General features: G+C 61.7%; 50 protein-coding genes (1 of these 50 cut by a window edge). 23 read left to right on the forward strand and 27 right to left on the reverse strand.

Features of this window, described 5'->3' with window-relative positions; all coding sequences use genetic code 11:
* A protein-coding gene (locus AC1DXO_RS05680) for a homocysteine S-methyltransferase family protein (RefSeq protein ID WP_476977126.1) crosses the window boundary here: on the forward strand, positions 1–167 show its final stretch. The gene continues 730 nt to the left of window position 1, outside the view; the window shows 167 of its 897 coding nt (coding positions 731–897); the start codon falls outside the window, past its left edge; it ends in the stop codon at positions 165–167.
* 56 nt (positions 168–223) lie between these two features.
* Here AC1DXO_RS05680 and AC1DXO_RS05685 read toward each other — a convergent pair whose 3' ends face one another.
* From AC1DXO_RS05685 to AC1DXO_RS05735, 11 genes are all read right to left on the reverse strand, one after another.
* Entirely contained in the window at positions 224–2,314 is a 2,091-nt protein-coding gene (locus tag AC1DXO_RS05685) for a TonB-dependent receptor (protein WP_476977127.1), read from the reverse strand.
* Between the two features lie 220 nt (positions 2,315–2,534).
* Positions 2,535–4,376, reverse strand: a complete 1,842-nt coding sequence (locus AC1DXO_RS05690) for a hypothetical protein (protein WP_476977128.1) — start codon at positions 4,374–4,376, stop codon at positions 2,535–2,537.
* 93 nt (positions 4,377–4,469) lie between these two features.
* Entirely contained in the window at positions 4,470–5,093 is a 624-nt protein-coding gene (locus AC1DXO_RS05695) for a glutathione S-transferase family protein (protein ID WP_476977129.1), read from the reverse strand.
* Positions 5,093–5,527 (reverse strand): SRPBCC family protein, encoded by a 435-nt coding sequence (locus AC1DXO_RS05700; protein ID WP_476977130.1) that lies wholly within the window; start codon positions 5,525–5,527, stop codon positions 5,093–5,095. The genes AC1DXO_RS05695 and AC1DXO_RS05700 overlap by 1 nt, the downstream gene beginning before the upstream one ends.
* Positions 5,524–5,862 carry an ArsR/SmtB family transcription factor gene (locus AC1DXO_RS05705; RefSeq protein ID WP_476977131.1) on the reverse strand — a complete coding sequence of 113 codons (339 nt, stop codon included), beginning with the start codon at positions 5,860–5,862 and terminating at the stop codon, positions 5,524–5,526. The genes AC1DXO_RS05700 and AC1DXO_RS05705 overlap by 4 nt, the downstream gene beginning before the upstream one ends.
* 15 nt (positions 5,863–5,877) lie before the next feature.
* Positions 5,878–6,408, reverse strand: coding sequence for a DUF805 domain-containing protein (locus AC1DXO_RS05710; protein WP_476977132.1), 531 nt, complete (start codon positions 6,406–6,408; stop codon positions 5,878–5,880).
* 169 nt (positions 6,409–6,577) lie between these two features.
* Positions 6,578–6,994 carry a DUF3597 domain-containing protein gene (locus tag AC1DXO_RS05715; RefSeq protein WP_476977133.1) on the reverse strand — a complete coding sequence of 139 codons (417 nt, stop codon included), beginning with the start codon at positions 6,992–6,994 and terminating at the stop codon, positions 6,578–6,580.
* Positions 6,995–7,075: 81 nt separating this feature from the next.
* Positions 7,076–7,933, reverse strand: coding sequence for an SMP-30/gluconolactonase/LRE family protein (locus tag AC1DXO_RS05720; RefSeq protein ID WP_476977134.1), 858 nt, complete (start codon positions 7,931–7,933; stop codon positions 7,076–7,078).
* Complete coding sequence (gene gnd / locus AC1DXO_RS05725) at positions 7,933–8,961, reverse strand: phosphogluconate dehydrogenase (NAD(+)-dependent, decarboxylating) (RefSeq protein WP_476977135.1); 1,029 nt, start codon at positions 8,959–8,961, stop codon at positions 7,933–7,935. The genes AC1DXO_RS05720 and gnd overlap by 1 nt, the downstream gene beginning before the upstream one ends.
* Before the next feature lie 123 nt (positions 8,962–9,084).
* Positions 9,085–9,900, reverse strand: a complete 816-nt coding sequence (locus AC1DXO_RS05730) for a class I SAM-dependent methyltransferase (protein ID WP_476977136.1) — start codon at positions 9,898–9,900, stop codon at positions 9,085–9,087.
* Between the two features lie 51 nt (positions 9,901–9,951).
* Complete coding sequence (locus tag AC1DXO_RS05735; protein ID WP_476977137.1) at positions 9,952–10,779, reverse strand: GyrI-like domain-containing protein; 828 nt, start codon at positions 10,777–10,779, stop codon at positions 9,952–9,954.
* 255 nt (positions 10,780–11,034) lie between these two features.
* Here AC1DXO_RS05735 and cutA point away from each other — a divergent pair, with 255 nt between their 5' ends.
* From cutA to AC1DXO_RS05750, 3 genes are all read left to right on the forward strand, one after another.
* Positions 11,035–11,355, forward strand: coding sequence for a divalent-cation tolerance protein CutA (gene cutA, locus AC1DXO_RS05740; RefSeq protein WP_476977138.1), 321 nt, complete (start codon positions 11,035–11,037; stop codon positions 11,353–11,355).
* A gap of 24 nt (positions 11,356–11,379) precedes the next feature.
* Complete coding sequence (locus tag AC1DXO_RS05745; RefSeq protein WP_476977139.1) at positions 11,380–13,344, forward strand: ferritin-like domain-containing protein; 1,965 nt, start codon at positions 11,380–11,382, stop codon at positions 13,342–13,344.
* 172 nt (positions 13,345–13,516) lie between these two features.
* A complete protein-coding gene (locus AC1DXO_RS05750; protein WP_476977140.1) occupies positions 13,517–14,644 on the forward strand; it encodes a serine hydrolase domain-containing protein in 1,128 nt (375 codons plus the stop codon).
* Positions 14,645–14,940: 296 nt separating this feature from the next.
* Here the strand turns inward: AC1DXO_RS05750 and rarD are convergent, their stop codons facing one another.
* Positions 14,941–15,873, reverse strand: coding sequence for an EamA family transporter RarD (gene rarD / locus AC1DXO_RS05755; protein WP_476977141.1), 933 nt, complete (start codon positions 15,871–15,873; stop codon positions 14,941–14,943).
* A 77-nt stretch (positions 15,874–15,950) separates the two neighbouring features.
* A complete protein-coding gene (locus AC1DXO_RS05760; protein WP_476977142.1) occupies positions 15,951–16,979 on the reverse strand; it encodes an aspartate-semialdehyde dehydrogenase in 1,029 nt (342 codons plus the stop codon).
* Between the two features lie 527 nt (positions 16,980–17,506).
* Here AC1DXO_RS05760 and AC1DXO_RS05765 point away from each other — a divergent pair.
* The 8 genes from AC1DXO_RS05765 to AC1DXO_RS05800 all read left to right on the forward strand — a co-directional run bounded on the left by AC1DXO_RS05765 (position 17,507) and on the right by AC1DXO_RS05800 (position 30,356).
* On the forward strand, positions 17,507–19,315 hold the full coding sequence (locus tag AC1DXO_RS05765) for a hypothetical protein (protein ID WP_476977143.1): 1,809 nt from the start codon (positions 17,507–17,509) through the stop codon (positions 19,313–19,315).
* A 247-nt stretch (positions 19,316–19,562) separates the two neighbouring features.
* Positions 19,563–21,446, forward strand: coding sequence for a MocR-like pyridoxine biosynthesis transcription factor PdxR (gene pdxR, locus AC1DXO_RS05770; RefSeq protein ID WP_476977144.1), 1,884 nt, complete (start codon positions 19,563–19,565; stop codon positions 21,444–21,446).
* 107 nt (positions 21,447–21,553) lie between these two features.
* Positions 21,554–22,465 (forward strand): carbon-nitrogen hydrolase family protein, encoded by a 912-nt coding sequence (locus AC1DXO_RS05775; protein WP_476977145.1) that lies wholly within the window; start codon positions 21,554–21,556, stop codon positions 22,463–22,465.
* A 30-nt stretch (positions 22,466–22,495) separates the two neighbouring features.
* Positions 22,496–24,856, forward strand: coding sequence for a TonB-dependent receptor (locus AC1DXO_RS05780; RefSeq protein ID WP_476977146.1), 2,361 nt, complete (start codon positions 22,496–22,498; stop codon positions 24,854–24,856).
* A gap of 27 nt (positions 24,857–24,883) precedes the next feature.
* Positions 24,884–26,302 (forward strand): sulfotransferase family protein, encoded by a 1,419-nt coding sequence (locus AC1DXO_RS05785; protein ID WP_476977147.1) that lies wholly within the window; start codon positions 24,884–24,886, stop codon positions 26,300–26,302.
* Positions 26,299–27,516: a hypothetical protein gene (locus AC1DXO_RS05790; protein ID WP_476977148.1), complete on the forward strand. Its 1,218-nt coding sequence runs from the start codon at positions 26,299–26,301 to the stop codon at positions 27,514–27,516. Before AC1DXO_RS05785 ends, AC1DXO_RS05790 begins: the two co-directional genes overlap by 4 nt.
* 93 nt (positions 27,517–27,609) lie before the next feature.
* Complete coding sequence (gene gabT, locus AC1DXO_RS05795; RefSeq protein WP_476977149.1) at positions 27,610–28,905, forward strand: 4-aminobutyrate--2-oxoglutarate transaminase; 1,296 nt, start codon at positions 27,610–27,612, stop codon at positions 28,903–28,905.
* The gene (locus tag AC1DXO_RS05800) at positions 28,902–30,356 is read left to right on the forward strand and encodes an NAD-dependent succinate-semialdehyde dehydrogenase (protein WP_476977150.1); all 1,455 of its coding nucleotides are present in this window, start codon (positions 28,902–28,904) and stop codon (positions 30,354–30,356) included. The genes gabT and AC1DXO_RS05800 overlap by 4 nt, the downstream gene beginning before the upstream one ends.
* Before the next feature lie 287 nt (positions 30,357–30,643).
* Here AC1DXO_RS05800 and AC1DXO_RS05805 read toward each other — a convergent pair whose 3' ends face one another.
* Positions 30,644–31,057 carry a response regulator gene (locus AC1DXO_RS05805; RefSeq protein ID WP_476977151.1) on the reverse strand — a complete coding sequence of 138 codons (414 nt, stop codon included), beginning with the start codon at positions 31,055–31,057 and terminating at the stop codon, positions 30,644–30,646.
* A 253-nt stretch (positions 31,058–31,310) separates the two neighbouring features.
* On the opposite strand from AC1DXO_RS05805, the gene AC1DXO_RS05810 reads away from it, so the two are divergent.
* On the forward strand, positions 31,311–32,162 hold the full coding sequence (locus tag AC1DXO_RS05810; RefSeq protein ID WP_476977152.1) for an NAD(P)/FAD-dependent oxidoreductase: 852 nt from the start codon (positions 31,311–31,313) through the stop codon (positions 32,160–32,162).
* Between the two features lie 3 nt (positions 32,163–32,165).
* On the opposite strand, the gene AC1DXO_RS05815 is transcribed toward AC1DXO_RS05810, so the two are convergent.
* Together AC1DXO_RS05815 and AC1DXO_RS05820 are read right to left on the reverse strand one after the other, a co-directional pair.
* Positions 32,166–34,334: a putative bifunctional diguanylate cyclase/phosphodiesterase gene (locus AC1DXO_RS05815; RefSeq protein WP_476977153.1), complete on the reverse strand. Its 2,169-nt coding sequence runs from the start codon at positions 34,332–34,334 to the stop codon at positions 32,166–32,168.
* A complete protein-coding gene (locus AC1DXO_RS05820; protein ID WP_476977154.1) occupies positions 34,331–36,187 on the reverse strand; it encodes a sensor histidine kinase in 1,857 nt (618 codons plus the stop codon). Before AC1DXO_RS05820 ends, AC1DXO_RS05815 begins: the two co-directional genes overlap by 4 nt.
* 326 nt (positions 36,188–36,513) lie before the next feature.
* Here AC1DXO_RS05820 and zapE point away from each other — a divergent pair, with 326 nt between their 5' ends.
* Positions 36,514–37,623, forward strand: coding sequence for a cell division protein ZapE (gene zapE / locus AC1DXO_RS05825; protein WP_476977155.1), 1,110 nt, complete (start codon positions 36,514–36,516; stop codon positions 37,621–37,623).
* A 77-nt stretch (positions 37,624–37,700) separates the two neighbouring features.
* On the opposite strand, the gene AC1DXO_RS05830 is transcribed toward zapE, so the two are convergent.
* The 3 genes from AC1DXO_RS05830 to AC1DXO_RS05840 form a co-directional block, all read right to left on the reverse strand.
* A complete protein-coding gene (locus AC1DXO_RS05830) occupies positions 37,701–39,593 on the reverse strand; it encodes a pentapeptide repeat-containing protein (RefSeq protein ID WP_476977156.1) in 1,893 nt (630 codons plus the stop codon).
* 85 nt (positions 39,594–39,678) lie between these two features.
* A complete protein-coding gene (locus tag AC1DXO_RS05835; protein WP_476977157.1) occupies positions 39,679–40,152 on the reverse strand; it encodes a nuclear transport factor 2 family protein in 474 nt (157 codons plus the stop codon).
* A 144-nt stretch (positions 40,153–40,296) separates the two neighbouring features.
* Entirely contained in the window at positions 40,297–41,199 is a 903-nt protein-coding gene (locus tag AC1DXO_RS05840) for a tetratricopeptide repeat protein (protein ID WP_476977158.1), read from the reverse strand.
* Positions 41,200–41,404: 205 nt separating this feature from the next.
* On the opposite strand from AC1DXO_RS05840, the gene AC1DXO_RS05845 reads away from it, so the two are divergent.
* Together AC1DXO_RS05845 and AC1DXO_RS05850 are read left to right on the forward strand one after the other, a co-directional pair.
* Positions 41,405–42,832 carry a leucyl aminopeptidase family protein gene (locus tag AC1DXO_RS05845; protein WP_476977159.1) on the forward strand — a complete coding sequence of 476 codons (1,428 nt, stop codon included), beginning with the start codon at positions 41,405–41,407 and terminating at the stop codon, positions 42,830–42,832.
* Between the two features lie 239 nt (positions 42,833–43,071).
* Positions 43,072–43,935 carry a C40 family peptidase gene (locus AC1DXO_RS05850; protein WP_476977160.1) on the forward strand — a complete coding sequence of 288 codons (864 nt, stop codon included), beginning with the start codon at positions 43,072–43,074 and terminating at the stop codon, positions 43,933–43,935.
* A gap of 70 nt (positions 43,936–44,005) precedes the next feature.
* On the opposite strand, the gene AC1DXO_RS05855 is transcribed toward AC1DXO_RS05850, so the two are convergent.
* The gene (locus AC1DXO_RS05855; protein WP_476977161.1) at positions 44,006–44,680 is read right to left on the reverse strand and encodes a c-type cytochrome; all 675 of its coding nucleotides are present in this window, start codon (positions 44,678–44,680) and stop codon (positions 44,006–44,008) included.
* Positions 44,681–44,856: 176 nt separating this feature from the next.
* On the opposite strand from AC1DXO_RS05855, the gene AC1DXO_RS05860 reads away from it, so the two are divergent.
* The 4 genes from AC1DXO_RS05860 to AC1DXO_RS05875 all read left to right on the forward strand — a co-directional run bounded on the left by AC1DXO_RS05860 (position 44,857) and on the right by AC1DXO_RS05875 (position 47,931).
* Entirely contained in the window at positions 44,857–45,720 is an 864-nt protein-coding gene (locus AC1DXO_RS05860) for a prephenate dehydratase (protein WP_476977162.1), read from the forward strand.
* Positions 45,721–45,723: 3 nt separating this feature from the next.
* The gene (locus tag AC1DXO_RS05865; protein WP_476977163.1) at positions 45,724–46,161 is read left to right on the forward strand and encodes a DUF4304 domain-containing protein; all 438 of its coding nucleotides are present in this window, start codon (positions 45,724–45,726) and stop codon (positions 46,159–46,161) included.
* A complete protein-coding gene (locus tag AC1DXO_RS05870; RefSeq protein ID WP_476977164.1) occupies positions 46,158–46,970 on the forward strand; it encodes a polysaccharide lyase in 813 nt (270 codons plus the stop codon). The genes AC1DXO_RS05865 and AC1DXO_RS05870 overlap by 4 nt, the downstream gene beginning before the upstream one ends.
* Before the next feature lie 73 nt (positions 46,971–47,043).
* A complete protein-coding gene (locus AC1DXO_RS05875; protein WP_476977165.1) occupies positions 47,044–47,931 on the forward strand; it encodes a tetratricopeptide repeat protein in 888 nt (295 codons plus the stop codon).
* 101 nt (positions 47,932–48,032) lie between these two features.
* Here the strand turns inward: AC1DXO_RS05875 and AC1DXO_RS05880 are convergent, their stop codons facing one another.
* The 4 genes from AC1DXO_RS05880 to AC1DXO_RS05895 form a co-directional block, all read right to left on the reverse strand.
* Entirely contained in the window at positions 48,033–48,557 is a 525-nt protein-coding gene (locus AC1DXO_RS05880; RefSeq protein WP_476977166.1) for a DsbE family thiol:disulfide interchange protein, read from the reverse strand.
* Entirely contained in the window at positions 48,554–48,718 is a 165-nt protein-coding gene (gene ccmD / locus AC1DXO_RS05885; RefSeq protein ID WP_476977167.1) for a heme exporter protein CcmD, read from the reverse strand. The genes AC1DXO_RS05880 and ccmD overlap by 4 nt, the downstream gene beginning before the upstream one ends.
* Positions 48,718–49,437: a heme ABC transporter permease gene (locus AC1DXO_RS05890; RefSeq protein ID WP_476977168.1), complete on the reverse strand. Its 720-nt coding sequence runs from the start codon at positions 49,435–49,437 to the stop codon at positions 48,718–48,720. The genes ccmD and AC1DXO_RS05890 overlap by 1 nt, the downstream gene beginning before the upstream one ends.
* Before the next feature lie 271 nt (positions 49,438–49,708).
* Positions 49,709–50,476, reverse strand: coding sequence for a hypothetical protein (locus AC1DXO_RS05895; RefSeq protein WP_476977169.1), 768 nt, complete (start codon positions 50,474–50,476; stop codon positions 49,709–49,711).
* A 119-nt stretch (positions 50,477–50,595) separates the two neighbouring features.
* Here AC1DXO_RS05895 and AC1DXO_RS05900 point away from each other — a divergent pair, with 119 nt between their 5' ends.
* Entirely contained in the window at positions 50,596–51,156 is a 561-nt protein-coding gene (locus tag AC1DXO_RS05900; protein ID WP_476977170.1) for a hypothetical protein, read from the forward strand.
* Between the two features lie 8 nt (positions 51,157–51,164).
* Here AC1DXO_RS05900 and AC1DXO_RS05905 read toward each other — a convergent pair whose 3' ends face one another.
* On the reverse strand, positions 51,165–51,494 hold the full coding sequence (locus tag AC1DXO_RS05905; RefSeq protein ID WP_476977171.1) for a heme exporter protein CcmB: 330 nt from the start codon (positions 51,492–51,494) through the stop codon (positions 51,165–51,167).
* Between the two features lie 38 nt (positions 51,495–51,532).
* On the opposite strand from AC1DXO_RS05905, the gene AC1DXO_RS05910 reads away from it, so the two are divergent.
* The gene (locus AC1DXO_RS05910) at positions 51,533–53,080 is read left to right on the forward strand and encodes a tetratricopeptide repeat protein (protein ID WP_476977172.1); all 1,548 of its coding nucleotides are present in this window, start codon (positions 51,533–51,535) and stop codon (positions 53,078–53,080) included.
* Position 53,081: 1 nt separating this feature from the next.
* Here AC1DXO_RS05910 and ccmB read toward each other — a convergent pair whose 3' ends face one another.
* A complete protein-coding gene (gene ccmB / locus AC1DXO_RS05915) occupies positions 53,082–53,837 on the reverse strand; it encodes a heme exporter protein CcmB (RefSeq protein ID WP_476977173.1) in 756 nt (251 codons plus the stop codon).
* 6 nt (positions 53,838–53,843) lie between these two features.
* The gene (gene ccmA / locus AC1DXO_RS05920) at positions 53,844–54,509 is read right to left on the reverse strand and encodes a heme ABC exporter ATP-binding protein CcmA (RefSeq protein WP_476977174.1); all 666 of its coding nucleotides are present in this window, start codon (positions 54,507–54,509) and stop codon (positions 53,844–53,846) included.
* 196 nt (positions 54,510–54,705) lie between these two features.
* On the opposite strand from ccmA, the gene acnA reads away from it, so the two are divergent.
* Positions 54,706–57,411, forward strand: a complete 2,706-nt coding sequence (gene acnA, locus AC1DXO_RS05925; protein WP_476977175.1) for an aconitate hydratase AcnA — start codon at positions 54,706–54,708, stop codon at positions 57,409–57,411.
* The last annotated feature ends 260 nt before the right edge of the window (positions 57,412–57,671 follow it).

A 57,671-nucleotide genomic window follows, 5' to 3' on the forward strand; every position in this document is an offset into this window, starting at 1 on the left:
AAGCCAATTCGGGACTCGACGACATCCGTGCCGACCTGACGCCGGCCGGCTATGCCCGTTTCGCCCAGGTTTGGCGCGACGAAGGTGCGAGCATAATCGGCGGATGCTGCGGCATCGGACCCGAACACATTGCACGTCTACGTAAAGCCCTGGAGACACTTGCTTGACCGCCAAGGTAAAAAGGGGTCGCTGTTCTCACCGAAATCTTTGACAGAAATGTTTGTTATTTGCCCAGGCGCCAGACAAGGCCGATGAAGACGCGGCGGGTGCGGAAGTCGTCGACGCCCGTTTGGTGCACGGTGATCGTATCGCGCGTAAAGGTCTCGCGCGTGCCAGCCAGGATGTCCTGAGCGCGGATCACGAGGTTGATTTTTTTCGTCAGTTTGTGCGTCCAGGTAGCATTGATCTGTTCGGTACCGGAGCGCTGGCCCTGGCCGGTCAGGATGGCGCCATGGGCCTGAGCGTCGAGCGAAAAGGTTTCGCCGTCGTTCGGCTGGTACTCCAGATCGATCTGGCCGGTCCATGACGGACCGGATTGACGAGAGCCGGCATCGGCCTGGAGTTCGGCGTAGAACAGGTTGAGGTCGGCAGTATAGTCGAGCTTGCCCCATTTTCCCTTGGTCGAGATATCGACGCCGCCGGAGCGTCCGGCACCACTGTTACGTTTGGTCGTCAGCAGGACGTTGCCCGAGGTGAAATAGCTATAGTCGGTGACGGTGCGGGCGCTGGTGCGGTAGTAAAGCGTCGCCTCGTAGTCGTGGCCGCCGTCCGGCGAGGTGTAGGCATAGCCCGCTTCGAGCGAGGTGACGCGCTGCGGCTTCAGGCTGGGGTTGCCGGCGGTGACATTCTGGGCGTCGACATAGGTGATGAACGGGTCGAGGTCGCGCGGATCAGGGCGTTGCAGGCTGGTGGTGAAGCTGGCCTTGATACGGCGCTTCGTGTCGATATCGTAGCTGAGGTGGAGGCTCGGATTGAGGTTGGCGTACGTATGTGCGCTGTCCGCCATATCGGTATGCACGGTTTCCAGCCGCAGGCCGCCAAGCGCAGTCCACTTTCCTGCCGCCGCCTGGAAGGTGACATAGGCAGCTGTAACGTTCTGGTCGACGACAAATCGGTTGGAGGCGTCGGCGCGCGGTGTTTCGGTTCCGGTGGCAGGATCAATGGCGGCACTGTAGTTGACAAAACGGTCGGTCTGGTGCTGAGCGTCGAAGCCCGCCGAGATTTGTGTCGTTTCGCCCAACGGCCGGACATAGTCGCCGTTGACGCCCACGATCTTACGGCCTGAGCGGCTGAGGATGCGGTCCATCGTGTCGGGCTGGACTGGCCAGGTGAAGAGGTTGGCGTAGGATTTGTCGCGCGTGGCATCGCTTTCGCTGAAGCGCGCCCCGAACTTGAGTTCGCCGCCGTCCTTCTGCCGCCGGTCGAAATTGGCGTTGAGGGCGCTGTCGATTTGGCCGCCCGGACCTTGTGACCGACGGTCGTAGGCGTCGGTAAGCGTGCCGGAGGCGGCGTAGTCGCGGTGGAATTCGTCGAGATTGTTGGCCGAATGGCGTGAGGCGTAGCTGCCTGACAGGCTGATCGTGTCGCGGTCATCGGCGTCGTAGTCGATGCCGAACGACGCACTGCGGCTGGCGCGGCGTGGGAAACCCGACGACGTTTGCGTGCTGCGGCCGGTGGCGGCACCGAATGCGTCGAGCCAGGTTACGTCCGAGGCTGTGGCGCGCGGTCCGCCGTCGTGGCGCACGCCGACGGTGGCGTTGAGCGACAGCCGGCCGCGCGAATAGCTGCCCGACAGACCCGAATTATAGATGGCGTCGCGACTGACATTGGCCTTAAAGGCAGCGTGGCTGCCGGGCTTGCGGTCTTTCTTCAGCACGATGTTGATGATGCCGCCACCGTTGGCGTTATAGGCGGCCGACGGGTTGGTGATGACCTCGACGCTGGCGATATCGGCGCCGTTCATAGATTGCAGGGTCACGGCGCGGCTGTCGCCCTGCATCATGGCCGACGGTTTGCCGTTGACATAGACCTCGACATTGGAACTGCCGCGGAGGGAGACGTTGCCGTCGGGCGTGACCGAGACCGACGGCACGGTTTTCAGCACGTCGGCGGCAGAGCCCGAGGTGGCGGCCGGGTTCCCCTCCTGGTTATAGACGGTGCGGTCGATCTTTTTGACGATTTTGGGGGCCTTGCCCTGGACGATGACGACTGTGGAGTCTTGTGTGGAGTCTGGGGCGGTCTGGGGTTGCGTTTGGGCCTGGGCGGGAGAGGCGATGGCGAAGATGACGAGAAAGGCGGCCGTGGGTCGTTTCATGATGGTCGCCCCAAGAGGATATGCGGCATGTGTCGTGTATGTGTGACGCATGTCGCATGTGGAGGCCATCCGTGTCAACAGTTATGAGGGTTGCGAGTGCGGGGCTAAGGCTTTCCTGCAATGGTTTCTCTTTCCCATACTGGCCAATATCCAACTACAATGGACTTTGTTATTTGGGTGGCTGAGGGAAAATCGAGAAATCCGGCATCGGCGGGTACAGTCATCCCTGGCAGTTCAGTCCCCCCGATTCTATCAGCGTCATATAGGGCTTGCCGGGACGCAACTGCGCCACAAGCGCATCGACCTGGTGGAAATGATCCAGCATCGCCCAGGCGATTTCGGCGCTTCCGGCATTGGCGCCGTCGTTTTCCGGCTCGGACGTGCTCTTAAGAAAGCCAATCACATCAGGAAGCAAGGACGCAGCGCTATCACCCATCCGGCAAGCTGCTCTGAGGGCCGAAAGGCGCAGGTAATCCTGACGCGAATGGTCCGGCGTCTCGACGGTTTCTGGTGTAATCAGGCCTCTCAGGGTTGGCAAGACCTCGTCCGGGGGCAGCAAATTCATGTGCTCAACAAGGCTGGGATAGAAGCGCCTGCGATAGGGGTTGTCTGCCAGCTGGCGGTACAGGGGAAGATGCGTCCGGAGGCTGTCATCGTCGAGCGCGGCCAATCCAGCTGCGAGGTCGCCAAGCCGGTCAGATCCGGCATTGAGCAGATCGTCATGGTCCCCGCCTTGCCGAGCGAGTAATTGACGCTCTTCGTCGTTTCCTAAACGCTGGATGCTGCCGTTCGGCAACACCTTATAAGGAAAGGCGTTCAGCTCGGTAAGAAGGGGACCCGCCAGGATGGGGCCTGCCTGGGGATTGGCTCTGACAATGTCTTCCAGGTCGCGCAGTTGAACGGTGACCCGCCGGTCGGCGATCAGCCGGGCCATCAGCCGCGCATCCTGAGGCTCAAGCGTATTGCGCCCTTTGGCCTTGAGCGCCGCCAGGTAGTCGCGGACGATATTCCAGTTCGGACTGATGAAATCCAGATCGGAATTATCCAGCGCATTTGTCACCGCTTCGCGATAGTCGACCTGGGCGACGGGCACCTCCGCCAGTTTCAGGGCAAGGTCGCTGCGGACGTGATCGAGCAGACGGGTCGGTTCACTTGATTTTTCAATGTCGAAACTGGCGGAGTCGAAACTCGCCCCTGGCGCCAGTACAGGCAGGTAGGCGTAGTGCGATATCGTGTGGCGGTAAATGACCTTTCGTCCCGTCGTCGCGGTGCCATAGACCGTCAGCTGACTCGCGTTGAAGCGTGTGTCGCGCATTGGTGATTTTTTGTCGTAGATGTCCTCATCCTCATAACTGAACACGAAGATGGCGCTGGCCGTGTCGAGATTGACCGGTGTTTCGATCAGGCATTGACCGGCCGCGATATTTTGATCCGCGGCCGTGTCGGCGCTGGCGCCCTTCCGGTCACCGGCGGTATTGGGATAGGCCTGCAGCGTATCGGTGTGCAATGTGCCCGGACAGGTTTTTCGCTTTTCAACATGGTAGGCGCGTGCCCAGACGACATAGGGTCGGCCGGCATTGCCCTCACCGCGCCAGAGTCGTGGCGGGTCTGTATCCGTCACCCCGGACATAAATTTGTCCAGGCGGTCGCAGGATTGGACCTGGTCCCATTCACTGTGCGTGAAGTCGAGCCTTTTGATCTTGCCGTCATGATAGTCCTGGCGTGCTTGCCGTAAAGCGGCGCAATCCGACTGCGGAGCCCGTATGGCAAAGCCTGAAATGACCGTTTTGGCTTCGCCTGAGTAAAGCAGACGCAGGCAATAGCCGCCGCAGGCTGGCTGGCGCACGCGTTGTCCGTCCTGCCCCTGATAATCAACTTCGAGGAATGCCGGAAGGGTCAAGTCGGGTTTGAGCTGCAATGACATGTCGGTGGCAGCGGCCTGACGAGCGCGGTCTTCCAGTGCGGTCCTGCGCGGATTATCGAGCGGGCTGGAACAGGCGGCGACACTCATGACGACGCACGCCATCGCGAGCAGTTGGAAGAAGCGGTAAAATCTGGCCATAAGCTCTACTAGCAGGATAGATTTTATTTTTGGTTGCGTATTCCAACTCTCCGCCTTGAGGGGTCACTACAAGCGACTGCCCCGCCGCCGCGCTCAATCCGCCGCGGCGAAGTGGGCCATCTGGTCGGCATGGGCCTTCTTGAACGCAGGGCGCGCCGTGACCCGCGTCACATAGGCTTCCGTCGCCGGTCGATCGCCGAAAGCACGCACCTTGGCCACGCGCAGAACATCGGCCATCAGCAGGTCGGCAACGGTGAAGCGGTCGGCGGCCAGCCATGCCTGCTTCTTGAAGATGGTTTCCATGTGGCCGAGGCGGCTTTCGAGCCAGCCGGTCAGATGGTTGTCCGCAGCGCCGGTCACTTCCAGGAACCACCAGGGCACGGAAACCATCTCGATCGAGTTGAGCGCGGAGACCGTCCATTGCAGGGTTTGGGCTTCTCCGACGGGATCGCGCGGCATCAGGTTTTCGCTTTTCCGGGCGAGATGCAGCAGGATCGCGCCGCTTTCGAAGATCGAGATATCGCCGTCACGCAGCCACGGCACCTGGCCGAAGGGCTGGTGGGCAAGATGATCGGCGCCGCGCGGTTCGAACGGCACGCTTTCGACGCGGTAGGGCAGGCCGGCCTCCTCACACGCCCAGCGTACCCTGAGGTCGCGCACAAAGCCGCGCGGCATATCGGGCACCCAGTCATAGGTCGTCAGGATCAAAGGGCTCATCAGGCAGCTCCAAGGAAAACAGGCAATTTATCGAGAAAGCCAAGCCAGCCCTGCTCATGGCTTTCGCGCGCGTCTTCGGGCAGTTGAGCGTGGATCAGCGTCAGTTCGGTGCCGCCGTCCAACGGCTCCAGCAAAAACGTCACCAGGGACTCGCGTTCCGGCATGCCATGCCATTCCCAGGTAAAGACCAGCTTCCGGTCGGGAACGACTTCCCGGTAAACTCCGGTCGGATTGTGCTCATCGCCGTTCAGCAGGCGGAAGACGATGCTGAAACGGCCGCCGGGCCGCACGTCGGCTTCGGCGCGAAGCGTCGGTCCGGCGTCGGGGCCCCACCATTGGACCATCTGTGCCGGATCCGTCAGCGCCGCGAAAACCCGGGCCGGCGAGGCCTTGATCCGGCGCACGAGGGTCACGCTGGCAAGGGTTGTGGTCATTGTTCGTCATCCTCTTCCACAAGTGTCACAAGGCGATCGAGGCTTACCGTCCACAGGCTTTCGTACCGTTCCAGCCACGCCATGGCCTCGCGCATCGGCGCGACCGACAAATGAACCGCCACGGTGCGGCCGGTCTTGCTCCGCGTGATCAATCCGGCATCCGCCAGTACATCCAGATGCTTGGTCAGGCCCGGCAGCTTGAGCGAAAACGGACGCGCCAGTTCGCTCACCGACAGGCCAGGCTGTTCCTTCAGCCGCAGCAGAACGCCACGCCGGGTGGGATCGGCCAGCGCAAAGAAGGTGCGGTCCATATCCGATGCCGAAAGCTTCGCCATGTAGCGAAGTATTGCCTATGTGATGGACGAAGTCAACCGCTCAGGCTTGGGCTTCAGCAGGCCCACAATCAGGGCGACAACCAGTTGGATCGGACCGGGCAGACCCGTCAGCGCGCCGCTGCCGGCAATAACCGCGGACACAAGATCGACCTCCCAGATCGCACGCATATTGCCCGCGCCTTCGGGGTTGATGAGCGCGTTGGCCCGCAGATATTCATGATAATAATGCAGGGCATGAAGGCTTTCGCGGACGAAGACCAGCAGGCCGGCGGCATAGAGCGGCATTAGGAGGAGCAGCCACTTTCCCGAACGGCCGGCGTCATGCAGGCGGCGGACATACAATGAAATTTGCGGCATCAACAGGATGGCGCGGATCGGCACCACGAACAGCAGGGGCAGAAAGTTGGGCCAGATGCGGGTCAGGCCGAGCCCTATCGCCAGCAAGGCGATCGATAAGGCGAAGTGCAGTAAAAACCCTCGCCAGAACGCCGCGCGGCCGATACATCCCGTCATTGGCGCGCGCAAAAAGTCGCCGATAGCCCCCATGATTCCCCTCACAAACATTGCGCCCCGACCTATGAATACAACGGATTGTGGCAAAATTCCAGTGGTTGAAAGTATCAATTCATAACTGATTAGCTATGAATTTTGACACGCCAACGCCACCTCCCGGCCATTTTTCATGACAGGGAGGTGGAGTCGGTTTGAAGTTTGATCAGGTCTTGAGTTCGGGCGGGACCTGGCCGCCGCTTTCGGCCAGCTTTTGCATGACCGCCTTGTGCAGCCACACATTCATTGTCGCCGAGTCGTTGGTGTCACCCGTGTAGCCCAGTTCGCGGGCCAGTTCCTTGCGGTGTTCCAGGCTGGAATCCATGCCGCACAGTTTCATCAGGTCGACGATCGATTGACGCCAGTTCAGGGTCTGGCTGTTGTGTGCCGCCTGGCTGTCGAGAATGGCCGCGACATTGACCTGGGCCTGGCTCGGGGGCTTGTCCATGACGATGCTGGCCGTTGCTGGGGCGGCAGCGGGCGCGACGGGTGCCGTGGCGTGCGGTTGTGGCGCCGGCGCGGCATTGTGCGCGGCGTCGTGCTTGCCGAAAATAAAGTCTTTGATGCTGCTGAAGATACCCATGGAAGCCTCCATCTGCCGGAAATGGCGGGGCTGGATTACGCCCGGCGGTGTAAGGAAGCGATGGGAAAAAAGTCTTTCAGCTCAAGCGCCCAACGAAAATCGGCGGGCCGGCAGGCCGCGCACGGAAAACTCCGTATGGTAGATGTGGCCCGCCGCCTGCGATGAGTCATCGTTCTTCAGGCTGGTCAGGAACAGGGTCGACAGGTCCGCGCCGCCGAAACACGGCATGCTGGGTAGTTTGAACGGCAAGGCCAGCGAGTAGAGCAACCGACCGGACGGGGAAACGCGGTTCAGCCTGCCCGCGTCGAGGCCGGCGAACCAGTAACAGCCCTCGGCGTCCACGGTCGCGCCGTCGGGCCGGCCGGAATGGGCCGTACAGGTAAAGAAACGTCGCCGATCGGACAGGGCACCCGTCCTGGTGTTAAACCTCCAGCGATCGATCCAGCCGCCGCGGCTGTCGGACAGGTACATACGCTTGCCGTCCGGGCTCCAGTCGAGGCCGTTGCCTGTGCGCAGGCCCGTGACATGGGTGGTCGTACCCGACGACGTGACGCGCATCAGGTAGCCCGTCGGCGCGCGTTCGGGATTTTCGTCCATGACTGTCATCCAGAAGGCGCCGTCGGGACCGGGCTTGCCGTCATTGGGGCGGTGGTGGTCGGGCAGCCGAAAGTCAACAATGCGGACCGGGGGCGTGTGAATATTGCCCAGTCGCCACAGCCCCGTCTTGTCGGCGACGATCAGGTCGCCCGCCGTATCGAGGCCGCAGCAGGCGGGCACCTCCGCCCAGGGCCAATGGCGGCGCAGGTTGACGCGGACGTCCCACGAATGGACCTGGCGCGCCCTGTGGTCGACCCAGTAGAAGACCTGCTGACGATCGTCCCAGACCGGGCTTTCGCCACCTTCGAAGACCTCCAGGTCGAGGGCCCAGAATTGTGACATCAGCCCTTCTTGGGTGTGTGTTCCGCGTGGCCGCCGAAGCCGAAGCGCATGGCCGACAGGATCTTTTCGCCGAAGGTCGATTCGACCCGCGAGCGGTAGCGGGCGAATAGCGAGGCCGTCAGCACGTGGGCCGAGACCTTTTCTTCCATGGCGGCCTCGATGGTCCACTGGCCTTCGCCGCTATCCGAGACCTGGCTGCTGAAACCGTCGAGCTGGTCATCTTTGGCCAGGGCCGAGGCCGTCAGGTCGAGCAGCCACGAACTGACCACGCTGCCGCGGCGCCACACCTCGGCGATATCGACCAGGTTGAGGTCGAAGCGCTGGTCTTCGGGCAGGACGGCCGAGTTCTTGGCCTTCAGGATGTCGAAGCCTTCGGCATAGGCCTGCATCAGGCCGTATTCGATGCCGTTGTGGACCATCTTGACGAAGTGGCCTGCACCAGCCGGGCCAGCGTGGATATAGCCGTTTTCGGCACGCATATCGCGGTTGACGCGTTCTTTCGTGCGCGGAATGGCGCCCATGCCCGGTGCTAGGGCCGAGAAGATGGGGTCGAGGTGGCGGACAACGGCTTCGTCGCCGCCGATCATCATGCAGTAGCCGCGTTCCAGCCCCCAGACGCCGCCGGAGGTGCCGACATCGATATAGTGGACCGGCTTGCTGGCGAGAACGCGGGCGCGGCGGATGTCGTCCTTATAGTAGGTGTTGCCACCGTCGATAATGACGTCGCCGGGATTGGCCAGGTCACCCAGGGCGCGAATTGTGTCTTCGGTCGGTTTGCCGGCCGGCAGCATGATCCACATGACAGCCTGGATCGGTGGCTTGTGGGTAAAGCTGAGCAGGGCGCGCTTGGGTTCGGCGCACTTGGCGTGAAAATCCTCGAGATTGTTGGCGGCAATGGCGCCGTCGCGCGCCAGATCCTTGATTGCTGCCGTATTTGCGTCGAAAACGACGACCTCGTGGCCAGCGCGCATCAAACGCCGCGCGATGTTGCCGCCCATGCGGCCAAGCCCAACCATACCCAGTTTCATAAATGTCCCGCCGTTGCCTGCCGCCTATGTACCACGGCGAGCCTTTCAGGCAAAGATTTAGCGGTTGCGAGATGTGAGTCCAGCCAGCACATCAGACTCACGAAGTTTTTGGGGTCGGGCCGTTTATGCGGGCTTGGTGAACCTGAGCGTCATGCGATCGCTTTCACCGATGGCGTCGTATCGGGCGCGATCGAAGTCAGCAGCCGGCGCCTGACCATTGGCCGAGCTGCGACGGACGGGCGGCAGGGTCCAGACACCGAAGGGATGGTCGCGTGTGTCTTTCGGGTTGGCATTGATCTCCGAACGGCCGCCAAACACAAGTCCGGCCTTGTCCGCCGCGGCGATGACATAGGATTCCGGCACATAGCCTGTGCCCGCCTTCGGATCGGATCCTTCCGGGGCGCGATGCTGCTCGACCGCCAGCACGCCGCCGGGCTTCAGGACACGAGCAAAGGCCTTCAGATAGATATCGGTGGTGTCGCCCTGGCGCGCCCAGTTGTGAAAGGCGCGGGCCACCAGCACGAAATCCGCCGAGGCATCGGGCAGGTCGAGCCCCGACTCGGGCGTCAGGGCGGCGGTGCGGACATCGCCATAGACGGCCTTGTCGGCGACCTCGGCCCAGAAGCCAGCGTCACCGGGATTGCGTATGGCGGCGATGTAGGTCCCGCCGGTCGCCCTGGCATAGGGGGCCAGGATCTCGACCCACCAGCCCTTGGCGCCGGGGTCGATCTCGACGATGGTCATGCCGGGTTTGAGGCCCCAGAACGGCAGGGCCTGGGCGGGATGGCGGTACATATCGCGCGCCCGGTTGTCCGGCGACCGCCATGCGCCGGCTATGGCGGCGTCAAGCGCGGCATCGCCGGACTCGGCGGCCATCAGGGGTGTAGCCATGCCGAATCCGAGAAGGGCGGCGAGGGTGTGGCGGCGCGTCAGGGACATGGCGAAGGCTCCGGTTGAGAGGCGGAGAACCTAGCACAATGCCGCCGGACCTCAACCCACCGGAATCCATACCTCGACCACGCCTGTGCCGGTGCGATAGTTGAAGCGGTCGTCCATGCGCTCGAAATTGGGCGCGTTGATCGGGCGCAGGCCGGCTTCGGGCAGCCAAGATTCATAGATATGGCGCCAGAAGTTGCTGATACCGCTGACGTGGCCGTCATGGGTAAAGACGGCGTAGTCGTGGGCGGCCGTCTTCAAGCGCGTAAAGCCTTCGGGCAGGTCGTTGTCACCATCCACTTCGGCGGCGGCCATGTAGTCGAATTCGCCCATGCCGGCGAAATTCCAGGAAATGCCGTAATAGATTTCGCCCTTCTGGCCTTCGATCTGGCCGAGATGTTCGCGAAATTTCTGCCATTGGCCGGCAATGCCGCCGGTGGAGTCGGTCGTGTAGTGGCCGGTCAAACCGGCAAAAACAATGGCTGGCGCCTTCAGGCGTTTCGGGGTCTGGGCGGGCAGGGGGTGGGCTTGGGTCACGTCAATTGGCTCCATCAGGGTGAGGTGGGCGAGGCTGCCCGTTTGACGCAAGGCTTTCGGAGATAGGCCGAACTGAGCGCGAAAAGCGCGGGAGAAGGCTTCGTGTGAACCATAGCCGGCGCCGATGGCGACGGACAGGATATCGTTTGAGGTGATCACGTGCCTGGCAGCTTCGCTTAAGCGCCGTGCCCGGACATAGGTCATCAGCGGCAAGCCGGTGACCAGACCGAACAGGCGGGTAATGTGAAAGCGGCCGACACCTACGGCACGCGCGATATCCGACAGTTGGATATCACGGTCGAGATGGGATTCGACGTACCACAAGGTCTTATCGATCAGGCTCAAGGGGCCTCCGGAAAGTTTGCGTTGTCATAGACTAGGCCGGTCGGAAAAGCGATATTGGACAGATGTTGCGGTGGGGATGAGAAATTTGTCCTTTGGGGAATTGAGCCCCCTCCGTCTCGACACGTTCATACGCCCAAGGCGGTGGCCTGGGGCGTATGAACGGCTCGCCACCTCCCCCGTACGCTTCGTTGCACTTCGCTACAGGGGAGGACTGCAGTAAAGGCAGTAAAGAAGGTACGCGTTTGTAGGGATGTCATGACCGATCTGATTACTGTTTCCATCGCCTGCGCCAATGCTGCGGAGGCCGCCACGATCGCGCGGTTGCTGGTCGAGCAGAGGCTGGCGGCGTGCGTGCAGAGCCACGCCATCACCAGCACCTATCTGTGGCAAGGCGCTATCGAGACTTCAAACGAGGTGATGCTGACCGCCAAGACCCTGGCCGGGCGGTTCGACGCTCTGGTGATAGCAGTGCGTGCCGTTCACAGCTATGACGTGCCGGAAATTATCGCCCAGCCGGTCATTCATGTATCTGCTTCTTATGAACAGTGGTTGCGCGAGGTATTGGCAGGGGCGTAGGTTGGCGGTCAGAAGGAGCTTTACATGGCCGATTCCGAACCGGACATCATCTTCCACAATCGCGAACAGCTTCTCGATTCCTTAAGCGAGGCGGCGGAGATCGAGCACAATCTGATGTGCTGCTATCTCTATGCCGCCTGGTCGTTGAAGACCGAGCCCGACGATGGTCTGGATGCCGCCACGACGGCCGAGTTGAAATCTTGGCAGAGGGCGGTCATCGACGTTGCGATCGACGAGATGACGCACCTGACCCTGGTGGCCAATCTGATGAACGCCCTGGGTGGCGTGGCGCATGTTCATCGCCCCAATTTCCCGGTCGCCAACGGGTATCATCCAGCCGGTTTGCAGGTTCGCCTGGCACCCTTCAACTGGGAGACCTTGCAGCACTTTATCTATCTGGAACGGCCGGAAGGTAGCGACGAACCGGACGGCAAGGGCTTTGCCGACCATGCCGTCTATGAACGGTCGCTGCGTGGTCTGCGTTTGATGCCGTCAGCCCAGGACTATCTGACGGTCGGGCATCTGTATCGCTCGGTCGAGGACGGTTTGAGGCATTTGGCGGCGCAGATCGGCGAAGAGGCGCTGTTCTGCGGCGATCCGGCCTTGCAGGTCGGGACCGATAGCGTGGCCCTGAACGGGTTGAGACGGATTACCGATCTGGCCTCGGCGTGTCAGGCGCTGGAGACGATTGTCGAGCAGGGAGAGGGGGCGAAGGCGCACAGCGAGCGCAGCCATTACAGCCGCTTCGTCAAGGTGCGCGACGCCTATCATGCGCGGTTGGCGGCCGATCCCGGTTTCGAGCCGGCCTGGCCGGCGGCGCACAATCCGGTCATGCGCAAGCCGATCGAGAATCCGCAGGACCGTGTATGGATCGAGTGCGCGCAGCCGCGGCAGGTGCTGGACCTGGCCAATGCCGTCTATAACCACATGCTGCGCTATCTGGCCCAGGGGTTTGTGGCGACCGATGCGGGTGAGAAGCGGCGGATGATCGAGACAGCCATTTCGCTGATGTCGGCCCTGGATCCGTTGGCGCGCGAATTGGCGCGATTGAAGGCCAATGATCATGATGACTGCAATGCCGGGATCAGTTTTGCCACCTTGCGGACCTTGCAGGCGCCGCAGCCGCATCCGCATGTGCTGAGGGCGTTGCAGGAACGGGTGGGCGAACTGCGCGACGGGGCGGCAGGGTTGCCGGCGACGCCGCGGGTCGGGCGGGCGGCCCAGGCCTTGAGCGCGATCTATGACAGGCTGGAACGTGACGCGAAACCGGTGGAGGAGGTTGTGATGCCCGTGGAGACTGTGCCCCCAAATTCTGTAGTGAAAATGGATGTTCAGCCGCAGAGCAACAGCGGACCGGAGATTGTCGCCGGCGAGGACCTGACCCTGGTGGTGGATATGAAGCGGTGTATCCATTCGCGGTTCTGTGTGACGGGGGCGCCGAAGACCTTCATCGCCAATGTCGAGGGCGAGTGGCTGCATCCGGATGAGACGCCGTGCGACTTGCTGGTCGAGATTGCCCATGCCTGCCCGTCGGGGGCGATCGGCTATCGGCGCAATGACGGGCGGCCGGACGAGGGGGCGCCAAACGTCAATATGATGCGGGTGCGGGAGAACGGACCCAATGCGATCCATGCGCCCTTGACCGTGGCGGGGAAGGCGGACGGGTTTCGGGCGACCTTCTGCCGGTGTGGCGCGTCGAAGAACAAACCGTGGTGTGATGGGTCGCACCATGACATCGGGTTTGTGGCGTCGGGCGAGCCGGAGACGATCAGCCTGGACCCGTTGGCGGTACGGGATGGGCCACTGCAGGTCGATCCGTTGCGCAATGGACCTTTGCGGGTGACGGGGAATCTGGAGATCTGCGCCGGGACGGGCCGGGTGGTGAAGCGGGTGGAGAGCGCCAATCTGTGCCGGTGTGGGCAGTCGAAGACCAAGCCGTTTTGTGATGGTTCGCATCGGCTGGTGAGCTTCGAAGCGGATGGTGTCTAGCGCTGTCGAGTCATGGGGTCGAGGGGTCGTGACCCCTCGCCTTGAACTTAACCAAGCCCGCTCGCTCCCCCTTTGGGGGGCGGCCGGCTTGGTTATCTCGAAGAGAAGGGGCCTCGGGCCCCTTCACCCCATAACTTTACAGTGCTAAGCACAATCGTCTACGGAGCTCCCCATGGTCGATATCGCCGGCACCTGTCCTGAAAAATTCTCGCGCGTGAAGGCTCTCTTCGCCGCCAACTTCGCCGACGGCAAGGAACGCGGTGCGCGCTTCACCGCCGTCATCGCCGGCGAAACCGTCCTCGATATCTGGGCCGGCAGCGCCGATCGCGAAGGTACGCAACCCTTCGCCGCCGATACCCTGACCCCCGTCTTTTCCACCGGCAAGGCCATCATGGCCCTGATGATCGCCCGCCTGGTCGACAAGGGCAAGCTCGACTACGAGACCGCCGTCGCCCACTACTGGCCCGAATTCGGCCAGAACGGCAAGTCGCGCATAACCCTGGGCCAACTAATGTCGCACCAGCACGGCCTGGTGGGCTTTAACCCGCCCCAGGCCGATCCCGCCGTCTGGTTCGATGTCCCCGCCACCCTCGATATCCTGTGCAAACAGGCGCCGATGTGGACGCCCGGCCAGGGCTCCGGCTACACCCCAATCGCCGGCGGTTACCTGATCGGCGAAGTCTTCCGCCGCATCGACGGCCGCACGCTGGGCACCGCCCTGCGCGAAGACCTGGCACAACGCTTTGGCCTCGACGTCATGATCGGCACGCCCGATGACTTCGTTCCGCGCATCGCCCAACTGCAAAAACCCCCCGCCGCCCCCGACCTGGGCACGATCGACAAGATCAAGCAGGCCGCCTTCCTCGATCGCGGTTCCGCCCCCGCCGGACGCGGCTCGGACGCCTGGCGCCGCATGGAAATCCCCTCGGCTAATATGCACGCCACGGCGCTAGGCCTGGCGCGGCTGATGCAGGTCATGGCACACGGCGGCAAGATCGACGGCAAACCCGCCCTGTCGACCAACGCCCTAGCCCAGGCGACGCGCGAACGCAGCTACGGCCAGGACCGCGTCCTGCCGTTCAAACTGTCGTGGGGCGCCGGATTCCTGCGCAACAAGGGCCTGAACATCTACGGCCCCAACGAACGCGCCGTCGGTCACAGCGGGTGGGGCGGGTCGTGCGTCATGGCCGATGCCGACAAGATGCTGAGTGCCGCCTATGTCATGACCAAACAGTCTATCCACCTGCTGGGCGATCCCCGCCCGGTCGGGCTGATCGACGCGCTGTATGGGTGCCTGTAAGCTATAGATATGAGCAATATCCGTATGAAAAACATCCGCGTCTACGCCCTGGCCGCGCTGCCTTTCATAGCCTTTTTTGCGTATCAGCTTGATAGCCTGTTGGGGCATCGTCCCGAGGCGCCAGATATGGCGCGTGGGTACACAATCCCATTAGACATAGGGGATAGTGGCGCTGCTACTTATATTTCGGTCCTGGACTGCGTCCTGACATTCACTCCGTTCCTTTGCGCCGCGGCGATAATAATATTCGGGATGTGGCGCAGCGGCGCTTTTACGCGCAAGACATAGACCATTACCTACCCCGTCACCGTCTTCAACGCCTGCACCCTGCGCCAGGCGCCGAACGCGAACACCGCCGCGCCGCCCCAGATAAAGGCAAAGGACAGGGCGCGGGCCGGTGTGAACAGCTCGCCCTGGAACAGGCCAATAAAGAAGGCGATGGTCGGCGAGATAAACTGGATAAAGCCCATGGTCGACAAGGGCAGGCGCCGCGCCACGAAGCTGAACAGGGCCAGCGGCAGAACGGTGATCGGGCCGGTGAACAGGAACCAGAAGGCATTCCACGGTGTGCGGAAAAAGTGCCCCTGGCCCGAATGCTCGAACCAGATCAGATAGACCAGGGCGATCGGAAACAGGTACAGGCATTCGATAAACAGGCCAGGCAGGGCATTGACCGGGATCTGCTTGCGGATCATGCCATAGGCGGCAAAGCTGATGGCCAGGGTCAGGGCGACATAAGGTATGTGGCCGATGGCGACCGCCTGGATCAGCACCCCGGCCACTGCGCAACCGATCGCCGTCTTGCCATAGCCGTCCAGGCGTTCGCGGAAGAACATCGCGCCGGCCGCCATGTTAATCAGCGGATTGAGATAGTAGCCCAGCGACGATTCGATGGTGTGGCCGTTGGTCACCGCCCAGACGAAGACGCCCCAATTGGTCGCCACCATCAGACACGACACGAACAGAAGCGCCATCAGGCGCGGCTGGCGCAGCACCGTCCACACTTCCGGAAACTGGCGTGTGAAAAAGACCAGGCCGGCCGCCCAAACCAGGGCCCAGACCGAACGGTGGCCGATGATTTCCAGCGACGCGCCACCGAAGGCATGGATCGGCAGATAGGCCAGCGGCACAAAGCCCCATACGGTGTAGCACAGCAGGGCCAGAACGACCGGCGAGGTCGAGGCAAAGCTTGATGGCGTCGTTTCGGAAGGCGATAAGTCGGAAGACATGGCAAGACCCGGAATAGAGAAAGCCGGCGGAATTTTCATTCCGCCGGCTTTCTGAAGTTTCACGAAAGTGAAGTTTCTTAAGCGCTAACGGGGGTGAGGACACCGCGTTCGTCGAGAAGCTGCGCAATCTGTACGGCGTTAAGCGCCGCGCCCTTGCGCAGGTTGTCCGATACGCACCACAGATTAATGCCGTGGGGAACCGTCGGGTCGTTGCGAATACGCGAGACGAAGGTGGCAAACTCGCCGACGCATTCGACCGGCGTAATATAGCCGCCGGGCTCGCGCTTATCGATGACCGAAATGCCCGGCGCTTCGCGCAGGATCTCGCGGGCATAGGATTCGTCCATCGGCTCTTCGAACTCGATATTGACCGATTCCGAATGGCCGACAAAGACCGGCACGCGGACACAAGTCGCCACCAGGTCGATGGTCGGGTCGATGATCTTGTGCGTTTCCGCCGTCATCTTCCACTCTTCCTTGGTGGAGCCGTCCTCCATGAAGACGTCGATGTGCGGAATGACGTTGAAGGCGATCTGCTTGCTGAACTTCTTGGGCGTCTTGTCACCCATGCCGTACAGAGCCTTGGTCTGATCCCACAGCTCATCCATGCCTTCCTTGCCGGCGCCAGAGGTCGACTGGTAGGTCGAGACGACGACGCGCTTGATGCGGGCGATGTCGTGCAGCGGCTTCAGCACCAGGACCAACTGGGCGGTCGAGCAGTTGGGGTTGGCGATGATGTTCTTCTTGCGGCAATCCCAGATGGCGTCCGGATTCACTTCCGGCACGATCAGGGGCACGTCGGGGTCCATGCGCCAGGTCGACGAATTGTCGATGACGATGGGGCCCAGCGCGCCGATCTTCGGCGACCATTCCTTGGAGACCGCGCCGCCGGCGCTCATCAGGACGATGTCGACCTTGGTAAAGTCGAAGGATTCCAGGTTCTGGCATTTCAGGGTTCTGTTGGCGAACGCGACGTCGAGCCCCATGGATTTACGCGACGCGACCGCGTGGATTTCGGAAATGGGGAAATTGACCTCTTCAAGGATCGCAAGCATCTCGCGACCCACGGCGCCGGTGGCGCCGACAACGGCGACCCGATAACCCATACTGCAACTCCTGATCTTGTGGATAAGTGCGCCAAAGACGCACGCGGCACATGGCGCTTTTTGTCCGTTTTTACAAGCATAAAGTCTGAACAAAGCGGGTTTTTATATGTAGATGTGTAGGTAGGAGGCGTCCGGTACGTTTATAGTATTCACACTTGAGCTAAGCCAAATAAGCCAGTCCTCCACCGCGTGCGGGGGAGGTGCCGCCGAAGGCGGCGGAGGGGGGCATTTAAAAGGATTCAAGCATCGTGAATTGTTCGGCAGCGTTCGGCACAACAGATTCGCGTGGAATTGCCCCCTCCGTCTCGACACGCGCTGGCCCTCGGTCTGCGACCTCAGGCGATGCGCGGCTCGCCACGCCTCGGGGCGCCCCGCTCCCCCGTACGCTTTGCTACGGTGGAGGACTGCAAGAGCAAAAGCTGATCGTCAGCTACGTTTCAACTGGACTCACGGAACGTACAGATCTGGCCCTATTCGGTTTCATCTATCGGTGGCAGTCTTTCCTCCGGACTTCATAGGAGGCGAGGATGCGCGTACTGAGCTTTGTGATCGCGGGATGCCTGGCCATGGCGTCGCTGGGTTTCGCGCCGTTGGCTGACGCGCGCACCGTCCTGACCCAGGCCAATCTGACCTCTCCTACCTACAGCTATAGCCGCGTCGATCTTGGCGCCTACCTGCCTGACAGTGGGGCGACCACGCCCACCAATACCTTCCAGGGCACATTGGCGTTTTCTGTCGGGTCCGGCGCTTTCTCGTATGAGCGCTACAATGCCGCTGGTGCGGTTTCCAACAGCTACTGCAACACCACCTATCTGAGCGTGGCGCAGTGCAACAGCGCTGTCAGCTTCCCGAGCGACTTCAGTTTCAAGTTCGTGCAGACCGGCGTGCTGGCCGACGGCAACACCTATCTGGTGCCGGAAAAGCGCGGCGCCAATACCAGCAGCCACGCCTTCTGGGAAGTCGTGCTGGAACCTGGCCGGGTGTGGAACGAAGCCGGTGATGGCGCCTACAGCCGTGCTGCCATCCCCTTTGCCCTGGTGCAGAAGAATGCCAACTGCACCTTCAACGGCGTGGCGACCTTCCTGTTCAAGAACGATGGCACCACGTCCAATGTCGCCGTGCAGCTATCCAGCGAAACGTGCTTTTACCTGAAACAGAGCATGTGGGGTCTGATGAAGACCCACGCCTACACACCGGCGACCGTAGCGGGTGCAGCCACCCTGATCAGCAACTTCACCACCGAACGGGCCAGTCGCCTGCCGGTCTATCCGCTGAGCCAACTGGCGGTCGACTATACGCGCAGCGACGGTTCAGCGGTGGTGCCGGGCAATTTCGCCATCGGCGGGGCCAGCCATCGCACGGTCTACGGCTTTGTCATCGACGGCAAGAACTACCGTTCGGACTGCGCCACGCGCAACGGCAACTATCCCTATTGCGACGTCTTGACCCTGCCCAGCTATTCGACGGCCAAGACGGTTGTGGGCGCGGCGGGACTGATGCGCCTGGAACAGCTGTATCCCAATGCGCGTCTAGCCGTGGTCAAGACCTATGCCACCCAGTGCACGACGGGCTGGACGACCGAAAACTTCGAAAACGCGCTGGACATGACGGTCAACAACTACAATTCCGCCACCTATGACTGGCTGGCCGGCAGCGACGAAGGCTCGACCAAGATGGGCACCTTCTTCACCGCCACCACCCATGCCGCCAAGATGAGCAGCGCCTGTACCTGGACCGACCATGGCTCGCCTGGCGCCACCTGGGTCTATCATTCGTCGGATTCCTATATATTGGGCGCCGCTATGAATGCCTATCTGAAGGCCCAACCCGGCCGGGCATCGGACGATATCTACACCAATCTGTTGAACAACGACCTGTGGACGCCGCTGCATCTTAGCGGCAACATGGCCTATACCCGCCGGACCTATGACACGACGGCCCAGCCCTTTACGGCGTTCGGTCTGTATTATCACAGCGACGATATCGCCCGTGTCGCGGCCTTTCTGAACGACAGCAATGGCGTGCTGGGCGGCACCCAGATGCTGAACCAGGCCATGCTGGACGCCGGCCTGCAGCGTAATCCGTCCGATATCGGCAAGCAGTTGACCGGGGCCTACAGCTATATCCGCTACAATAACGGCTTCTGGGCCAGCAATGTCGGGAGTGCGGCTGGCTGTCCGGCGGACAAGTGGCTGCCCTACATGTCTGGGTTTGGCGGGATATCGGTTTTGCTCATCCCCAACCACACGGTCTATTACAGCTTCGCCGACGACGGCACGACCGACTGGACCACGGCGGCCGTCGAGGCTAACCGGATAAGAGGGTATTGTAGTTAGGGGTTGAACCGCAGATTTCGCAGATTAACGCAGATTATTCAGAGTGTTTTCCGACTGAGAAAGCGGCGGCTTAACGAGCGATCGCGAAGCGATCATTTGAGCCAAAACGGGCTTCGACCCAGCAGAACAAGCCATGAAAAATCTGCGTCAATCTGCGAAATCTGCGGTTTATCTTTTTCTTTCAAGCCGTTGCCAGTCACCGCATTTTGGCTCTTGACCTTTCGTTCCGGAGACATGTGACTGGGCTATGGTCAAGACCGCGCGAAGTCCCCTGCTATATATCGATAGCGCCAGCGACGTGTCGCTGCAGGACCAGTTGCGCAAACAGCTCGCCGAGGCCGCCGTCAATGGCGCCTTCACCCCCGACAAGCGCCTGCCGTCGTCGCGCGTCCTGGCGACGCAGCTCGGCGTATCGCGCAATACGGTCATCATCGCCTACCAGAAACTGATCGATGATGGGCTGTTCATTAGCCGTGAACGCAGCGGGCTGTATGTCAATCCGGCGCTGCTGAAGGGCCGGGTGCGCGCCGGCCAGGTGACAGACCAGGTGGCCGGCCTGATGCGCGAAAGCACGCCCAGCCCGCCGCGGAAATCCGCCTGGACCGGCCGGTTCAAGAACCGCATCGTCGGCCGTGACACCAGGCCGCGGCGCGTGCCGAACTGGCGGCAATATCCCTATCCCTTCATCGACGGCCTGTTCGATGAATCGCTGTTCCCGGTGCAGGAATGGCGCGACTCGATGCGCAGTGCGCTCAGCGTCGGCGAAATCAATGCCTGGTCGGTCGATACCGGCGATGCCGACGACCCGATGCTGGTCGAGGAGATCCGTACCAAGATCCTGACCCGGCGCGGCATCACGGCGCGGGCCGACGAGATTCTGATCACCCTGGGCTCGCAGCAAAGCCTCAGCCTGCTGATGCAGATGCTGGTCGATCGCACGGTCACGGTGGCGGTGGAGGAGCCCGGTTATCCCGACCTGCGCCGGCTGATCGCGCAGAACCGCGGCCGAATCGTCCACCACAAGGTCGACGCTCAGGGCCTGATCCCCGGCGATGCCCTGGCCGGCTGCCAGATTGTCTGCGTCACGCCCAGCCACCAGTATCCGACCGGCGCCACCCTGTCGCTGGAACGCCGCCACGCCCTGCTGAAACAGGCCGAAGCCCTGGACCAGGTCATTATCGAAGACGACTATGCCAGCGAGACCGACTATCTCGAAACCACCCTGCCGGCGCTATACAGCCTGAACCACGGTCACCGTGTCATCTATGTCGCCGGCCTGTCCAAGGTGCTATCGCCCGGCCTGCGTCTGGGCTTTATGGTGGCGGCGCCCGAGGTCATCGCCCAGGCGCGCGCCCTGCGCCGGCTGCTGATCCGCCATCCGCCGATGAATATCCAGCGCGCCGCCGCCTTCTTTCTGGCGATGGGTCATTACGACGCCACCATGATGCGCGTCGGCAAGCTGTTCCGCGAACGCCGCACGGCCCTGCGCGACGCGCTCAACCACTATATGCGCGACCTGGCGACCATCATGCCCCTGCGCGGCGGCACGACCTACTGGGTCCAGGGACCACCGGAGCTGGACGTCGAACAGCTGATCCGCCTGGCCGAGCGCAACGGCATCCTGATCGAAAGTGCCGCACCCTATTACGGCGGCGACCACGCGCCGCAGAACGAATTCCTCGTCGGCGTGACATCGCTTTCGCTGGAACGCATCCGCCAGGGCGTGCTGGCCCTGCGCGACTGTATCCGCCAGCTACTGGGCTATCCCGGCGCGCCACTGGAAACCGGCCAGGTACTGCAAGGCGAGGCCCAGCTGCGCCAGGCGCTGAGCGGCTGCAGCGTGCTGTACCGCACCGTCTATACCGATCCGTGCACCATCGAACTGCTGCCCGACGGCCGCATGACGGGGCGTGCCGGCTATGCCAACGAAGACTGCGATAGCGGCCGGTGGTGGATCGAGGACGACCGCTGGTGCCGGCAGTGGCAAAACTGGGCCTATGGCGAGGTCAGCCGCTATCATATCCTGATCGACGGGGGGCGGATCTACTGGCTGAACGACGCCCGTCTGGTGGTCGATTCCGCCATCTATATCCGCCCGGAGCCGGTTGATACGAGCGTAGAACCAGATTGATCCGGGCCGCCACAAGCGGCTGAAACTGGACTCATAGTTCGCAGCGAACTGGTGCTACCGGCTGGGCTTTAAAGCCGTCACTCTTCTGTCACACGACAGGAGTTCCCATGCGTCCCTTTGCCATCGCCGCCCTGCAACTGGCCCTCAGCAAGGGGGACAATGCGGCCGCCATTGCCAAGGAGGTGAGGCTGGTCAAGGCGCGTTTTCCGTGGGTCGAGATGGTCATAGTCGGCGAACTGGCCATGTACGGCGCCAATACAGCCCTGGCCGAGACCCTTCCCGGACGCGCCGAGGACCTGATGGCCGGCCTGGCGCGCGAACTGGGAATCTGGCTGATCCCCGGTTCGCTCTACGAACAGTCGGGATCGCTGGTCTACAACACCGCCAGCGTGATCAATCCGGACGGCGAGATCGTCGTCCGTTACCGCAAGATGTTCCCCTTCCTGCCGTATGAGATCGGCGTTGAGCCCGGCGCGCAGTTCGTCGTCTTCGACGTGCCCGAGGTCGGCCGGTTCGGTATCTCGATCTGTTACGACATGTGGTTTGGCGAAACCACGCGGTCGCTGGTGTGGATGGGCGCGGAAGTCATCCTGCACCCGACCATGACCAATACAATCGACCGTGAGGCCGAACTGGCCATTGCCCGCGCCTCGGCCGCCACCAACCAGTGCTATTTCATCGACGTCAATGTGGCCGGTGAGCTGGGAGTGGGCTTGTCCTGTGTCTATGGCCCGGGCGGCGAACTGATCCATCAGGCCGGGCCGGGCCGGGAAATCATGGCCTTCGAGATCGATCTCGACCACGTCCGCCGCGTCCGCGAACGCGGCTGGAACGGGCTGGGCCAGACGCTGAAAAGCTTCCGCGATGCCGATATCAGCTACCCGCCCTATGAGACGGGCCGGCGCCCCTCCGAAGCCCTGAACAGCCTCGGAGCGCTGGAAAAGCCGCAAGCCGGAAGACGCCCCAGGAAAAACCCGACCGAGCCCGCCGGCTCTGGCCGCACCACACATAAATCATAAAGCACAGCACATATAGTTAGGGGACTACACATGACCAAGCTCACCTCCCATAGAACCATCGGCCTCATACTTCTCGCCTCCACGGCCCTGAGCGGGCTGGCGGCCGCGCCGACTTTCGCCCAGGACGCCCAAGCTGCAACGACGGATGACACCACCGAAGTCATCGTCACCGCTACCAGGCGCAGCGAAAAGCAGTTGTCGGTGCCATACAATATTTCCGCCGTTTCGGGCGCCGCCATCGATGCCGCTAAGGTGGCTGACAATGCCGAGCTGCTGCGTTCGGTGCCGGGCGTGTCGCTGGTCGACCGCGGCTATCGCAACCAGGGCGTCCAGAACAGCGTCGTCATCCGCGGCCTCAATGTCGACAGCGCGGCGCTGGGTGACTACGCCGTGTCGTCGGTGTCTCCCGTCTCGACCTATGTCAACGACACGCCGCTCTTCGCCAACTTCCTGCTGCGCGACCTCGACCGGGTCGAAATCCTGCGTGGACCGCAGGGTACGCTCTACGGTTCAGGTTCGCTGGGCGGCACCATCCGTTACATCACACGGGCGCCGAAGCTGGGTGTGTTCGAAGGCAAGGTCGGCGGTGGGGTATCTTCGACCGACGGTTCGGACAGCCTAAGCTATTCGGGCGACGTCGTGCTGAACGTGCCACTGGGCGATACCCTGGCCGTGCGCGTCAATGCCAGTCGTCTCGACCTGGCCGGCCTGACCGACTATGTCAATCTCTACAAGCTCGACGCCAACGGCATTCCCGTGGCGCCGAACGGCCTCTATGATCCCGCGGCCAGCTACTACACCAAGAAGGACGCCGACACGGTCGGTATCTGGTATGGCCGCGTCGCCGCCAAGTGGAAGCCGGACGACGTCTTTGACGCCACCTTGTCCTATGCTCAGCAGTCGGACAAGGTCGGCGGCCGTCGCCAGGAAACGGTGGGCCAGGACGGCTATGGCCGGACCTATCAGCAATACGAGAACGGCTCGGTCCAGTTGGAGCCGTCGTCGCGCAAGGTCGAGATGACGGCTCTGGAAGCCAATATCGATCTCGGTTTCGCCACCTTGACCTCGTCGACCTCCGACTATACGCACAGCGGCGAAAGCGTGTCGGAAAACACCGGGTTCTATGCCAAGGCCGGCTTCCTCGGTTTCTATTACAACTATCCCCGCCCCATGGCCTCGGCCGTGCGCGGCTATGACGACAAATCCCTGACCGAGGAACTACGTCTGGTCTCGGCGGCGGGCGGTCAGTTCGATTGGGTGGCCGGCGTCTTCTATCGTCGCGAGACCCTGGAGGCGACCCAGGAAAGCTATCTGCGCGGGTTCAAGGCGTGGTACGCCGCGCCGTCGATCGTGCCGACCGACCAGGATTTTGCCTACGATCGCAAGGAGACCTTTACCGATACGGCGGTCTTCGGCGAACTGACCTGGCACGTCACCCCGGCCTTCCAGGTCACCGGCGGTATGCGCTACTTCTCCAACCGCGCCGTTAACACGACCTTTGTCGACATTCCGGTGTGGGGAACCTTCTTCACGCCGACCACGGCGCAGTTCACGTCGGAAGAAAGCAAGCCGTTGTTCAAGCTCAATGCGTCGTGGCAGCTGGCCGGACGGACCCTGGCCTATGCCACGGTGTCGCAGGGGTATCGCCGCGGGGGTTCGAACGCCGTGCCGCTGACCGGCAACTTCGCCGAAGATCCGGCGTGGCAGCTGTATCGGTCGGACTTCGTGACCAATTACGAGGCCGGCATCAAGGGCGTCAGTAACGGTCTGACCTACGATGCGGCGTTGTTCTCGGTCGACTGGGATCATATCCAGCTCAATACGGCGACGCCGAACTGGGGCTTCTATACGGTCGTCAACGGCAGGAAGGCCAAGACCTATGGCCTGGAATCGCGCATCGGCGGCAGGCTCGGGGCGCATGGCCACTTTGCCCTCGGCTACACCTATACCCACGCTCGCCTCGAAGACGCCCTGCTGTCGCCGACGGCCGCCCATACCGTCCTGGCCGCCGCCGGGTCGAAGCTGCCCGGCACGCCGGAGCACGCCCTCACCCTGGCGCTGGATGACACACGTAGCCTGGGCAATGATTTCAGCATCACCAACCGCCTGTCAGGGTCATACCAGTCGACGACACGCAACGCCCTGGGTTCGGCCAAGTACAATACCGAACTGCCGGCCTTCGCCATCTGGAACGTGTCGTCGGCCCTGACCAATGGCACATGGGTACTGACGGGCTATGTAAAGAACGTCTTTAATAGCGCCGGCGTCACGGGTGAATTCACCGAAGCCTATATGGGCACCTCGCCTGCCCAGGGCTATTATGGCAATGGATCGAAGAAATTCATCTCCCTGCCGCGTACGGTCGGTTTGACTTTAGACCTCGATTTCTAAGTAATTGTCCTCTCTGTAAGGCTCGTCATGACCGCCGTCCTGCCTCTTTCCGATGCGCGCAGCTTGTTTGCCGCGATCAGAACCCGGATGCACGACGGCGCCATGGCCGGAGCGCTGGACGATCTGCGCGTCCTGGAAACGCGCTGTGCCAATGATGCGATACTGCTGCAGCACGTCGCCGAGCATTTCATGTTTGCGCAGCACAATGCCGACGCCGTGCGTGTCTACCGCCGCGCTGTCGCCCTGCGCCCTGATGATCCGGCTGGCCTGTACAACCTGGCCACCGCCCTGATTGCGGTCGGTGAGGCGGAAGAGGCCGAGGCGCTTTTGGACCGCGTTATTGCGCTGAAACCCGACGATTATGACGCGTATCAGAACCGCGCGACCCTGCGCAAACAGACGCCGGAGCGTAACCACGTCGCCGAACTGGAAGCGTTGATCGACAGGACGTTGATCAATGGGGCACCGGCCGGTGAAGTGGCGCTGGGCTATGCCCTGGCCAAGGAACTTGAAGACCTGGGGCTGAGCGCGCGCGCCTTCAGCTATTTGAAACGCGCCGCCGATCGCAGGCGGCGCGCGCTGTCCTATGACGTTCAGGGCGATATCGACGCCATGGCGGCCATAGCTGAATCCTTCGACGCCGGCTATCTGGCGGACGGCCGTGTGGGTTGCCCGTCGGATGCGCCGATCTTTGTCATGGGCCTGCCGCGTTCCGGCACCACCCTGGTCGACCGGATCATCTCGTCGCACGACCGCGTCGAGAGCCTGGGCGAGATCAACGACTTCGCCCTGACCCTGACGCGCCTTGCTCGCAGTGCCGGCGGTGGCAAGATGAACCTGATCCGCGCAGCCCGCGATATCGACCCTGGTGCCCTGGGCCAGGCCTATATCGCCGCCGTGCGCGGCTATGGCGTTACAACGGCGCATGTCATCGACAAGACCCCCGCCAACTACCTGTATGTCGGCCTGATCCTCAAGGCTTTGCCCAAGGCCCGCATCGTCCATCTGCGCCGCGATCCGATGGATAATGGCTATGCCCTGTACAAGACGCTGTTCCGCATGGGCTGCCCCTATTCCTATGATCTCGGCGATATCGGCCGTTACATGCTGGCCCACGCCAGGCTGATGGAGCACTGGCGCACCATCGCGCCCGACCGGATCATCGATATCGACTACGAGGCGGTGACGGCTGATCCCGACGGCGAGACGCGTGGGCTGATCGGGGCCCTGGGCCTCGACTGGCAGGAGTCTTGTCTGCGCTTTCATGAAAACCGGTCTGCCGCCGCAACCGCCAGCGCGGTCCAGGTGCGCCAGCCGATCTATCGTACGTCGGTCGCGCTGTGGCAGCGCTATGCCGGGCAACTGGAGCCGCTGCGCGCCGTGCTCAGCCAGGGCGGTCTGATCGCGTCAACCGGACAGGGACAGTATTTGGGGCAATCCGCATGACACGATGGTATGCCCGCGAAGACGGCCTGCTGGCGGCCGTCTTCCTGTCCTTCATGGCCACGGCCGGCCTGTTCTACGTCAACATCATGTCGGCCATTGTCGATGGCCTGATGACCGGTCTGCATTTTTCGGCGAAGGACGCCGGTCTGGTCGCCTCGGCCAATGTCTACGGTGCGGCTTTGGGGGCGTTGGCCGCCGTCTTCGTCGTGCGGCGAGTGCCGTGGCGCAAGGCGGCGGTCGCCATACTGATCCTGCTGATCGTCATGGATGGCGGCTCGGCCTTGGTACACGCAGCACCGGTGTTGACGGCCATGCGCTTTGTCCATGGCCTGATGGGCGGGATGCTGGTCGGCCTGTCCTACGGCGTTATTTCACGTACCCAGGTGCCGGAAAAGGTCTTCGGCGTGTTGCTGGTGGTCCAGTTCGGGCTGGGCGGGTTGGGCCTGATGTACCTGCCGCGTCTGGTGCCCCTGTATGGTTATGAAGTGCTGTTTGCTGCCCTGGCCGCTTTCAGTGCCGTGTCGTTGTTGATGGTGCCGTTCCTGGCGCCTTACGCGAGGCCGGAGGTCGATCCGTTAGCCAAGGCGGGCAAGCTTGCTATCTGGCCGCTGGTCCTGACCTTCCTGGCCCTGTTCACCTTCCAGGCCGCCAATATGGGCCTGGCCGCTTTTATCATCGGGCTGGGCCGCGATGCTGAGCTGGGGCTCGAGCCGATGACAGATGCGCTCGGCTGGGCCAACTGGATCGGTACAGCGGGTTCGGCCTTGGTCGTCGTCATGGGCATCCGTTTCGGCCGTCTGATCCCCCTGTTGATCGGACTGGTCCTGACCTTAGGCGGTAGCTGGGCCTTTCACTTGATCTACGGCAAGGACATGGGTTTGCAGGTTTATTTCTGGGCCAATATCCTGACCGCCATCACCTGGTGCTTTGTCATCCCCTACGTGCTCGGCATGTGCGCCGCCTTCGATCCGCAGGGCCGGATGGCGGCATTGGGTGGTTTCTTCTCCAAGATGGGATTGGCGACCGGTCCGCTTTGCGCCGCCCTGATCGTCAATGCGCATCTTGGGTACGGACTGCTGATCGATGTGACCGTGGCGGTGCTCGCCATTAGCCTTGTCGCCCTGATCTATCCGGCCTTGGCGCTGGATCGACAGCAACGGCAGGTAAAAGTGTCCCCCTCCCACCATCCTTCGGATGGTCCCCCCTCCCCGTAAACGGAGCGGGAGAAAATATTGACCTTAGCAACCGCCGTTTCCAGGGCCGCTCGTTCGGCCTGACGCCACAACCTTGTCTGAAAGGACCCCTCCATGGATACCCACACTCCGCTTTCCGCAAATGCCGACCTGCTCCGCCGCCGTGAAGCCGCTGTGCCGCGCGGTGTTTCGACCGCCATGCCGGTCTTTGCCGCTCGCGCCCAAAACGCCGAGATCTGGGACGCAGAAGGCCGCCGCTATATCGATTTTGCCGGCGGCATCGCCGTACTCAATACCGGCCACCGCCACCCGAAGATCGTTGCCGCGGTCGAGGCGCAACTCGCCGCCTTCAGCCACACCGCCTTCCAGGTCATGGCCTATGAGCCCTATATCGCCCTGGCCGAGCGCCTCAACGCGGTGGCGCCGTTCGCCGGACCGGCCAAGACCATCTTCTTCACCACGGGCGCCGAAGCGGTCGAAAACGCCGTCAAGATCGCTCGCGCCGCCACAGGGCGTAACGGCGTCATCGCCTTTTCCGGCGCCTTTCACGGCCGCAGCCTGATGACCTCGGCCCTGACCGGCAAGGTCAATCCGTACAAACGCAGTTTCGGCACCCTGCCGGGCGAGGTCTGGCACCTGCCGTTGCCGATCGCCCACTACGGCGTCAGCGTGGCCGATACCATGCGCGCGCTGGAACAGCTGTTTCGTTGCGATATAGACTCGTCCCAGGTCGCCGCCATCATCATCGAGCCGGTGCAGGGCGAGGGCGGGTTTCACATCGCCCCGACCGAGCTTTTGCAGGCCCTGCGCCGGGTGTGCGACCAACATGGGATCAAGATGATCTTCGACGAGGTTCAGTCGGGCTTTGCGCGGACGGGCCGGATGTTCGGTTGCGAGCACAGCGGCGTCGAACCCGATCTGATCACCATGGCCAAGTCGCTGTCCGGTGGATTCCCATTGTCGGGCGTGATGGGCCGCGCCGGGGTGATGGATGCCGTCGAGCCGGGCGGTCTGGGTGGCACGTTTGGTGGTTCGCCTATCGGCTGCGCAGCGGCCCTGGCGGTGCTCGACGTTATCGCCGACGAGGGCCTGCTGGTCCGCGCCGAGGCGTTGGGTGCGCGCATGCGCCGCCAGTTTACGGCGTGGCAGGGCAGGGCGGATCTGCGGCCGATCAGTGCCGTCCGCGGACTGGGCGCCATGATGGCCTTCGACATGGTCAAGGAACACGGCGGGCACGAACCAGATGGCACAGCTGCCAAGGCGGTGACCGCGCGGGCGCTGGAGCTGGGCCTGGTCCTGTTGTCGTGTGGCATCCATGGCGAGACCCTGCGCTTTCTCATGCCGCTGACCATCGAAGACGCAATCTTCGACGAGGGCATGGCGCTGGTCGAAGCGGCGCTGTTACCATGAGCGATCTTGGTTTGACGCGCCCGGATCTGCTGCGTCAGGCGGCGTTGATCGGCGGCCGGTGGGTACAGGCGGATTCGGCGATCGCGGTCACCAACCCCGCCACCTTAGGCCTTGTCGGTTATGTCCCCGACCTGGGCGCGGACGCCGCGCGCGAGGCCGTGACGGCGGCGCAATCGGCTTTTGTGGCCTGGAAGGGGCTGACCGCCAAGGCGCGCGGTATTATCCTGCGGTGTTGGTATGACCTGATCCTTGCGCACAGGTCCGACCTTGCGCGGCTGATGACGGCGGAACAAGGCAAGCCGCTGCATGAAGCCGAGAGCGAGATTCTCTATGCGGCCTCCTTCGTCGACTGGTTCGCCGAGGAGGGGCGGCGGGCCTATGGCGATGTCATCCCCCCGCATGTCGTCGGCGCACGGCTGCACGTCGTCAACGAACCGGTCGGTGTCGTGGCGGCCATTACACCGTGGAACTTTCCCGCGGCCATGGTGACGCGCAAGGTGGCGCCCGCTTTGGCAGCCGGCTGCACGGTGGTTTTGAAGCCGTCGGAATTGACGCCCTTGTCCGCCCTGGCGCTGGGGTTGCTGGCCCAGGAGGCGGGTGTACCCGATGGCGTGTTCAATATCGTCACGGGGCAGGCGGCGCCGATTGGTGAGGTCCTCACCGGCGACGAACGCGTGGCCAAGTTCAGCTTTACCGGTTCGACGGCGGTCGGCAAACGTCTGGCGGCCGATTGTATGGCGACCGTCAAGCGCGTGTCGCTGGAACTGGGGGGCAATGCGCCGTTCATCGTCTTCGACGACGCCGATCTCGAAGCGGCCATCGACGGCGCCATGGCGTCGAAGTTTCGCAATACCGGCCAGACCTGCGTCTGCGCCAACCGCTTGCTGGTCCAGTCGGCCATCTATGACCGGTTTGCCGAGGGCCTGGCGATACGTGTCGCGGCCTTGCGCACGGGTGATGGGCTGGCCTGCGCGACGGATCAGGGACCGCTGATCGACGCCCGGGCCGCCGTCAAGTTTCAAGCCCATCTCAATGATGCGGTGGTGGGTGGCGCGGTGGTCATGGCCCAGGCGGCTGTGCCGGATCTCCCGGGCGCCTTTGTTGCCGCAACGGTCCTGCGCGATGTGCATCCTGAGGCCCTGATGAACCGCGAAGAAACCTTCGGTCCTTTGGCTGGACTCGTCCGTTTCGACTCGGAGAGCGAATCCCTGGCCATGGCCAATGCCACGCGCGCCGGACTGGCGGCCTATGTCTTTACGCAGGATGTGTCACGCGCCGCACGGGTGACGGCGGCTTTGGCGTATGGCATGGTCGGGCTGAACACCGGCCTGATCTCGACCGAGGTGGCACCGTTCGGCGGCGTCAAGGAGTCGGGCTTCGGCCGCGAAGGCTCACGCCATGGCCTGGCCGACTATATGGCGATGAAGTTCATCTGCCAGGATGGGTTGTAATATTCTGACAGTAGGTCCGGCTTGCAACGGCTTATCACCCTCCTCCCTGTCGAGCGAAGCGACGATGGGGAGGTGGCGAGCTTGCGAGCCGGAGGGGTCATTTCATCGATTTATCAGCTTTCAGGTTTGGGACATGCCAACGAACTCTACCTTAGCAGAGATACTTGGAAAATCTGACCTTAAGAAGGTACCCCTCCGTCGGCTGAGCCGACACCTCCCCATGCTCCGCACAAGGAGGAGGGAGAAAAACCGTCCGAAAGCCCGTGCTGATTATACGACTGAGCTGACTAGCGCATCGCCCGCAGCATCTGGCCAAACCCGTCATTATGGTTTGTCTTCAGAACGCGGTCGATGGCGCCGATCAGCGCTTCCGACGTGAAGGGCTTGCTGAGGTGGCCGTCGCCGCCGGCCTCGAAACCCTGGCCCACATGCTCTTCGTCCTCGTTCCCGGTCAGGAACAGGATGGGCGTGTAGTCGAGGTGGAAGCCGTCTTCCATCTGGCGGATTTCCTTGGCCGCACGCAGGCCGGACATGACGGGCATTTCCATGTCCATCAATACGGCATCATACTCGTTGACCTGATAGGCTTCGACCGCTTCCTGGCCATTTTGCGCGAAATCCACATCAATGCCGGTGGTGGCCAGCATCAAATCGATCATCTTGCGCAGGGTCGAATTGTCTTCAACGCACAAAAGTCTCACTGTTTTATTCCTCACTGTTACGCAGCACGGGTACGCTCTCCGTCTTCGATTCGTGCTGTCGTAATTATGTTATATAAGACGGTACTTAGCCAAGTCTGAACAACCACATTGATTTCTTATTTTTGGATTCGGGTAAATTCTCCCCTAAGCCTTGAATTCGCTGCATAATCTGTGCCTTTCGCGGGTTTTGGATATATAACGATCACGAAAAGTTGCAGAGTGTGACACTTTAGCCAGCCTGAAAAACGGACATATGCGCCCTTTGGTCATCATAATCGGCGGCGGCCCGGCCGGGGTCGCCTGCGCAATCTGGCTCAGAAAACTGGGCGTGCCGGCGACCTTGCTGGAAGCCGGACCACGGCTGGGCGGGCTGCAGACGCGCTCGCCCTATGAGAATCTATGGATTCCCGGTGTGCAGGGGCGGACTGGGCAACAGGTGGCCCAGGGCCTGGCCGATCACGCCGAGGCACTGGGCGTCGATGCCTGGCTGACCTGCCGGGCCATAGCTGTGGTGCGCGATATATCCGGCGACTATACGGTCACGACGGCAACGACGGCCCTGGCCGCGCCGTATATTGTGATTGCGACCGGGACAATGCCACGTGCCGGTGGTTTCAAATCGGGACAGGTGGTTGCCATAGGCCCGGGTACGCCCATGGAGGCGATGGCGGTCAAGGGGCGACGGGTGGCGATCCTGGGCGGCGGCGACAATGCCTTCGACCAGGCGCGCTTTGTCGTCGAACGTGGTGGTACGGCGACCATCTTTACGCGTACGGCGCCACGCGCCCAGAAGTTGCTGCAGGCCATGGTGCCGCAGGTACGGGTCGTCGTCGGGCCCTATATCGCCGACCAGGACGCAATGGCGGTGAATGGCGAAGGCTTCGATGCCTTCGGTGTCATGTACGGTTTCGAGGCGGTGGTGCCCTATGGCCTGGACCCGGAACGCGATCGCGGTTTCGTGGCCGTCGACCGCCACGGCGAGACCAGCCTGGAGCGCGTCTATGCCTGCGGTGAAGTCACCGACTACTGGCACCCATGCGTGGCCACGGCTGTGGCGCATGGCGTCCAGGTGGCGAAGCAGATTTCGCTGAAGGTGGCTGGATAGGCGTCAAGCCGCCTCGGAGGCTTTGTCGGATGGAAATCCGGTGCGCAGCAGGCCGGTAATTTCCTCGACACATATCGCCCGGCTGAACAGAAATCCCTGGACTCCGGGGCAACCCTCTCCGCGCAGATGGTCCAGTTGGGCGACGGTCTCCACACCTTCCGCCACGCAATCCAGGTCGAGCTTGCGTGCCAGGTCGAGGATGCTGTGGACGATAGCGGCCGTGCTGTGATCATTGACGATGTCGCGCACGAAGGAGCGATCGATCTTGATCCGGTCAAGTGGAAAACGCTTGAGATAGGCGAGAGACGACCAGCCTGTGCCGAAATCGTCCAGCGACAGTTTTACGCCCAGGGCCTTGAGCTCACTCATAATGCGCAGGGTGACATTGGTGTCGTCGAGCGTCAGGCTTTCGGTCAGTTCCAGTTCGAGCCATTCCGCCGCCAGGCCGGTCTCTTCGAGCGCGCCGCGGACTATGGCCACGATATCGCCGCGATAGAATTGTTGCGCCGACAGGTTCACGGCGATCCGTATCTTGGGCAGGCCCTGGGCCTGCCAGGCGACCGCCTGTCTGCACGCCGTTTGAATTACCCATCGGCCGATCTCGACCATCCTGCCGTGTTCCTCGAGCAAGGGAATGAACAGGCCGGGCTCGATCAGCCCTTCAGTCGGGTGGTTCCAGCGCAACAAGGCTTCCAGGCCGTTAATGGCGGAACTGTCGACGCAGAGTTGGGGTTGATAATACAGTTCAAATTCATTGCGTTCACAGGCGCCGTACAGGTCGTTCGACAGGGTGTGCCAACGCGCCGCGGCCATGCTCAGGTCGTGGCTGAACAGGCGATAACTGCCGCGCTCTTTCTTCTTGGACTCGTACATGGCGGTATCCGCTGCCTGAAGCAGCGCGGCCGGGGTGTCGCCATCCTCAGGATACAGGCTGATGCCGATACTGGCACCAACGTGTAAATTGTGTCCCTGGATATTGAAGACCGGTTCCAGGGCCAGATGGATTCGCTGGGCCAGGGCTTCGGCATCCGCCGGGCCCGCAAGACCGCACGCCGCCACGACGAACTCGTCGCCGCCCAGCCGCGCCGGCGTATCGCCTTCGCGCAACACACTGCGCAGCCGCCGGGCGACCTCTTCGAGCAGACCGTCGCCGATAAAATGACCCAGGCTGTCATTGATATTCTTGAAATGATCAAGGTCGAGCAACAGAAGTCCGACGTGCCCGCGATCGCGACGCGCATGGGCCACCGCCTGGGTCAGGCGGTCCATCAGCAGCGTGCGGTTCGGCAGCCCGGTCAGGGCATCGTGCATGGCCAGATAACGTACGCGCGCCTCCGCCGCCTTGCGGGCGCGAATATCCCGAAACGTGCACTGGGCCAGAAGCCGTTCCCCGGCGCGATAGGTCGTCGCCAGGATCTCGACGCTGACGTCGGTGCCGTCGGTCTTCAGCCACGACCAGTCATCCCATTTGGCCTGGCCGGCTTCGCGCAATATGTCCGTCAGTGGGCGTGCGCCGCCCAGGTTCACCAGGGCGGGGATATCTTCCGGTCGCCGACCGCGCGCGGCCTCGATATCGCATTCCAGGATCTCGCTGCATTGCGCATTCATGTCGACGACGGTGTCGGTTTCGCAGTCGACGACCAATATGCCGTCGCCGGCGGTCTCGAACAGGCGGCGATGCCGCATTTCAGAATCGCGCAACGACACTTCGACGGCGCGACGGGTGCAGACCTCGGCTTCCAGACGGGTCTTGCCGGCCATCAGTTCGAGCTGCGCCCGACGCAAGGCCAGGTGCGTTCTCACGCGCGCCAGAAGTTCTTCTACCTGGAAAGGCTTGCTGACATAGTCCACGCCGCCCGCGGCGAAGGCTGTCACCTTGCTGTCGACATCGGCCAGGGCTGTCATGAAGATAACCGGTATATCGCGGCTCGCCTCTTCGTGCTTCAGCCGCCGGCAGGTCTCGAACCCGTCCAGGTCCGGCATCATCACATCCAGAAGGATCAGGTCCGGCTGAGCGTAGCGAACCCGTTCCAGGGCCTCAAAACCGCCCAGCGCAACCAGGACTTCGAAACCATGGCGCTCCAGATGATCGACCATGACGCCGAGATTGACCGGATTGTCGTCGACAACCAGCAGCGTGGCCTCGGTCTTGAATTTGGTAAGTTCGGTCATGCTGCCCTGCGTTCCTCGGCGTACTTCTCAACCAGGCGCAACACGGCTGGTGATTGGTAAGCCGCGCAGAGTGTGTCGAGCCGCTCCGCGAAACTGTGAAATTGTGGCCCCAGCGCAAGAATTGCGGGCACTTCTTTACGGATGGCGCGCAGATTGCCGGACCGGGCGTAGGCGAGCAACTGGTCGAGCGTGGCGCTGTCGGGCGCCAACATGGGCGGGACGGGATCGCTGACCGGCGCCTCGTCGGCCACGACATTGTCGACGGGTGCCGGAACGTCTTCCCCGGCGGCCAACGGGAAGGGGGCTTCGACGTGGAAGCAACTGCCTTCGCCTGACGCACTTGTGACGCCGATTTCGCCGCCCATCATCTCGACGATTTTACGTGTGATACTGAGGCCAAGTCCCGTGCCGCCACTGCGGTCGATGGCGTTGCCGACCTGTTCGAAAGGACGGAATATGCGTTCACGCTGATCGTCATGAATACCGACTCCGGTGTCGCTGATTTCAAAACGCAGGCGCACATCTTCATCGACGACGCTCACCAGGGTAACGTCGAGGCGTATTTCACCCGACGACGTAAACTTGACCGCATTTCCGAGCAGGTTGATCAAAACCTGGCGTACGCGCTTTTGGTCCGCCACCACGTTTTGCGGTACATCCTCATGGATTGTGACGTGGAAACCCAGGCCCTTTTCCTCGGCGCGCAGGCGAACCATCTGGGCCACGCTGGAAACGCAGGCACGGATATCGAACGGAGCCGGCAGGAGTTCCAGCTTGCCCGCCTCGACCTTTGCGATGTCGAGAATGTCGGTGATCATGGTCAGCAGATGTTCGCCGCTATGCTGGATCGTCCTGACGGCCGACAACTGCCGGTCGCTGAGATCGTCGCTATTAAGAAGCTGGGCATAGCCGATAATAGCGTTGAGCGGAGTACGCAGTTCGTGGCTCATATTGGCCAGGAATTGCGACTTGGCCGTGCTGGCCGATTCCGCGGCCGCGCGGGCCTCCGCCAGGACGCGGCTCTCTTCAGCCTGGCGAATCTGACGCTGTTCGTAGCCGCTGCGCAGGGACAGGAAGCGGTAGATCAGAAAAGCACCGGTCAGCACCAGCCAGACGCCTAGGATGATGAGGTACCACTGGGCAGTCGAGACCGAGACACCTTCAAAATTTATAGACTGGACGTGTACATCCATGCGGCCGTTAGGCGTCTGGCTCCCTGACGAGAAAGCCACGGACACAATCTGTTCGGGGACCGGTGGAACGGCATCGTGTGCCAGGTTATGCGCGTTCAGCCACCACTGTTCGGCCGTCAAGTTCCCCTTTGCGAGGTGGATAACATTGTCGCCCTGAACGACATCAAATTCGACGACATAAGGCACAGTCTCGTCTTTTCTGACCTTCGCGGCAAGATTGGCGGGACGCGGACTCTGCAGCAGCAGACGAAGATGTTCGCCGGTGCCGCGATAATTTAATTTAAGCGTAATGTTCTGGAATTTCGTAATATCCAGCCCTGTGGCCTCATGGTCCGCGTCGAGCTGCAGTCCATAACCACAATAGGTATATTGGGCGCCGGCACGCAGTGTGCATGACCATTGCAGCGGCTTGGACTTGTCCCACGTAACGGAGGTCTGGCCCCCGTCGGACTTGTCGCTGTAGTCGAATGGGTAATACTGTCCCATTTGCGAGGTAAGGTCGAATTGCCGGCTGGTCACGGCGCCCTGGCCCAGAACGGCCGCAAATGTGAGGGCGATCAGCATGAAGATGGCCGCCTCGACCTTCAGGTTACTGTAACGAAACCACCCTCGTGAAGACGGCGGTGCGTCGGTCGAGGTTTTGAAGGGAGACTGGGACAATCGGATACTCAATGAACGCATTCTACGGTAGGACGGCGCAATTTTGCGCCAACCGGACACCTGTTTTAACACCGAATGCTTAGTGAGATGTTTCCGTCTGCAAACCTTTGCGTCGATCACAGGAAATCCCAGGATGCATCGCGAAACCGCGGCATTTTGCGGATGGTGGCAGGCCATAACTGTCCCCCAAATCCCACAACCGCGGCCAAACCTTGCGCAATGCAGCATTTTTAACGCGATCTTGAGGCGTATTTGCTAAGGTCCCGCTCGAAAAAGGTGGGGCACGGGCCTATAGAGCTCGGGCGAAGCAGTAAAAAGACCGGTTGATGGGTATCCGCAGCGAGTACAAACGCCTGCTCAAATCAGGTGAACTGAAGGCTGACGCGGCGCAGAAGGCGGCGATCGAAGCCCTGTTCCGGCTGGAGCGACGTATTCGCCACAGCCGTTCGTGGTGGCGCGCCCTGTTCGGTATCCGGCCAAAATGCTACGGCATGTATCTGTGGGGCCCGCCCGGCCGCGGCAAGTCGATGATGATGGATATCTTCTATCATAACGCCCAGGTCAGGGCGAAACGCCGCGTCCACTTCCACGCCTTCATGTCGGAAGTCCACCATCTGATCCGCAAATGGCGCGAAAGCGACGCCAAGACGCGCAAAGCCGTCTTCGGCACGCACAAGGGCGACGATCCGATCGCGCCGACTGCGAAGCTGATCGCCAAACGGTCGCAGCTTCTGTGTTTCGATGAGTTGCAGGTGACCGATATCGCCGACGCTATGATCCTGGGCCGGTTATTTGAGGCCCTGTTTGCGCACAAGGTGGTCCTGGTCACGACGTCGAACCGGCCGCCTGAGGACCTCTACAAGAATGGCCTGAACCGCGATCTGTTCGTCCCCTTTATCGAGATGATCAAGCAGCGCCTGCAGGTCGTCGAGGTGGCCGGACCGCGCGATTTCCGCCTGGATCGCCTGCGCGGCGCCAAGACCTACTTCTTCCCGAGCACCGCGCCGGAAAGCCATGCCGGCTTCGACCGTCTGTGGGCCGATATGACGCGGCTCAACACCGAGATGGAATGCGCCCTGACGGTCAATGAGCGCAAGATCACCTTCAAGCGTGCGGCGGGACCGTTGCTGCGCGCCAGTTTTGCCGAACTGTGCGGCGGGAATAACGGCCCGGCCGATTATCTGGCGATCGCCGAGCGCTTTACGACGGTGTTTATCGAGGACGTGCCGATCATGAGCCCGGCCAATCGCAATGAAGCAAGGCGGTTCGTGACCTTGATCGATGCGCTGTATGAAGCGTCGACAAAGACGGTTCTGCTGGCAGCGGCGGAACCGGCGCAGCTGTATCCGTCGGGCGACGGCGCATTCGAGTTTGAACGGACCGTGTCACGGCTGGAAGAAATGCGTTCCGAGGATTATCTCAACCGAGCGGATTGACCAGAGCGCAATCCGATAAAGTGGATGCCACCGCACGGGCGGCCCCGTTCTCGGTTAATTGCGCGTCAAAACAAAAGTCAGTTGATCTGGAACCGGCGGCGGCCGGCCAGGCCGGCCAAAAAGGCCAAGGTCAGGCTGAGCAGGGATTGGGTCGAGGCCAGCAGCTTGATGATCAGGCTCTGCGCCGGATCGGCAGGCAGGACTACCGTCCGGATCCAGGCGTCGTTGGCGTTGAACTTGCTGGCGTCCAGGACACTGAACGGCGCGAAGACGTTCTGCAGCGAGAAAACCAGGGCGCTGTACAGGCCGTGCCCGTCCATCGGGATGACCGGCTGATGCGCACGCATCTGGCCGATAGTGTAATAAACAGTCGCCATGGCGCCGAACAACAGCAGCAGCATGACCATCGGGCGGAAGAGCGAATTGCCGTAGTCGGAGACCAGCCAGTAGAGGTAGGACGTGATGCGTTCCCACAACGGAATATCGCTGCGTTTACGGCGGGCGCGCAGTTCGAGATTGAAGAACTCGCCTTCCTTCAGCCGGTCGCGGCGCTCCTCCATCATCTGTTTGAGGGTGCGGAAACTGGCTTCGAGGTTGTTGTAGTAGTTGTCGGCGGTGAAGTTATCAAAGCGCCGTTCGATACGCGTTCTGAGATAAGTCTTCTTCCACGTGGCGTAGTTCGCCCCGTCGGGTTCAGCCAGGAAACGCAGCTTCAGCAGGTCTTCAGGATAGCGCGGCAGGCTGCCGGCGCGATAGGCCAGGGCGCGGCGGAAATTGGTGCCGTACAGATTGACATTGGCGTGGATGTCGCTGCCGTGGAACTGCGCACGCTCGTGGAAGACGGCATCGCGGAAGGTCGAGGGGGACAGCAGGTCACGGTTGGAAAAATTTGCGTCTTCGAAGAACTGGGTGCGGCGCGCGTGCAGCTTGGGCAGGGATTTGAAGCTGCGTTCTGGCGGGCCGGACGTGGGTTCCAACGTGCCCGTCAGTCCGTTGACGGGTTCTCCGGAAGCGGTCAGGCGGATCGCTTGCGATGATTGCGCGATCGGGTCGCCGTCGGTGGCGCCTTCCAGATTCAGACGACCGTACAGCCTGGCGTCGTTAAGGGTCAGGCGACGGACAAAGGCGGACTTGTAGAAGCCGATATCGTCCAGGCACTGAGTCTTATCGAAGATGGCCCGCCCCTGGAAGCGGCAGCCGAAAAAGTCGACCGGACCGGCGAAATGAGCGGCTGTGAAATCGGCATGATCGCTGAAGACGGATTCGGAAAAATTGGCCTTGTTGGCGAAACGGGTACCACCGAATAGGCTAAGACCTTGGAAATGAACCTCACGAAAGTCGGCGTCCCCGCAAAAGCGAGCGCCCTGAAACAGGGCCGCATTGAACACCACGCCGCGACTCGAATAACCCCCTGCAAAAATGGTATTTTCCGCTCTTATGGCGTCGGCACGGAGGGTAAAGGGCGCTTCCGCCAACCGACATGCGTTGACCCACGCACCAGCCATGTCGAAGAGGAATAAAGGCTTTGTCAGGTGCGTCTGGAAATTGCCGCCTATATAGATCTGCGCCGCAAGAATCGATCGCAGGGCATCCGAAGGCCAGTCGGCGATCAGCACGTCACTGAAAACACCGCCGGCGATCGCAATAAGGCTGTGATTGCCTTCGGGCCGTGGTTTCAGGACGTCAGAACACAAATCCTGCCATGCGGCATCACGCCACTGCATTTTTGGTGACGGTGTACCGTCGGCAAAGACAAAGGGGCAATGAAGGCGAGTCCAGCGCCGCGACGTGCCGGGTTCCGGTATCAAACGGGCTTCTTCGCTATGCCAGAAGACCTGCATATTCGCAGTGCCTTCTGGGCCTTCCTTGGCTTTCAGCCCGTCCCACGAATAGTCGGCCGCCCACCAGTCTTTCCACCACTGGGCTTCCAGGGCGGCGATCTCGGGATTGGCGTGCGGCTTCGGTGTCATATGTCCCCCGGCGGCCAGACGAGGCCGTCAGCCAAAGGTTAACACAGGCGGATGACAAATGTAAGAAAGGCCATCCGCGGTATGCCTAGAGGCCCAGGTCGCTCAGGCCCAGATGGTCGTCCGGGCGCCGGCCGGCATTGTCGCGCGGCCAGTGGAATTTGCGTTCGGCGTCGGCGATGGCGAGATCGTTGATGCTGGCGATGCGCACTTCCATCAGCCCATCGGCGTCGAACTGCCAGTTCTCATTGCCATAGCTGCGGAACCACTGGCCGTCGTCATCATGCCATTCATAGGCAAAGCGCACGGCGATACGGTTGCCGCCAAAGGTCCACAGCTCCTTGATCAGGCGGTAGTCGTTTTCGCGCTGCCATTTCCGCATTAGAAACGCTTCGATGGCGGCGCGGCCCTGCAGAAATTCGGAACGATTGCGCCAACGACTGTCCGGCGTATAGGCCAGGGCGACGCGGGCCGGATCGCGGCTGTTCCACCCATCTTCAGCGAGACGAACCTTTTGCGCCGCGGTCTCCGGGTCGAACGGTGGCAGGGGCGGTCGCGACATGATGGGGCTCCAAAGGAAAGACGCCGGCGGAATCATGTCGCCGGCGAGGACGTGCAGGCTTGCGGTCGATGTATGGGCGCTGATTAGCGCTGGCGCGAGTCAGGGTCCAGGGTGCTTGCACCCTGGCAGGGGCCGCGCTCGCGGCTAGCTGCCCGAGGTCTTGACCGAGTCCCACGACCGGGCGCCGGGGGTGGCGGCGGCCGAAGCTGTGCGCGACTGCAGGGCCTGCTGCAACCAGGCCAGATTGGCGTCGGCCTGGTCGGGCGGCAGGTCGCGGCGCAGCAGTTGTTCCGCTTCACCCATCTTGCCTTCCAGACCCAGCACAAGCGCCAGGTTCTGGCGCATCTGCAAGGTAGCGCCGGTTTGCGCCACGGCCGTGCGCAACAGCGGTTCGGCGCCGGCGAAGTCGCCTTTTTCCGCCTTGGACATGGCCTGATTGGTCAGGACGGACGGATTATTGGGCGACAGTTGCAGGGCTGTGGCCCATTCGGCCTGGGCGTCGGCGGGGCGCTTGACCTGGTCGTAGGCAACGCCGAGCAGCGAGTGGGCCTGCCAGTCCTTCGGCTTCAGCTGTATGGCGTGTTGCAAGGAGTCGATAGCGTAAAACGCGTTGTTGTCGGCGATGTGGGCGCGCGCGGCGGCCAGCAGCACATCGATATTGTCGGGCGCGAACAGCAGGACGCGGTGTGCGGCGTCGGCGGCTTCGGCCGTCCGGCCCAGGGCGCGCAGGGCGTTGGACAGGTACAGGCCCAGCTGCGCGTTCATCGGGTCGTGGTCGTACTGATTGGTGAAGAAGGCCGACTGGGTCAGGGGGTCGGCGCGCAGCATGGCCTGGATCTCGGCCTGGGTTGCGGGTTTGAAGCTGCTCTGCTCGTCCTGGGCCGGCGGCATGTTGGTAAAGCCGGCCGCCGGTGCCACACCCTGGGTCGCGGCGGGGGCGTCAGGCGTTGCGTCCTTCTTGTCCTTGCCGAACAGTCCGGCCTGGGCGCCCGGCGCCGCCAGAGTCAAAAGGAAAACGGTGGCGGTGAATGTGAGATACGGTTTCATAACGGTGACTCGCAAGAATTCTCGCCCCGGTTAAGACTTCGGTGACGGGAATGAAGATACAGTTAAAGAAGTTTCTGCACCTTTAACTAATTCCCTGCTCAAGCGCCGCAGGGGCTCCTCGCAACGGCTCGGGCGGGCACTTGCCCTTGCCGGGGCCTGCCAAGACAGCCCCGGAGCATAGCCAAACACCTTACCGGGGTATCTCATGCCGACACCGCTGCCCACCAAGCCGCAAAAAACCGAACATATCATCTTTGCCGTCTTCGAAGAGGACGTGGCCGACATGATGGCGGCCCTCAAACCGGCCCATACCGGATTTCTGACGGCGCGCGGCTTTACCGGCAAGACCGGCAGCCTGGTGGTGGTACCGTCGGGGCTGGGCTCCAACGAGATGGGCGGGTTGTGGGCGTGGTTTGGCTTGGGCGCACGAAGGACTTTCAACCCGCTGACCTTCCGGGGTCTGCCGACCCAGTTGCCAAAGGGCAAGTGGCGGCTGAAGGTCGATCACGATCTCGACCTGGCGCCGATCCACGTCGCCTGGGGGCTGGGTTCGTACAGTTTCGGCAAATATAAATCCGCAAGAAACGAAGGCGCGGGCAAGCCGGTCGAGGCGGTGCTGGACGACAGCGACCTGACACCGTCGGAACGCAGCGCTGTGGCGTTGGAAGTTCAGGCCCATGACCGGGCGCGCGATCTGGTCAATACGCCGGCCAACGACATGGGCCCCGCCCAGATCGAGGCCGTGGCGCGCGGCATCGCCAAGGCGCACAGTGCTGAAATCGGCGTGATCGCCGGTGAACTGCTCAAGACCAGCTATCCTGCCGTCCACGCGGTAGGCCGCGCTGCCGGCGCCGACCAGCAGCCGCGCTTTATCGAGATGTCGTGGCAACCGGCCGACGCACGCGGCACGCTTCCCGTCATCTGCCTGATCGGCAAGGGTGTGGCCTTCGATACTGGCGGGTTGAACCTGAAGACCGGCAACGGCATGGGTCTGATGAAGAAGGACATGGGCGGCGCCGCGCATGTCCTTGCCCTGGCCGAATGGGTGATGGCCAGCCAATTGCCGCTCAAGCTGCATGTGCTGATCCCCGCCGTCGAGAATTCGGTCTCCGGCAATGCCATGCGGCCTGGCGATGTCCTGGCAACGCGCGCCGGCACGTCGATCGAAGTCGGCAATACCGACGCGGAAGGCCGGCTGATCCTGGCCGACGCCCTGACGCGGGCCGGTGAACTGGAGCCTGTCCTGACGCTCGACTTCGCCACCTTGACCGGTGCGGCGCGTGTGGCGCTGGGGCCGGATATTATACCGTTTTACTGTGACGACGAAGAGGTGGTGCGCCAGCTGGAGATTGCGTCGATCGCCCAGTTCGATCCGCTGTGGCGCATGCCGCTGTGGGCCGGCTATAACGATGCGCTGGACTCGGATATAGCCGACATCAAGAACGATCCGTCGTCGTGGGCGCAGGCCGGATCGGTGACCGCGGCCCTGTTTCTCCAACGCTTCGCACCCAAGACGGGCGCGTGGGCGCATTTCGATCTCTATGCCTGGAACCCGCGCAGCCGCGCCGGCGCGCCAGTCGGTGGAGAGGCCCAGACGTTACGGGCAGTGTACCAGTTGCTGAAGGCGTATTAATACTAGCTCAAGCGCCGCATGGCTCCTCGCATCAGCTCGGGCGGGCGGTCGCCCTTGCCAAGCGCGATGAATCATCGCGCTTGGAATAGCACCCATTTGATTCATTGAGTTTAACAAGCGATGCGGTGGCACCCGCTTCATAAACTTCCTGTTGACCGTGGCGGGTAACGTGACCTTTACGTCCCTGCGGTAGGGTGGAGATATAGAAAGTTCTCCAGGCTGAAAGCCCAACGGTTACCATGACGCAAAATAGCGACGACAATTTCGACAAGCGCATCACCCCGTTCAAGGACGGCGTGACCGACCAGGCCCATGAAGGCCTGATCCGCGCCCGGTCCTATGTGGCGGGTGAAATCCTGAGCTGTTACGAAGCTACGGCGCCCATCCTGTCTCAGCCGGAACACGGCGCCGAACAATGGGATCAGCTGCTGCTGGGCGAGCGTTTCAAGGTCATCGAACGCAAGCACGACTTCTACTGGGGCCAGGCCCTGCGTGACGGCTATGTCGGCTATGTGCCGGTCACCGCCTTCCGCCGCGACTGGTACCTGCCGACCCATTATGTGGCCACGCTGCGCACCTATGTTTTCGCCGGTTCGAACCTGAAGGCGTCGATCCTGTCGGCGCTGAGCCTGAATTCACTGGTCAATGTGACGCGGTTCGAGAACGGTTTTGCCTATATCAACGACATGGGCTGGGTATTCGCCAACCATCTGTCGGATTTCGAACGCTTCGCCGACGATTTCGTCACCGTGGCCGAAAGCTATATCAATGCACCCTATCAATGGGGCGGCCGCGAAAGTATCGGGCTCGACTGTTCCGGCCTGCTGCAACAGGCTCTGTACGCCTCGGGCTATGGCTGCCCGCGCGACAGCGACATGCAGGGCAAGCTGGGCATTGCGCTGGAGGTCGGTACGGACCTCAAGGGCCTGGTGCGCGGTGATCTGGTGTTCTGGAAAGGCCACGTCGCCATCATGGTCGACGAAGACAATATCATCCACGCCAATGCACACCATATGAAGGTGGCGGTCGAACCTTTGCGCGAGGCGGTCAACCGCATCGACGGCTGTGGTTCGGGCCGGCCTACCGCCTTCCGCCGGCTGTAAGTGTAAAGCTTAAAGCGTAAAAAAGCCCGCCGGTGTGAACTGGCGGGCTTTTTCGTCAGGTTCGGGTGGCTTAAGCGGCTGGCTTAGCGGCGGCCGGCGCCGGTTCAGCAGGTGCTGCTGCGGCAGGAGCCGGGGCAGCTTCCGACGTCGCAGTACCGGCAGCGGCAGGTGCCGCACCGGCCGCACGCGACGGATCGGGGGCCGGAATGGCGTAACCGGTCGAACCCTGGCTGCGCAGATAGGCGATCAGGTTGACGCGGTCTTCCGGCTTCTTGACGCCCGGGAAGTTCATCTTCGTGCCCTTGATCCACTTTTGCGGCGCGCCGAGGAACATATAGAGCTGGTCGTAGCTCCACGCTGGCGCGTCCTTGGCGTGGGCCATCATGGCGTCGGAATAGGCCATGCCGGCATGCGAGGCGGTCGGACGACCGACGACGCCGTACAGGTTCGGGCCGGTCATGTTCGGACCGCCCTGAGCATTGTTATGGCACGAGGTACATTTGGCGAAAATCTTCTCACCGGCGGCGACGTCGGCCGTCGCCAGGACGGTACCCCAGTCCGGCGGTGTATCGGCAGCGGCGGGACCGCCTTCGGTCGGGGCCTCGGCGACTTCGATGGCATAGCCAGGCTTTTCGGGCGCTTCATGCTTGTAGATCATGTCCGCGCCGATCTTGACGCCCATAATCACCAGGCCCGTCGCCAGGACAGCACCGAGAATCTTGTTAAGTTGCAGGTCGCCGCTCATCTTGCCAGAGTACCCATGAATCAATGAATCCGCACCGAGATTAGGCCCTGTCACATCGCTGTCAACAGCCCGGCTTGCGTTTGGCTCTCTGACACGCTACCGCCAAAGACGCAAGCCGACTTTTGCACCGCTTTGGGCAAAAGTGTCAAATCGTCGCAGGGAGCCATCGCAAGACTATGAACAGCCAGACCACACGCAAGATCGCCTATCAGGGCGAGCCCGGGGCCTTCAGCCATCAGGCCATCAAGCGTTGGTTCGGCGACTTTACCCCGGCGCCGTTTCCGACTTTCGAGGCCGCCTTTGCCGCCGTCCGTGAAGGCGATTGCGAACTGGGGATGATTCCGGTCGAAAATTCGGTCGCGGGCCGGGTGTCGGACGTCCACCACCTGTTACCGCATTCGGGATTGAAGATCGTCGGCGAACGGTTTTTGCCGATCGAGATGAACCTGATGGCGGTGCCGGAAACCGAACTGGCCAATATCAAGGTGGCGGCGTCGCACGCCATGGCCCTTCTGCAATGTCGCAATTCGCTGCGTGATCTGGGCATCACGGCCGAGGTTTTTCACGATACGGCGGGGGCGGCGCGTTCGCTCGCCCAGACACGCGAACTGGACCGGGCGGCTATCGCGCCGGAATCGGCGGCCGAGCTGTACGGACTGAAGATATTGAAGCGCAACATGGAAGACGCGCGCCACAACACGACGCGATTCCTGATCCTGACGACCGAAGACAAGGTGGTGACGCCTGAACCCGACGTGCCGTGCATGACCAGCTTTGTCTTCCGCGTGCGCAACATCCCGGCAGCCCTGTACAAGGCCCTTGGCGGGTTTGCGACCAATGGCGTCAACATGACCAAGCTGGAAAGCTATATCGAGAACGGTGTCTTCGCCTCGACCTTCTTCTACAGCGATGTCGAAGGCCGGCCGAGCGATCGCGGCGTCGCCCAGGCCCTGGAGGAGCTGAGTTTCTTCGCCAGCAATATGGAACTGCTCGGGACCTATCCGATGGATCCTTTCCGCCTCAGCGAGGGACAGAGGTAGGCTGTGTCGGTCTCGCTCGGTGAACGTCGCAAGGATATGGACGCCGCGCTGAAGGCCGAGATTGTCCCGGCCCTGCGCAGTTCCGGCTTCAAGGGATCCTATCCGAATTTTCGCCGGACGGTTGGCGGGCGGCTGGACCTTCTGTCGTTCGGTTTCGACCGTTACGGCGGCGGGTTCCGGATGGAACTGGGCCAATCCGCGGCTGGCGCGTTTACGACCCATTGGGGGAAGACGTTGCCGGAATCGAAAGCGCATGTCGGCTACCTGGGGACGGATCAACGCAGCTGGCTCGGGCCGGACGGCTTCGGTGTCGATTCGCAGTTTGATTTTCGTTACGGTCGCTTTGCCGATGTTGTCGGCCAGGTTCGCCTGGGTTTGCCCGATGCGATGAAATGGTTCGAAGACCGGGTCGCTCTTGACGGCGATCAGGTGAAACCGTGACGCGCACGGCGCTTTGGATATCCGGCTTTACAGGCATCGCGGTTGTCGTGATGTCCGGTCGTGTCCTGGCCGGCCAGCCTTTGTTTCATGCCGATTTTGAAGGCAACTCCGCCGGTCCCTATCCGTCCGCCGCCATGGATGTCGATTTCCACCATCCGGCGTGGGAAGACGGGATCGAGGAAGGTCATGCCCAGATCGTTGCTTCGGATTGCGGCAAGGCCTTGCGTATAAGCTATCCCGCCGGACAGATCGGCCAGGGCGTCAATATCCCGGTCGCCTTGCCGCGCCGCGACGCGCTGTATCTGGCCTATCGTGTCTATTTTCCGCCGGGTTTCGATTTTGTGAAAGAAGGCAAGCTGTCGGGATTGTGCGGCGGTACCTGCAATAGCGGCGGTCATCCGCCCAACGGCCACGACGGCTGGTCGTCGCGCATCATCTGGCAAAAGGGCGGGCAGGCGGCACAATATGTCTATCGCCCCCGTCAGGCGGACAAATACGGCGACACCGACCTGTGGTCGCCCGGCGCCCTGACGCCCGGCACATGGCATTTCGTGCAGACCTATGTCCGGGTGAATACACCCGGCAAGGCCGACGGCGTCATCATGTCATGGCTGGACGGCAAGCGCGCCTATACGGCGCGGCACGTCGTGTTGCGTGATACCGAAGCCTTTGCGATTGATGCCTTTCACTTCGAGACCTTTTTCGGCGGAGGAACGGCCGACTATGCGCCGGCGACGGAGCAATATGCCTTGTTCGACGATATCACCGTGTCGGAAACGAAGATCAGGCCGCCCGCTGCCTGCCGATAGGGCCTCGGCCCGACGGCTTTTGAGGTTGTCTGCTATCACGTCGCCGTGATATGCATTGCAACGGGAGGGCATCATGGCAGCAAAAAAATCGTATAACTCTATGGTGATCGCGACGGGGGCAGCCCTGGTCGTGGTGTTGGGGTTAATCTTCTTCGGATCGCAGGACTGGAAACACGGGCGCAACCGTATTCTCGACCTGGTCCAGGCCAATCTGGGCGATGCGCATGCGCGCTACGACTACGCCGTCCGCCTGGACAAGAACGGCAAGAAGGATGCAGCCATGACCTGGTACGAAAAGGCGGCCGATGGCGGCTATGTGCCGGCCATGATGGCCATAGCCGACAGTTACGGCGACATCACCGACGAAGAGACAGGCGATACCGTCGTCAAGTGGTACAAGAAGGCTGCCGCGGCTGGTAACAGCGAAGCGATGCGCAAACTGGGTAATGCCTACGCGATCGGGCGCGGATCACTGCAACCGAGCACCATCATGGCGCGCAGTTATTACGAAAAGGCAGCCCAGGCGGGCGATCTGCGTGCCAAGACCCTGTTCGGCGCCATGTTGGTGAACGAAGGCAAGCTGAAGGAGGCCGAGGGCTGGCTTCTGCAGGCCGCGGCCGCTGGTGACGGCGAGGCAGCGCTCGACCTTGGCAATATCTATTACGACTATCGCAGCCCGTTGAAAGACGCGACCAAGGCAGCGCATTATTACGAGCAGGCGGCCAATGCCGGCTTCAGCGAGATCATGTTCAACTATGCCTATATCCAATATTACGGCAACGGCGTGAAGAAGGATCCGGTCGAGGCCTATAAGTGGGTGCTGATCGCCAGTGAAGTCCGCGAACGCGAGATGTCACCTGCGGCCTATTTCCTGCGCCAGAAGCTTACGCCCGAGCAGTTGAAGGATGGCGAACAGCGCGCCGAGCAATGGCGGCAGAGCCACCCGAAGGTTCGGTTTTAGCTTTTTAGCCCAAACGCCGCCGCACGGGCGGCCCTGATGATTCGCGATAGTCATTTTTATACCGCCCCGCTTTACGGGGAGGTATAAAATAACGTCGTTTCTTAATTCTTCAATGCGGCCTCGACCTCGGCCACGGTTTCGGGCAGGATGGGATTGGCGACCTTATAGGTAATGGTCCCGTCCGGCGATACGACATAGGTTTCCGGCACGCCGGAAATCCCCAGGTCCAGCCCCATCTTGCCGTCAGGGTCGCTCAGCGTCTTCACATACGGATTGTCGTGCTCGGCGAGGAATTTGAGCGTGTTTTTCGGTTCGTCCTTCCAGGCGATGCCGATCATCACAACGCCCTTGGCCTTCAACGCCATCAGGGTGGGATTTTCGGCGATGCACGGCCCGCACCACGAAGCGAAAACATTGACCAGCACCGGGTGATCGTAGCCTGCGACCAGGGTTTTTAGGTTCGCGGTCCCGCCGGTATCGAGATCGTCAACAGCCAGGCTGGGCACCGAATGGCCGACCATGGCCATGGGTTCGTAACGCGCCTTCTTGTGAAAATTATAATAGGCCAGAACGGCGACAAGCCCGGCAAACAGAACCAGCGGCATCAGGGCCAGAATACGTTTCATGCTTTGATCTCTGCCGCATCCTGCAAGGCCTTCAACACCGCCTTGCGGTGGGCGTGGGCGCGGACCGACAGGAGGACCAGACCCGCCAGACCGAGCAAGGTCGCCCCGTAAGAGCCCCAGACGAAAAAGGCGTATTTGCCCATATTGAGATCGAGATGCATCAGTTGAAACTCAGTCTGGAACGAAGAGCCCGATATTTGCGGGCCAAAATTTCGGAATCGAGCCGAATGAGGAACAGCCACACGGTCAGGACATGGATGGCGGCGACCATGACGAACAGCGGCCACAGCATGTCAGGCGCAATGGTCGGTCCATCGGCGCGGAAAATGCTTTCACCCTGATGCAGGGTATTCCACCATTCGACCGAAAACTTGATGATCGGCAGGTTGACCAGCCCGACCATAGCCAGGATGGCGGTCGATTTGGCGGCGCGCTGTTCGTCCTCGATCGAGGCGTGCAGGGCGATATAGCCGATATAGAACAGGAACAGCACCAGGACCGAGGTCATGCGGCCGTCCCATTGCCACCATGTGCCCCACATCGGCTTGCCCCACAGCGACCCGGTCAGTAGCGCCAATGCCGTAAACACCGCGCCTATAGGGGCGATCGCCTTGGCGGCGGCATCGGCCAGGGCATGGCGGAAGATTAGGCCGAAGAAACTGGCTGCACCCATCAGCATATAGACGAACAGCCCCATCCAAGCCGCGGGCACATGGATGTACATGATGCGGACGGTGTCGCCCTGCTGGTAGTCCTCTGGCGAGGCAAAGCAGAGATACAGTCCCCAGACCAGCAGCACACCGCCGATCCCGGCCAGCCACGGCCGGATAGGGGCGGTCAGTTTGGTGAAACGGTCCGGATTGGCGAGGAAGGTAAACATGAGAGGTGGAGATAAGGGTTTTGCAGTCCGTGGGCAAGGTGGCAGTTCAGCGCAGGTTGCGGTTGATATTGTTGCTGTCAAGCGCAACGGCTTCCGGGGCGGCGATAAAGGCAGGAAAGATTTTTGACCACGAACCACACGAAAAACACGCACACGCCGCCGAACGTTTGATGTTTAGACCGTGAACCGGCACCCGTTCGTGTCGGTTCGTGACGTTCTTGGTCAGATTCTTACGAAAAGTAGCCCCACACATGATGCTGGCCGGCGATGATTACCGGCCTGTCGCACCCCAGGGATAGAGTTGCCGCAAGTCCTTTTCCAACGCGCGGAACAGATCGACCCGCAAGGCGGCAAAATCGCGATCAAAGGCCGCGTGGGCGTCGCGCCGGGCTTCGATCAACTCGCCAATGCCCGGCTGGTCGATCGCCGGCGGACCGCCGCGAAACTCCGCCGCCTGAGCCTGATACACCGGGCGGAATTCGCCATATTCGCGTTTGATGATGGTACGGACGAGGGCGGCAGCTTCGCGTCCGGCCAGCGGTTCCATAAAGGCCGCCACGCCGCCATCGATAAAGGCCGTTCCGACTTCATCGAAATAGTCGGTGATGCACTTGTCGCGCATATATTCGGCGAAGTCACCGACGTGCAGCGCCATCTGCTCGGTCAGGATCAGCGCACGTGTCCCAAGCAGTCGCACAGTCAGCGCTACCCTCTCGCGGATCACGGCCGTACACTTGCTGGTCCATGGTTTCGACGCGGGAAAATAGGGCGTGCGGTTGTCGATCGGTAGGACAGGCGCGATATTGCCGCGTTGCATACCCTCGGCAACGGAGGACGCATCGTCAGGATCGATATCGCTGCGTACGAAGGATTCCATCACAGCGCGCCGGGCCAGCGGCGTCCATTCTTTCATTGCCGTGGGTCGGGCCAGATATTGCTCGACTTTTTGTTTTTGCGCCAGGGTCAGCGGCGGCAGATCGGCCGCGAAGCGCATGTTCGCGTAGTTGACGGGCGCTGGAGTGGGAGCGGTCTGGGTCATTGCGGCAGATTGGCAAATTGAGGTTACGTCCACGTTATCGAAGCGGCTGGTGGATGGCCTTTTTTGCCGATTGCGCTATGCATTTGCCTGAGAATCGCTTCGGGCGCGGGGATTACATCGTGGCAAAGACAGAAGTCCGTTACGTTGACGGTTTTGACCGGCTTTCGAACCCGCCGGCCTATGCCCGGACTGCCGGGCTGGGCCGCCGCTTCGCCGTCGTGCAGGATACCTACCGGCCCGATATCGGCGAGATGTATTTCGATGTGGCGCTGTGGCTGAGCCTTCTCGACTTTGCGATGACGCTGACCGGCGAGGTGCGGATCGGGCTGACGGAGGGTCTGGGACCGGAAGTAGAGGTGGCGGCATTCCTGGACTCGTGGTCGAAGACCCAGGACGAGGATCGCGAGCCGACGGGCATCCGGGTGCGGGACGACGGCAGGCTGGTCCTGGCCATCGAGCCGGTTTTCTGGTGTTCTGTCGGCGGGCCGCAGCCCTATTCCGACTCCTACACCTACGAGATCTGTTCCGCGGCGGCGGTGGGAGCGGCGGTCATGGCGCATCTGGTTGCGGCCAATACCGATGGCTGGAACCTGGCGGACGCGCCGATAATCGCCTTTGGCACACAGGCGGAGGTTCCAAAGCTCAGCCTGCGGCAAAAACTACGGGAATGGCTGACTTGATCTGGGCATCAGCTCAACGCCGAGCGTAAAGCCGCGCCCATGGCAATGGGACCGAGCGCCAAGGCGAACAGGGCATAGGCCGCCAGAAACGCCAGGGCCTGAAAGGGCGAGGTCGAGCCTTGCGCTGCCTGCATGATACCTGCGCCGAAAATTACCGGCGGCACGTAGAAGGGCAGGACCAAAAGCGCGATCAGGACCCGCCGATCAGGGCAAAGCTCAGCGATCCCAGAACAGCGGCCGGCTGAGCCAGCATCAAGCCAGCAATTACGCGTGATGATCGCCATCCCGCGGAATCGCACGGTATCTTCGCCTGAAAAAACCTGTTCCAATAACCGCATAGTTGCTTATACTCTGTATCTAAATATCGGGGGTGGGGATGACAAAATCTGGCTTTTGGCGGTCGATCGGTCTTACCGGTCTTTTCCTTTTGGGGCTGGCGGGTCCGGTCAACGCAGAGTCGTGGATCAAGGTGCAATCAGCGCATTTTGAAGTCTATAGCAGTGCACCTGAGAAAACGACCCGTGACTATGTGCGCAAGCTTGAAGCCTTCCGCAATCTGACCAATATCCTGCTCGGAAGCACAGGGGCAGGACCTCAGGTCAGGTTCACCATCTACCTGCTCAATAATCCCGATAAAATGCAGAGTGTCCGGCCAAGTTTCGCCAAGCAGGTTGCCGGCGTGTATATGCCCTGCGTTGAAGGTCTAAGCGCCTACGCAACGGTTCAAAAGGGCGGCGACCTCATGGATGATCAGGACGTGAGCCTGGTTATCCTGTTCCACGAATACAGCCACTACATCATGTTCCAACACGCCAAGACCTACTACCCAACCTGGTACGTTGAAGGTTTCGCGGAATATTTGAGCACGGCCTATCCAAACAAAGGCAAGATTACCATAGGTGAGCTGTCAAATATGCGTATGTCGACCCTGGCGGAGGATCGCTGGATAGGTTTTGAACGGGTTCTGAATCCCGAATTTGAATTTACGGGCGACAAGAAAAATGACGCCTGGGAAATGCAAAGTTTTTACGCCCAGTCGTGGCTGTTAACCCACTACATGCTCAATGACCCCGGGCGCGCCAAGGCGCTTAACCTCTATTTTGCTGAACTCACCAAGGGCACCGACCCGATCCAGGCCTGGGAAGGTTCGACCGGCATAAAGGTAAATTCACTACGCGGGTTACTCAAAAGCTATTACAGCAAGATGTATTACATGGAATTGCCCGTTCCGGAGTATAGCGACAGCGACATCACTGTCGAAAAACTGAGTCCTGAAACGAACACGTTTCTGTTCGATCGGTCCCTTCTCATGACCTGTATGGAGCCATCCCAAGGCAAGGACGTGCTGGGCCGCCTGACTGCCCTTAAGCCAAGCCTGGGCGGCAAGCTGGAATTCGACCTGACTCTGGGCCGGGCACAGCTCCTCTTTGGACCGCCCGAAGACGCTGAAGCGACCATAGGCGCGATCGTCGACGCCCACCCCGAGAGTTTCGAAGCTAACTATCTGATGGGACGTATCTATTTTAAGCAGAGTCTCGTGGCGACGGGCCAGGATGAAAGGGATCTGACGGACGCGTCAAACGGCTTTTTTGCCGCAGCCTACACGATCAACAAACTCGACGCGCCGAACCTGTACTACTTTGCACGAAGCCTTTCCGATCAACCCGGCTTTCCCAATGCGAGCGCGGTGAATGCGGCGAATGGCGCCCATGTCCTGGCGCCGAATGTCGGCGACTTTGCGGTTTTTGCCGCCTTCGTGAACCTGTCGACGGATAAGCGTAACGAAGCCATCGCCCTGCTGATGCCGTTCGCCAGCGATCCCCACAATCCCGATCAAGCGAAGCGTTTCCAAACCGCGATCGAAGCCATCAAGGCGGGCGAGCCGACGCACAAGGTCATGTCGGCCCTAAATGGTCCGTCCTAATTCAGTTTAACGCACTTCTAAGCGCCGCGCCCATGGCGATAGGTCCCAAGGCCAGGGCGAACAGGGCGTAGGCGGCCAGAAAGGCCATTGCCTGGATCGGCGAGGTCGAACCTTGCGCCGCCTGCATGATGCCGGCGCCGAAGATCACCGGCGGCACATAAAACGGCAGGACCAGCAGCGCCATCAGCACCCCGCCCTTGCGCGCGCCCAATGCCAGCGAGGCCCCGATTCCGCCGATCAGGGCAAAGCTGAGCGACCCCAGCACGGCTGCCAGCAACCCTAGACCGGCCAGGGACGGGGAAGCGCCCAGGATGATCATGACGATGGGCGTCAGCAAGGACAGGATCAACCCTGTCCCCAGCCATTGGCTGAGGCACTTCAGCAAGGCGATCAGTTCCAGTGGCAAAGGGCCGGTGCGCAGGACGTCGAAGACGGCATCGTCATAGTCGCGTTCGAACAGCTTTTCGAGGGAGAGGAGGGAGGCGAGGGCCAGGCATAGCCAGGTCAGGCCGGGGGCAATCCGCGCCAGGGTCTGCGAATCCGGGCCCAGGCTGAGCGGAATCATCGCCATCAGGGTCAGGTAGAATCCGATGGCCAGCAACGGCCCACCGCCGCGGGTGAGTGTGACGCCCAAATCGCGTTTTAAGAGGGCGAGGGATGCGCGACTTAAGCCCCCTCTTCCCTCGCGAGGGGAGGGGGTTGGGCGAGGGGCTGCGTGCCTGAGGGGCAAACTGGCCGAGTCCGCAGGCTTTTTCATCGACGGTTAGCCCCTCACCCGGCTCGCAAGCTCGCCGCCCTCTCCCCTCGCGAGGGAAGAGGGGAAAGACGGGCGCACTAGCTTCAATTCTGTTGTCGCGAAGGGCAGCGGATCATGCACCGCCGCGATGATCATCCCACCGCCGGCGAGGTGGTCCTGCATCAGGCCCGCCAGCAACGTACGGTGGCCAGCGTCCAATGGCGCCATGGGCTCATCCAGCAGCCACAAGGGGCGCGGCGCCATCAGCAACCGGGCGCACGACAGCCGACGTTTCTGGCCCGCCGACAGATAACGCGTGTCCAGATCGAGGAGGGGCGTCAGATTGAGCGGTTCAATACGCGATGGGTCGCCACCCAGGTAGTCGGCCTGGAACCTGAGTTCCTGCGCCACCGTCCGCGCCGGCGATAAAGCGTCGTGATGCCCCAGAAAATGGACATGCCGGGCATGCCACAACTCCGATTCAAGCTGAGACTCGTTCTCGAATACGACAATCTCACCGGTATCCGCTGCCGAAAACCCGGCCAAAACGCGCAGCAGCGACGTCTTGCCGACGCCGTTCTCACCGGTCAGGCTGATCGCTTGTCCCGCACTAAGAGGAAAATTAAGATTATGGATCAACAGGTTATAGCCCTTGCTGAGGCAGAGCGCCGTGACCTTGAGCGAAAAATCCATAAATAACCTTGCAGTGCGAAAGGCTTTACGTAGACGCAAAGCAAAGATGAGTTTAGAAGGCCAATTGCCCGCCTTCAAGGTCTATGCTGCGCGACCGGGAAACCCTGTGCGTCCCCGGTCATCCGCGCAAGCCCCTGAATTGACGGCGCGCCATGGTGGCGGCCGGGCGGCATAACTTGAGAGGATCAAGTTCGCTATGTCTTCTGTTGATAGCTTTAAGTCCAAATCGACCCTGACGGTCGGCGATAAAACCTACACCTTCTACGATCTCAAGGCCGCCGAGGCCAACGGCCTGGACGGCATTTCCGCCCTGCCGGCCTCGCTCAAGGTTCTCCTCGAAAACCTGCTGCGCAACGAAGACGGCGACACGGTCGACCGCGACGACATTCTGGCCGTCGCCGCCTGGGCCAAGAACAAGGGTTCGGTCGAACACGAAATCAGCTTCCGCCCGGCCCGCGTCCTGATGCAGGACTTCACCGGTGTTCCGGCCGTCGTCGACCTGGCCGCCATGCGCGACGCCATGGTCAAGCTGGGCGCCGATCCAGCGAAGATCAATCCGCTCAACCCCGTCGACCTGGTCATCGACCACTCCGTCATGGTCGACTATTTCGGCAATGCGACCGCCTTTACCCAGAATGTCGATCGCGAATACGAACGCAATATCGAACGCTACAACTTCCTGCGCTGGGGTTCGTCCGCCTTCAACAACTTCCGCGTCGTCCCCCCCGGCACCGGCATCTGCCACCAGGTCAATCTCGAATACCTGGCGCAAACCGTGTGGACCAATGTCGCGGACGGTGGCGAAGTCGCCTATCCGGATACCGTGGTCGGCACCGATTCCCACACCACCATGATCAACGGCCTGTCGGTCCTCGGCTGGGGTGTCGGCGGCATCGAAGCCGAAGCCGCCATGCTGGGCCAACCGATCCCCATGCTGATCCCCGAAGTCATCGGCTTCAAGCTGACCGGCCAGCTTCCGGAAGGCGCCACCGCCACCGACCTGGTTCTGACCGTCACTCAGATGCTGCGCAAGAAGGGCGTGGTCGGCAAGTTCGTCGAATATTACGGCGAAGGCCTGACCCACCTGACCCTGGAAGACCAGGCGACCATCGCCAACATGGCACCTGAATACGGCGCCACCTGCGGCTTCTTCCCGGTTTCCCAACCGACCATCAACTACCTGGCTGAAACCGGCCGCGCCCCCGAACGCGTCGCCCTGGTCGAAGCCTATGCCAAGGCGCAAGGCCTGTGGCTGGACCCGTCCGTCGATCCCGTCTTTACCGACACCCTCGAACTGGACCTCGGTTCCGTCCTGCCGTCCCTGGCCGGCCCCAAGCGTCCCCAGGACCGCGTTATCCTGTCCTCCGCCGCGTCGGAATTCAACAAGGCCCTGGCCGGTGAATTCGGCAAGGCCGGCGACGAAGACAAGCGCGTCGCCGTCGAAGGCGCGGACTACACCGTCGGTCACGGCGACGTCGTCATCGCCGCCATTACCTCGTGTACCAACACCTCCAACCCCTCGGTCCTCATCGCCGCGGGCCTGGTGGCGCGCAAAGCACGTGCACTCGGCCTGACCGTCAAGCCGTGGGTCAAGACGTCCCTGGCCCCTGGTTCGCAGGTCGTCACCGACTACCTGAATAGCGCAGGCCTGAGCGAAGATCTCGACGCCATGGGCTTCAACCTGGTCGGTTACGGCTGCACCACCTGCATCGGCAATTCCGGTCCCCTGCCCGAAGCCATCTCGGCCGCCGTCAATGCCGGTGACCTGGTCGCCGCCTCTGTCCTGTCGGGTAATCGCAACTTCGAAGGCCGTGTCAACCAGGACGTCCGCGCCAACTACCTGGCCTCGCCGCCGCTGGTCGTTGCCTACGCCCTGGCCGGCTCCTTGCGTATCGACCTGACGACCGAGCCGCTCGGCACCGGTTCGAACGGCGAACCCGTCTACCTTAAGGACATCTGGCCGACCAACGAAGAGGTCTCGAGCCTGCAACGCCAGCACGTCACCAACGCCATGTTCAAGGGCCGCTATTCGAACGTCTTCGAAGGCGACAAGCATTGGCAGGCCATCCCCGTCGCCGGCGGTCAGACCTATGGCTGGGACGCCACCTCGACCTACGTCTCCAACCCGCCCTATTTCGCCGGCATGACCATGACGCCGGACAAGGTGACCGACATCGTCGAAGCCCGCGTCCTGGGTGTCTTCGGCGATTCCATCACCACCGACCACATCTCGCCGGCCGGCAATATCAAGACCTCTGGCCCCGCCGGCGTCTATCTTGCCTCGCACAATGTGCCGACGTCAGAGTTCAACTCCTACGGCGCCCGCCGCGGCAACCATGACGTCATGATGCGCGGCACCTTCGCCAATATCCGCATCCGCAACAAGATCACCCCGGAAATCGAAGGCGGCGTCACCAAGCACTTCCCGTCTGGCGACGTCATGTCGATCTACGACGCGGCCATGCGCTACCAGTCGGAAGGCCGCAACCTGGTCATCTTCGCCGGCAAGGAATACGGCACCGGCTCGTCGCGCGACTGGGCGGCCAAGGGCACCAAGCTCCTGGGCGTGCGCGCCGTCATCGCCGAATCCTTCGAACGTATCCACCGCTCAAACCTGGTCGGCATGGGCGTCCTGCCGCTCCAGTTCAAGGTCGATGGCTGGTCCAAGCTCGGCCTCACCGGCGAGGAAATCGTCACCATCCGCGGCCTCGAAAGCGTCCAGCCGCGCCAGGAACTGATCGTCGAACTGTTCCGCGCCTCGGACGGCAAGGTCGCCCGCTTCCCGGTCCGCTGCCGCATCGATACGCCGACCGAACTGGAATACTACAAGAACGGCGGCGTCATGCCGTACGTCCTGCGCAACCTGGCCCGCGGCGTTGTCACCGCCGACGCGGCGGAGTAGGATGTCGTAGACTCGCATAAAGAAAAGACCCTCTGGTTTTTGGACCAGAGGGTCTTTTCTTTTGCAGGGGTCTCGGACCCCTGCACCCCGTAACTCGACAGCGTTCCCCTCGGGCGCGGCTTCCTATTTCTTATACATCCCTGAATTTACTTGCAAATTTGGGGAGGGGGACCGCCCAAGACAAGGCACCGGGTGGCCTGCCACCCGAAGCCTTGGCGAAGGGTGTGCCTGCCGGCGAGGCTGGTGGGGTTTCTTGCTTT

The organism is Asticcacaulis sp. P2_C5, from assembly GCF_056404555.1.

Coding starts and splice junctions, on each gene's coding strand:
- AC1DXO_RS05815 (WP_476977153.1), bottom strand. CDS start 34,334: ATGACCGAACTTACCAAATTCAAGACCGAGGCCACGCTGCTGGTTGTC.
- AC1DXO_RS05855 (WP_476977161.1), bottom strand. CDS start 44,680: ATGAGCGGCGACCTGCAACTTAACAAGATTCTCGGTGCTGTCCTGGCG.
- AC1DXO_RS05690 (WP_476977128.1), bottom strand. CDS start 4,376: ATGGCCAGATTTTACCGCTTCTTCCAACTGCTCGCGATGGCGTGCGTC.
- AC1DXO_RS05875 (WP_476977165.1), top strand. CDS start 47,044: ATGGCAGCAAAAAAATCGTATAACTCTATGGTGATCGCGACGGGGGCA.
- gabT (WP_476977149.1), top strand. CDS start 27,610: ATGGATACCCACACTCCGCTTTCCGCAAATGCCGACCTGCTCCGCCGC.
- AC1DXO_RS05880 (WP_476977166.1), bottom strand. CDS start 48,557: ATGAAACGTATTCTGGCCCTGATGCCGCTGGTTCTGTTTGCCGGGCTT.
- AC1DXO_RS05750 (WP_476977140.1), top strand. CDS start 13,517: ATGGTCGATATCGCCGGCACCTGTCCTGAAAAATTCTCGCGCGTGAAG.
- cutA (WP_476977138.1), top strand. CDS start 11,035: ATGACCGATCTGATTACTGTTTCCATCGCCTGCGCCAATGCTGCGGAG.
- acnA (WP_476977175.1), top strand. CDS start 54,706: ATGTCTTCTGTTGATAGCTTTAAGTCCAAATCGACCCTGACGGTCGGC.
- AC1DXO_RS05835 (WP_476977157.1), bottom strand. CDS start 40,152: ATGTCGCGACCGCCCCTGCCACCGTTCGACCCGGAGACCGCGGCGCAA.
- AC1DXO_RS05720 (WP_476977134.1), bottom strand. CDS start 7,933: ATGTCACAATTCTGGGCCCTCGACCTGGAGGTCTTCGAAGGTGGCGAA.
- AC1DXO_RS05895 (WP_476977169.1), bottom strand. CDS start 50,476: ATGACCCAGACCGCTCCCACTCCAGCGCCCGTCAACTACGCGAACATG.
- ccmB (WP_476977173.1), bottom strand. CDS start 53,837: ATGAAAAAGCCTGCGGACTCGGCCAGTTTGCCCCTCAGGCACGCAGCC.
- AC1DXO_RS05760 (WP_476977142.1), bottom strand. CDS start 16,979: ATGGGTTATCGGGTCGCCGTTGTCGGCGCCACCGGCGCCGTGGGTCGC.
- AC1DXO_RS05685 (WP_476977127.1), bottom strand. CDS start 2,314: ATGAAACGACCCACGGCCGCCTTTCTCGTCATCTTCGCCATCGCCTCT.
- AC1DXO_RS05850 (WP_476977160.1), top strand. CDS start 43,072: ATGACGCAAAATAGCGACGACAATTTCGACAAGCGCATCACCCCGTTC.
- AC1DXO_RS05790 (WP_476977148.1), top strand. CDS start 26,299: ATGACACGATGGTATGCCCGCGAAGACGGCCTGCTGGCGGCCGTCTTC.
- rarD (WP_476977141.1), bottom strand. CDS start 15,873: ATGTCTTCCGACTTATCGCCTTCCGAAACGACGCCATCAAGCTTTGCC.
- AC1DXO_RS05775 (WP_476977145.1), top strand. CDS start 21,554: ATGCGTCCCTTTGCCATCGCCGCCCTGCAACTGGCCCTCAGCAAGGGG.
- AC1DXO_RS05785 (WP_476977147.1), top strand. CDS start 24,884: ATGACCGCCGTCCTGCCTCTTTCCGATGCGCGCAGCTTGTTTGCCGCG.
- AC1DXO_RS05700 (WP_476977130.1), bottom strand. CDS start 5,527: ATGACCACAACCCTTGCCAGCGTGACCCTCGTGCGCCGGATCAAGGCC.
- AC1DXO_RS05705 (WP_476977131.1), bottom strand. CDS start 5,862: ATGGCGAAGCTTTCGGCATCGGATATGGACCGCACCTTCTTTGCGCTG.
- AC1DXO_RS05710 (WP_476977132.1), bottom strand. CDS start 6,408: ATGGGGGCTATCGGCGACTTTTTGCGCGCGCCAATGACGGGATGTATC.
- AC1DXO_RS05830 (WP_476977156.1), bottom strand. CDS start 39,593: ATGACACCGAAGCCGCACGCCAATCCCGAGATCGCCGCCCTGGAAGCC.
- AC1DXO_RS05745 (WP_476977139.1), top strand. CDS start 11,380: ATGGCCGATTCCGAACCGGACATCATCTTCCACAATCGCGAACAGCTT.
- AC1DXO_RS05910 (WP_476977172.1), top strand. CDS start 51,533: ATGACAAAATCTGGCTTTTGGCGGTCGATCGGTCTTACCGGTCTTTTC.
- AC1DXO_RS05695 (WP_476977129.1), bottom strand. CDS start 5,093: ATGAGCCCTTTGATCCTGACGACCTATGACTGGGTGCCCGATATGCCG.
- AC1DXO_RS05715 (WP_476977133.1), bottom strand. CDS start 6,994: ATGGGTATCTTCAGCAGCATCAAAGACTTTATTTTCGGCAAGCACGAC.
- AC1DXO_RS05765 (WP_476977143.1), top strand. CDS start 17,507: ATGCGCGTACTGAGCTTTGTGATCGCGGGATGCCTGGCCATGGCGTCG.
- AC1DXO_RS05845 (WP_476977159.1), top strand. CDS start 41,405: ATGCCGACACCGCTGCCCACCAAGCCGCAAAAAACCGAACATATCATC.
- AC1DXO_RS05890 (WP_476977168.1), bottom strand. CDS start 49,437: ATGTTTACCTTCCTCGCCAATCCGGACCGTTTCACCAAACTGACCGCC.
- zapE (WP_476977155.1), top strand. CDS start 36,514: ATGGGTATCCGCAGCGAGTACAAACGCCTGCTCAAATCAGGTGAACTG.
- pdxR (WP_476977144.1), top strand. CDS start 19,563: ATGGTCAAGACCGCGCGAAGTCCCCTGCTATATATCGATAGCGCCAGC.
- AC1DXO_RS05905 (WP_476977171.1), bottom strand. CDS start 51,494: ATGCGGTTATTGGAACAGGTTTTTTCAGGCGAAGATACCGTGCGATTC.
- AC1DXO_RS05860 (WP_476977162.1), top strand. CDS start 44,857: ATGAACAGCCAGACCACACGCAAGATCGCCTATCAGGGCGAGCCCGGG.
- AC1DXO_RS05780 (WP_476977146.1), top strand. CDS start 22,496: ATGACCAAGCTCACCTCCCATAGAACCATCGGCCTCATACTTCTCGCC.
- gnd (WP_476977135.1), bottom strand. CDS start 8,961: ATGAAACTGGGTATGGTTGGGCTTGGCCGCATGGGCGGCAACATCGCG.
- ccmD (WP_476977167.1), bottom strand. CDS start 48,718: ATGCATCTCGATCTCAATATGGGCAAATACGCCTTTTTCGTCTGGGGC.
- AC1DXO_RS05810 (WP_476977152.1), top strand. CDS start 31,311: ATGCGCCCTTTGGTCATCATAATCGGCGGCGGCCCGGCCGGGGTCGCC.
- AC1DXO_RS05730 (WP_476977136.1), bottom strand. CDS start 9,900: ATGTCCCTGACGCGCCGCCACACCCTCGCCGCCCTTCTCGGATTCGGC.
- AC1DXO_RS05840 (WP_476977158.1), bottom strand. CDS start 41,199: ATGAAACCGTATCTCACATTCACCGCCACCGTTTTCCTTTTGACTCTG.
- AC1DXO_RS05800 (WP_476977150.1), top strand. CDS start 28,902: ATGAGCGATCTTGGTTTGACGCGCCCGGATCTGCTGCGTCAGGCGGCG.
- ccmA (WP_476977174.1), bottom strand. CDS start 54,509: ATGGATTTTTCGCTCAAGGTCACGGCGCTCTGCCTCAGCAAGGGCTAT.